This window comes from Altericista sp. CCNU0014 (genome assembly GCF_044923475.1).
In the GTDB taxonomy this organism is placed as follows: Bacteria; Cyanobacteriota; Cyanobacteriia; order Thermosynechococcales; family Thermosynechococcaceae; genus JAAURS01.
The window spans coordinates 110127-166612 of record NZ_CP137338.1; the positions used below are offsets into that span (position 1 = coordinate 110127).

The 56486-nt window shown below is 51.9% G+C and carries 60 protein-coding genes, 1 tRNA gene and 2 riboswitches (2 of these 63 cut by a window edge); of the genes, 34 read left to right on the top strand and 27 right to left on the bottom strand.

What is annotated here, in order from left to right; translation table 11 throughout:
- Positions 1-9, bottom strand: partial view of a FitA-like ribbon-helix-helix domain-containing protein gene (locus R6H26_RS00605; protein WP_404787421.1) — the 5' end (the start) only. Its footprint begins 225 nt before the window's first position; only the first 9 of its 234 coding nucleotides appear in the window; the start codon lies at positions 7-9; the stop codon falls past the left edge of the window.
- 261 nt (positions 10-270) lie between these two features.
- Here R6H26_RS00605 and R6H26_RS00610 point away from each other — a divergent pair, with 261 nt between their 5' ends.
- Both R6H26_RS00610 and R6H26_RS00615 read left to right on the top strand, forming a co-directional pair.
- The gene (locus R6H26_RS00610) at positions 271-630 is read left to right on the top strand and encodes a type II toxin-antitoxin system RelE/ParE family toxin (protein ID WP_404787423.1); all 360 of its coding nucleotides are present in this window, start codon (positions 271-273) and stop codon (positions 628-630) included.
- Entirely contained in the window at positions 627-965 is a 339-nt protein-coding gene (locus R6H26_RS00615) for an XRE family transcriptional regulator (protein ID WP_404787425.1), read from the top strand. The genes R6H26_RS00610 and R6H26_RS00615 overlap by 4 nt, the downstream gene beginning before the upstream one ends.
- 123 nt (positions 966-1088) lie before the next feature.
- Here the strand turns inward: R6H26_RS00615 and R6H26_RS00620 are convergent, their stop codons facing one another.
- On the bottom strand, positions 1089-1508 hold the full coding sequence (locus R6H26_RS00620) for an HNH endonuclease (RefSeq protein WP_404791472.1): 420 nt from the start codon (positions 1506-1508) through the stop codon (positions 1089-1091).
- Positions 1509-1519: 11 nt separating this feature from the next.
- Positions 1520-1909: a hypothetical protein gene (locus R6H26_RS00625; RefSeq protein ID WP_404787426.1), complete on the bottom strand. Its 390-nt coding sequence runs from the start codon at positions 1907-1909 to the stop codon at positions 1520-1522.
- A 551-nt stretch (positions 1910-2460) separates the two neighbouring features.
- Between R6H26_RS00625 and R6H26_RS00630 the strand changes: the two genes are divergently transcribed.
- Both R6H26_RS00630 and R6H26_RS00635 read left to right on the top strand, forming a co-directional pair.
- The gene (locus tag R6H26_RS00630; protein WP_404787428.1) at positions 2461-4512 is read left to right on the top strand and encodes an ATP-binding protein; all 2052 of its coding nucleotides are present in this window, start codon (positions 2461-2463) and stop codon (positions 4510-4512) included.
- Between the two features lie 134 nt (positions 4513-4646).
- The gene (locus tag R6H26_RS00635) at positions 4647-4850 is read left to right on the top strand and encodes a hypothetical protein (protein WP_404787430.1); all 204 of its coding nucleotides are present in this window, start codon (positions 4647-4649) and stop codon (positions 4848-4850) included.
- 15 nt (positions 4851-4865) lie between these two features.
- Here R6H26_RS00635 and R6H26_RS00640 read toward each other — a convergent pair whose 3' ends face one another.
- Positions 4866-5321, bottom strand: coding sequence for a hypothetical protein (locus tag R6H26_RS00640; RefSeq protein ID WP_404787432.1), 456 nt, complete (start codon positions 5319-5321; stop codon positions 4866-4868).
- Between the two features lie 215 nt (positions 5322-5536).
- Here R6H26_RS00640 and R6H26_RS00645 point away from each other — a divergent pair, with 215 nt between their 5' ends.
- The 4 genes from R6H26_RS00645 (at position 5537) to R6H26_RS00660 (ending at position 7538) form a co-directional block, all read left to right on the top strand.
- Positions 5537-5761, top strand: coding sequence for an AbrB/MazE/SpoVT family DNA-binding domain-containing protein (locus R6H26_RS00645; protein ID WP_404787434.1), 225 nt, complete (start codon positions 5537-5539; stop codon positions 5759-5761).
- Positions 5758-6162 (top strand): type II toxin-antitoxin system VapC family toxin, encoded by a 405-nt coding sequence (locus R6H26_RS00650; protein WP_404787436.1) that lies wholly within the window; start codon positions 5758-5760, stop codon positions 6160-6162. The genes R6H26_RS00645 and R6H26_RS00650 overlap by 4 nt, the downstream gene beginning before the upstream one ends.
- 240 nt (positions 6163-6402) lie before the next feature.
- Complete coding sequence (locus tag R6H26_RS00655; RefSeq protein WP_404787438.1) at positions 6403-7257, top strand: DNA-formamidopyrimidine glycosylase; 855 nt, start codon at positions 6403-6405, stop codon at positions 7255-7257.
- Positions 7258-7367: 110 nt separating this feature from the next.
- Positions 7368-7538 (top strand): DUF2256 domain-containing protein, encoded by a 171-nt coding sequence (locus tag R6H26_RS00660; protein ID WP_404787439.1) that lies wholly within the window; start codon positions 7368-7370, stop codon positions 7536-7538.
- A 15-nt stretch (positions 7539-7553) separates the two neighbouring features.
- Here the strand turns inward: R6H26_RS00660 and R6H26_RS00665 are convergent, their stop codons facing one another.
- Positions 7554-8822, bottom strand: coding sequence for a gamma-glutamyl-phosphate reductase (locus tag R6H26_RS00665; RefSeq protein ID WP_404787441.1), 1269 nt, complete (start codon positions 8820-8822; stop codon positions 7554-7556).
- A gap of 47 nt (positions 8823-8869) precedes the next feature.
- Positions 8870-9160, bottom strand: coding sequence for a hypothetical protein (locus R6H26_RS00670; protein ID WP_404787443.1), 291 nt, complete (start codon positions 9158-9160; stop codon positions 8870-8872).
- A 347-nt stretch (positions 9161-9507) separates the two neighbouring features.
- On the opposite strand from R6H26_RS00670, the gene R6H26_RS00675 reads away from it, so the two are divergent.
- Entirely contained in the window at positions 9508-11784 is a 2277-nt protein-coding gene (locus R6H26_RS00675) for a transglutaminase family protein (protein ID WP_404787444.1), read from the top strand.
- Positions 11785-11848: 64 nt separating this feature from the next.
- On the opposite strand, the gene R6H26_RS00680 is transcribed toward R6H26_RS00675, so the two are convergent.
- On the bottom strand, positions 11849-12490 hold the full coding sequence (locus tag R6H26_RS00680) for a DUF3386 domain-containing protein (RefSeq protein ID WP_404787445.1): 642 nt from the start codon (positions 12488-12490) through the stop codon (positions 11849-11851).
- Positions 12491-12754: 264 nt separating this feature from the next.
- A complete protein-coding gene (glgA, locus tag R6H26_RS00685; RefSeq protein ID WP_404787447.1) occupies positions 12755-14236 on the bottom strand; it encodes a glycogen synthase GlgA in 1482 nt (493 codons plus the stop codon).
- Positions 14237-14438: 202 nt separating this feature from the next.
- Here glgA and R6H26_RS00690 point away from each other — a divergent pair, with 202 nt between their 5' ends.
- Both R6H26_RS00690 and R6H26_RS00695 read left to right on the top strand, forming a co-directional pair.
- Positions 14439-16376 carry a tetratricopeptide repeat protein gene (locus R6H26_RS00690; protein ID WP_404787449.1) on the top strand — a complete coding sequence of 646 codons (1938 nt, stop codon included), beginning with the start codon at positions 14439-14441 and terminating at the stop codon, positions 16374-16376.
- A gap of 90 nt (positions 16377-16466) precedes the next feature.
- The gene (locus R6H26_RS00695; protein ID WP_404787451.1) at positions 16467-17651 is read left to right on the top strand and encodes an alpha/beta hydrolase fold domain-containing protein; all 1185 of its coding nucleotides are present in this window, start codon (positions 16467-16469) and stop codon (positions 17649-17651) included.
- Positions 17652-17683: 32 nt separating this feature from the next.
- Here the strand turns inward: R6H26_RS00695 and R6H26_RS00700 are convergent, their stop codons facing one another.
- The 5 genes from R6H26_RS00700 to R6H26_RS00720 form a co-directional block, all read right to left on the bottom strand.
- Positions 17684-17890 carry a DUF6887 family protein gene (locus R6H26_RS00700; RefSeq protein WP_404787453.1) on the bottom strand — a complete coding sequence of 69 codons (207 nt, stop codon included), beginning with the start codon at positions 17888-17890 and terminating at the stop codon, positions 17684-17686.
- A 39-nt stretch (positions 17891-17929) separates the two neighbouring features.
- Entirely contained in the window at positions 17930-18259 is a 330-nt protein-coding gene (locus tag R6H26_RS00705) for a tetratricopeptide repeat protein (protein WP_404787455.1), read from the bottom strand.
- Positions 18260-18343: 84 nt separating this feature from the next.
- The gene (gene surE, locus R6H26_RS00710) at positions 18344-19069 is read right to left on the bottom strand and encodes a 5'/3'-nucleotidase SurE (RefSeq protein ID WP_404787456.1); all 726 of its coding nucleotides are present in this window, start codon (positions 19067-19069) and stop codon (positions 18344-18346) included.
- Positions 19070-19155: 86 nt separating this feature from the next.
- Positions 19156-19728, bottom strand: a complete 573-nt coding sequence (locus R6H26_RS00715) for a DUF2808 domain-containing protein (RefSeq protein WP_404787458.1) — start codon at positions 19726-19728, stop codon at positions 19156-19158.
- Between the two features lie 191 nt (positions 19729-19919).
- Positions 19920-21095 carry a TRC40/GET3/ArsA family transport-energizing ATPase gene (locus R6H26_RS00720; RefSeq protein WP_404787460.1) on the bottom strand — a complete coding sequence of 392 codons (1176 nt, stop codon included), beginning with the start codon at positions 21093-21095 and terminating at the stop codon, positions 19920-19922.
- Positions 21096-21365: 270 nt separating this feature from the next.
- Between R6H26_RS00720 and cutA the strand changes: the two genes are divergently transcribed.
- From cutA to R6H26_RS00740, 4 genes are all read left to right on the top strand, one after another.
- Positions 21366-21704: a divalent-cation tolerance protein CutA gene (gene cutA / locus R6H26_RS00725; RefSeq protein WP_404787462.1), complete on the top strand. Its 339-nt coding sequence runs from the start codon at positions 21366-21368 to the stop codon at positions 21702-21704.
- A 14-nt stretch (positions 21705-21718) separates the two neighbouring features.
- Positions 21719-22048 carry a DUF565 domain-containing protein gene (locus R6H26_RS00730; protein WP_404787464.1) on the top strand — a complete coding sequence of 110 codons (330 nt, stop codon included), beginning with the start codon at positions 21719-21721 and terminating at the stop codon, positions 22046-22048.
- A 54-nt stretch (positions 22049-22102) separates the two neighbouring features.
- Positions 22103-22179: transfer RNA gene (locus R6H26_RS00735), tRNA-Met, on the top strand.
- 122 nt (positions 22180-22301) lie between these two features.
- Positions 22302-23792 (top strand): DUF697 domain-containing protein, encoded by a 1491-nt coding sequence (locus tag R6H26_RS00740; protein WP_404787466.1) that lies wholly within the window; start codon positions 22302-22304, stop codon positions 23790-23792.
- 368 nt (positions 23793-24160) lie between these two features.
- Here the strand turns inward: R6H26_RS00740 and R6H26_RS00745 are convergent, their stop codons facing one another.
- Positions 24161-24508, bottom strand: coding sequence for a phage holin family protein (locus R6H26_RS00745; RefSeq protein ID WP_404787468.1), 348 nt, complete (start codon positions 24506-24508; stop codon positions 24161-24163).
- A gap of 147 nt (positions 24509-24655) precedes the next feature.
- On the opposite strand from R6H26_RS00745, the gene R6H26_RS00750 reads away from it, so the two are divergent.
- Together R6H26_RS00750 and R6H26_RS00755 are read left to right on the top strand one after the other, a co-directional pair.
- Positions 24656-25999, top strand: a complete 1344-nt coding sequence (locus R6H26_RS00750) for an FAD-binding oxidoreductase (protein ID WP_404787470.1) — start codon at positions 24656-24658, stop codon at positions 25997-25999.
- The gene (locus R6H26_RS00755) at positions 25999-27369 is read left to right on the top strand and encodes a (Fe-S)-binding protein (protein ID WP_404787472.1); all 1371 of its coding nucleotides are present in this window, start codon (positions 25999-26001) and stop codon (positions 27367-27369) included. The genes R6H26_RS00750 and R6H26_RS00755 overlap by 1 nt, the downstream gene beginning before the upstream one ends.
- A gap of 186 nt (positions 27370-27555) precedes the next feature.
- Here the strand turns inward: R6H26_RS00755 and R6H26_RS00760 are convergent, their stop codons facing one another.
- Complete coding sequence (locus tag R6H26_RS00760; protein WP_404787474.1) at positions 27556-27720, bottom strand: hypothetical protein; 165 nt, start codon at positions 27718-27720, stop codon at positions 27556-27558.
- A gap of 5 nt (positions 27721-27725) precedes the next feature.
- On the opposite strand from R6H26_RS00760, the gene R6H26_RS00765 reads away from it, so the two are divergent.
- Both R6H26_RS00765 and R6H26_RS00770 read left to right on the top strand, forming a co-directional pair.
- Complete coding sequence (locus tag R6H26_RS00765) at positions 27726-28073, top strand: type II toxin-antitoxin system PrlF family antitoxin (RefSeq protein ID WP_404787475.1); 348 nt, start codon at positions 27726-27728, stop codon at positions 28071-28073.
- A 2-nt stretch (positions 28074-28075) separates the two neighbouring features.
- A complete protein-coding gene (locus R6H26_RS00770) occupies positions 28076-28534 on the top strand; it encodes a type II toxin-antitoxin system YhaV family toxin (protein WP_404787477.1) in 459 nt (152 codons plus the stop codon).
- A gap of 44 nt (positions 28535-28578) precedes the next feature.
- On the opposite strand, the gene R6H26_RS00775 is transcribed toward R6H26_RS00770, so the two are convergent.
- Complete coding sequence (locus R6H26_RS00775) at positions 28579-30123, bottom strand: phytoene desaturase family protein (protein ID WP_404787479.1); 1545 nt, start codon at positions 30121-30123, stop codon at positions 28579-28581.
- A 163-nt stretch (positions 30124-30286) separates the two neighbouring features.
- Positions 30287-30433: riboswitch (guanidine-I (ykkC/yxkD leader) on the top strand.
- 249 nt (positions 30434-30682) lie between these two features.
- Between R6H26_RS00775 and R6H26_RS00780 the strand changes: the two genes are divergently transcribed.
- The 3 genes from R6H26_RS00780 (at position 30683) to R6H26_RS00790 (ending at position 33470) form a co-directional block, all read left to right on the top strand.
- The gene (locus R6H26_RS00780) at positions 30683-31732 is read left to right on the top strand and encodes an ABC transporter substrate-binding protein (RefSeq protein WP_404787481.1); all 1050 of its coding nucleotides are present in this window, start codon (positions 30683-30685) and stop codon (positions 31730-31732) included.
- Between the two features lie 42 nt (positions 31733-31774).
- Positions 31775-32620, top strand: coding sequence for an ABC transporter permease (locus tag R6H26_RS00785; RefSeq protein WP_404787482.1), 846 nt, complete (start codon positions 31775-31777; stop codon positions 32618-32620).
- Between the two features lie 76 nt (positions 32621-32696).
- On the top strand, positions 32697-33470 hold the full coding sequence (locus R6H26_RS00790; protein ID WP_404787484.1) for an ABC transporter ATP-binding protein: 774 nt from the start codon (positions 32697-32699) through the stop codon (positions 33468-33470).
- 223 nt (positions 33471-33693) lie between these two features.
- On the opposite strand, the gene R6H26_RS00795 is transcribed toward R6H26_RS00790, so the two are convergent.
- The 3 genes from R6H26_RS00795 to R6H26_RS00805 all read right to left on the bottom strand — a co-directional run bounded on the left by R6H26_RS00795 (position 33694) and on the right by R6H26_RS00805 (position 36872).
- Positions 33694-34611: a hypothetical protein gene (locus tag R6H26_RS00795; RefSeq protein ID WP_404787485.1), complete on the bottom strand. Its 918-nt coding sequence runs from the start codon at positions 34609-34611 to the stop codon at positions 33694-33696.
- Entirely contained in the window at positions 34601-36085 is a 1485-nt protein-coding gene (locus R6H26_RS00800; protein ID WP_404787487.1) for a hypothetical protein, read from the bottom strand. Before R6H26_RS00800 ends, R6H26_RS00795 begins: the two co-directional genes overlap by 11 nt.
- A gap of 517 nt (positions 36086-36602) precedes the next feature.
- A complete protein-coding gene (locus tag R6H26_RS00805) occupies positions 36603-36872 on the bottom strand; it encodes a YciI family protein (protein ID WP_404787488.1) in 270 nt (89 codons plus the stop codon).
- A gap of 114 nt (positions 36873-36986) precedes the next feature.
- On the opposite strand from R6H26_RS00805, the gene R6H26_RS00810 reads away from it, so the two are divergent.
- Both R6H26_RS00810 and recF read left to right on the top strand, forming a co-directional pair.
- Positions 36987-37616, top strand: coding sequence for a ribonuclease H-like domain-containing protein (locus R6H26_RS00810; protein WP_404787489.1), 630 nt, complete (start codon positions 36987-36989; stop codon positions 37614-37616).
- 2 nt (positions 37617-37618) lie between these two features.
- Positions 37619-38752, top strand: a complete 1134-nt coding sequence (recF, locus tag R6H26_RS00815; protein WP_404787491.1) for a DNA replication/repair protein RecF — start codon at positions 37619-37621, stop codon at positions 38750-38752.
- Here recF and R6H26_RS00820 read toward each other — a convergent pair.
- Positions 38749-40206 (bottom strand): hypothetical protein, encoded by a 1458-nt coding sequence (locus R6H26_RS00820; RefSeq protein ID WP_404787493.1) that lies wholly within the window; start codon positions 40204-40206, stop codon positions 38749-38751. The genes recF and R6H26_RS00820 overlap by 4 nt on opposite strands.
- A gap of 286 nt (positions 40207-40492) precedes the next feature.
- Here R6H26_RS00820 and petG point away from each other — a divergent pair, with 286 nt between their 5' ends.
- From petG to R6H26_RS00845, 5 genes are all read left to right on the top strand, one after another.
- On the top strand, positions 40493-40606 hold the full coding sequence (gene petG, locus R6H26_RS00825; protein ID WP_404787495.1) for a cytochrome b6-f complex subunit V: 114 nt from the start codon (positions 40493-40495) through the stop codon (positions 40604-40606).
- Between the two features lie 158 nt (positions 40607-40764).
- Positions 40765-40992 carry an indolepyruvate ferredoxin oxidoreductase subunit alpha gene (locus R6H26_RS00830; RefSeq protein WP_404787497.1) on the top strand — a complete coding sequence of 76 codons (228 nt, stop codon included), beginning with the start codon at positions 40765-40767 and terminating at the stop codon, positions 40990-40992.
- Positions 40993-41085: 93 nt separating this feature from the next.
- Positions 41086-41850: an ABC transporter ATP-binding protein gene (locus tag R6H26_RS00835; RefSeq protein ID WP_404787499.1), complete on the top strand. Its 765-nt coding sequence runs from the start codon at positions 41086-41088 to the stop codon at positions 41848-41850.
- A 26-nt stretch (positions 41851-41876) separates the two neighbouring features.
- Positions 41877-42341 (top strand): protein tyrosine phosphatase family protein, encoded by a 465-nt coding sequence (locus R6H26_RS00840; protein ID WP_404787500.1) that lies wholly within the window; start codon positions 41877-41879, stop codon positions 42339-42341.
- Positions 42342-42710: a tautomerase family protein gene (locus R6H26_RS00845; protein WP_404787502.1), complete on the top strand. Its 369-nt coding sequence runs from the start codon at positions 42342-42344 to the stop codon at positions 42708-42710. It begins immediately after the preceding gene.
- Positions 42711-43002: 292 nt separating this feature from the next.
- A riboswitch (cyclic di-GMP riboswitch) is annotated at positions 43003-43097 on the top strand.
- A 53-nt stretch (positions 43098-43150) separates the two neighbouring features.
- Here R6H26_RS00845 and prmA read toward each other — a convergent pair.
- A complete protein-coding gene (prmA, locus tag R6H26_RS00850; RefSeq protein WP_404787504.1) occupies positions 43151-44047 on the bottom strand; it encodes a 50S ribosomal protein L11 methyltransferase in 897 nt (298 codons plus the stop codon).
- A gap of 250 nt (positions 44048-44297) precedes the next feature.
- Between prmA and R6H26_RS00855 the strand changes: the two genes are divergently transcribed.
- Positions 44298-44825 (top strand): methylmalonic aciduria and homocystinuria type D protein, encoded by a 528-nt coding sequence (locus tag R6H26_RS00855; RefSeq protein WP_404787506.1) that lies wholly within the window; start codon positions 44298-44300, stop codon positions 44823-44825.
- Here the strand turns inward: R6H26_RS00855 and R6H26_RS00860 are convergent.
- Complete coding sequence (locus tag R6H26_RS00860; RefSeq protein WP_404787508.1) at positions 44785-46620, bottom strand: ABC transporter ATP-binding protein; 1836 nt, start codon at positions 46618-46620, stop codon at positions 44785-44787. The two genes, R6H26_RS00855 and R6H26_RS00860, sit on opposite strands and share 41 nt — an antisense overlap.
- 72 nt (positions 46621-46692) lie before the next feature.
- On the opposite strand from R6H26_RS00860, the gene R6H26_RS00865 reads away from it, so the two are divergent.
- Positions 46693-47535 carry a metallophosphoesterase gene (locus R6H26_RS00865; RefSeq protein ID WP_404787510.1) on the top strand — a complete coding sequence of 281 codons (843 nt, stop codon included), beginning with the start codon at positions 46693-46695 and terminating at the stop codon, positions 47533-47535.
- A gap of 149 nt (positions 47536-47684) precedes the next feature.
- Here R6H26_RS00865 and R6H26_RS00870 read toward each other — a convergent pair whose 3' ends face one another.
- The 3 genes from R6H26_RS00870 to remA form a co-directional block, all read right to left on the bottom strand.
- On the bottom strand, positions 47685-48326 hold the full coding sequence (locus R6H26_RS00870; protein ID WP_404787512.1) for a peroxiredoxin: 642 nt from the start codon (positions 48324-48326) through the stop codon (positions 47685-47687).
- A 144-nt stretch (positions 48327-48470) separates the two neighbouring features.
- Positions 48471-49088 carry a guanylate kinase gene (gene gmk, locus R6H26_RS00875; protein WP_404787514.1) on the bottom strand — a complete coding sequence of 206 codons (618 nt, stop codon included), beginning with the start codon at positions 49086-49088 and terminating at the stop codon, positions 48471-48473.
- 207 nt (positions 49089-49295) lie between these two features.
- The gene (gene remA / locus R6H26_RS00880; RefSeq protein ID WP_404787516.1) at positions 49296-49562 is read right to left on the bottom strand and encodes an extracellular matrix/biofilm regulator RemA; all 267 of its coding nucleotides are present in this window, start codon (positions 49560-49562) and stop codon (positions 49296-49298) included.
- A 258-nt stretch (positions 49563-49820) separates the two neighbouring features.
- Between remA and R6H26_RS00885 the strand changes: the two genes are divergently transcribed.
- The 3 genes from R6H26_RS00885 to R6H26_RS00895 all read left to right on the top strand — a co-directional run bounded on the left by R6H26_RS00885 (position 49821) and on the right by R6H26_RS00895 (position 53656).
- On the top strand, positions 49821-51605 hold the full coding sequence (locus R6H26_RS00885) for an NFACT family protein (RefSeq protein ID WP_404787518.1): 1785 nt from the start codon (positions 49821-49823) through the stop codon (positions 51603-51605).
- A gap of 387 nt (positions 51606-51992) precedes the next feature.
- Positions 51993-52988 (top strand): response regulator transcription factor, encoded by a 996-nt coding sequence (locus R6H26_RS00890; RefSeq protein WP_404787519.1) that lies wholly within the window; start codon positions 51993-51995, stop codon positions 52986-52988.
- Between the two features lie 107 nt (positions 52989-53095).
- Positions 53096-53656 carry a hypothetical protein gene (locus R6H26_RS00895; RefSeq protein ID WP_404787520.1) on the top strand — a complete coding sequence of 187 codons (561 nt, stop codon included), beginning with the start codon at positions 53096-53098 and terminating at the stop codon, positions 53654-53656.
- 26 nt (positions 53657-53682) lie between these two features.
- Here the strand turns inward: R6H26_RS00895 and R6H26_RS00900 are convergent, their stop codons facing one another.
- Positions 53683-54915 carry a 4-hydroxy-3-methylbut-2-enyl diphosphate reductase gene (locus tag R6H26_RS00900; protein ID WP_404787522.1) on the bottom strand — a complete coding sequence of 411 codons (1233 nt, stop codon included), beginning with the start codon at positions 54913-54915 and terminating at the stop codon, positions 53683-53685.
- Positions 54916-55028: 113 nt separating this feature from the next.
- Positions 55029-56486: the 3' portion of an ABC transporter substrate-binding protein gene (locus R6H26_RS00905; RefSeq protein WP_404787524.1), read on the bottom strand. 330 nt of this gene lie beyond the right edge of the window; only the last 1458 of its 1788 coding nucleotides appear in the window; its start codon lies off the right edge, out of view — the gene reads right to left on this strand; it ends in the stop codon at positions 55029-55031.

Below are 56486 nucleotides of genomic sequence, written 5' to 3' on the forward strand. Positions count from 1 at the left end.
ACTGGCCATAAACTCTCTCTGTTTTGGAGTGGCGTTGCATTCTCTATTTTTTAGATGATAGCATTGATATCGTTAATTGGAGACGATTGGGTTGAGAACGGCGATCGCCCTGTTTGTCGATGATGTGTTGAATGGGCGATCGCAGACCACAGAATTAGACGCACGATCGCGCTACAACTTCCAGAACATCTGGAGAAGATCGCTGATAATACCGATTATCCAACTGAATTGAGTCAACCATATATTACGTCCATGTAATATCATTAAAGAATGGTATGGGAAATTGAATATACAAACGAATTTGGCAGCTGGTGGAATGAGATCGGCGACCAGGAACAGAATGATGTTGTGGCTGTGGTCAATCTTCTGGCAGAAAAGGGGGCAAATCTAGCTTTCCCTTATTCTTCAGGAATTGTCGCATCTAAGCATTCCCAGATGCGGGAGTTGCGCGTACAAAGTGGTGGAAAGCCTTTAAGAATTTTCTATGCTTTTGACCCGCGACGGACGGCCATTCTTCTAATTGGTGGGGATAAGACTGGGGATAAGCGATTCTATGACAAATATATTCCTATGGCTGACAGGCTCTATGACGTTTATTTAGATGAATTAAGAAAGGAAGGGTTGCTATGAGTGGACACCACAAGTTTTCTCAGTTAACCGAGGATTTTTCTGAGGAGCGCCAAGCTGAAATTAGCCAAAAGACTGTCCAGCTTAAGGCAGAGATGGCTCTTGGTGAGTTACGACAAGCGCTTCAACTCTCTCAGGTGGAGTTGGCAACCAGTCTTCAGGTTAAACAACCTGCGATTTCGCGTCTTGAGAAACGGACGGATATGTATGTTAGCCACTTAAGGAAGGTGATTGAAGCAATGGGCGGTGAGTTAGATATTATTGCTAGGTTTCCTGAGGGGGAGGTGAAAATTGATAATTTCAGTGGGATGAGTGACTGCTCTATGGGTCAGGAATAAGTAAGGAGGACGATCGCCCAGCTCCAAAAACGCGATCGTAGACCACAGCATGAGATGCACGATCGCGGTTCCAAGCCCCGAATCACTTGAGATATTGACGTAGAATTCGGTCATCTGTATGGATTATTCATCGTCCTGGGGTGGATGCCAACCCACGGTCGTCCAAGCTTGTCTAACCGTTACTGCGTAAATATTGTTGAGCTGTAGGGCTAAAACCGTAGCACGGCCACAAGGTGTTAGGCCGATGATGTAAATACCATCTTCTGACCAAGTGAAGTGTTGTGACCACTTTTGAGTTCGTGGGTTGAATAATTGGACTGCCCGATCGTTAATGAGATCTGTCGCCTTTGTTTGAGCACCTTTATAGGAGTTGCATAATCGGCAGGACAGCCAAAGGTTTGCCTCATTATCGTCGCCACCAGAAGCTTTTGGGATAATATGCTCGATTTCGAGAACGCCCAAAACGTACTTTTGTAGACTTTGACAATACCCGCACCGATTTTTTGCCGCGTCTCTAACTCTGGTTTTGACGTTTTCTGGAATGTAGGAAGTGCTTACGAATTGAGCGGTTCCATTAACCCACGTTTAACAGCTTCAGCTAGTGCGGTTGCTTTGCGGAGTAAGCCTTCCCGATAGATTTGCATCAAGTTGTCGAGTTCTTGAGGCTCCTCAGGATTGAGGGTTCCAGATTGTTGCTTATCGAGGAGTTCACTTAATCGCGTATCTTGAGAAGGCTCCATTTCTAAGTGGGTCAATGCCATCACTTGTCGATCGGACAGATCGGAAATGGACGGGAGTGTATTGCTTTGAGCGCTGATGAGTGGCAAAGAGTGGGTCAGTGTATCGGCAAGAACGCTGGGCAGGTCGCGGTTCGCAAGATGCGCAAGGCGTTCTGCTCGACGGTAAACGTCGTCGGGTAAGTTGATAGTAACGGGAATATCCATAAGCTGTCCCTCTCTGTGCCTTTAATCATTTTCGCTTAAATTAGCGTTCTGGGGCAATTCGCTAAATCTACTGCCAAGAAGCGCTTAGCCCCAAAAACGCGATCGCAGACCACAGCCCTAATCATGCGATCGCAGTTCCAAACCCCGAATCGATTGAGACATCGGTGGAAAATTCGGTCATCTGCATGGATTATTAAGCTAATTATTAAGTTTTGGGAAAGAAAATAAAACTGAGCCAGACTGGCGGGCGATGTTCAAAAAAAAGATTATGGCAGGCCCGATCGCCACGTTGACTGCTAATCTGCTCGCAATGCCAAAGGTCTGCTTTGCTGAAGTGGGCGATCGCAGACGAGGGCATTCGGTGCAAATTTGTGTCCAGCGTTATTGAGTGGGATAGCAGATCGAAACCACCTTATTCAATCGAATAGAGATTAAAAGATGCATTGGTTTTTCATCTAACTATTCACTCAGTTTAACCAGATATAACATACGCACATAAACGCCCTATAATCTAAATAATTTGTAATTTTTCCGTTTTTATTTAAGGTGCGATGACTCAAAAAGAAAAAAGAAACTCAAAAATAACATCTCAGGGAATAAAAAACGAATTAAGATCATTTAACTTTGTTAAAGCCATCTCAGAGTATATTTGGAACGGATTCGATGCTAATGCACGCTGCGTAGAAATCATATATGAGTATTTAGAAATTGGACACATTACAAAGCTTCAAGTGATTGACAACGGGGATGGAATACCTAGATATCAAATAGGCGAAAAACTTGATCCCGTATTCTCGTCAACGAAAATCAAAAACGAGGAGGACTTAAGATGTCAAACTTCATTGCCACATGGCAAAAAAGGTTACGGGAGATTTTCATTTTTCTGTTTCTGCCAGCAAGCTGAATGGGAAACAATTTATAAAAGCAATGAGAGCGATAAATCTCTAAAGTATTCAGTAAAAATTGACTCTTCAGACCTCGTAACATACACCCTCTCTGAAGATATCAAAACCAGCATAAAAACTGGAACCATAGTATCATTCTATGGAATTTTTGACTCACTAACTGACATCAATCTAAATAGAGACCTTGTCGATTATATAACAGTAGAGTTTGGATGGTTTTTAGCACTCAAAAACTATTCAATAAAAATAAATGGTGAAGAATTAAACTACACTGTAAATATCAATGATTGTAAAGAAGAGATACTAAATTTAGGAAGTGACAAATTCTCAATAAAGTACATTCAATGGAAAGCTAGGCACGGAGAAGCTTCTAAATATTACTTCTTGAATGAAGACTCTGAAGAGATTTGCAAGATAACAACGAAATTAAATCGAAAAAGCGACAATTTTTACCATAGCACATATGTTGAAAGTAATTTTTTTAATAATTATATTCCAGGACAATATCAAAAAATATTTGAAGGGAACACTCTACCCTTGCAGTCTATAGAAAGTGAAAAAGAAAATACATTCAAGACTTTACAATCTAAGTTAGAAGATTTTTTAAGTCATAAGAGAAAGCCTTTTTTAAGAGAGTTCTCAGAAAAGTTAATTTCTGAACTTGAAACAAAAGGTATTTTGCCAGAATTCAAGAATGAATACGAATATCAATACAAAAGGCTCGATTTGATTGAGATAATTAAAGTATTGTATGAAGTTGAGCCAAAGCTCTTCGTTCGTTTAAATGAAGAACAAAAAAAGACTTTTGTAAGATTGCTGAACTTAATACTAGACTCTGGTCAAAGGCAAGATTTGTTTAATATAATTGAAGAAGTTATTGAGCTAGATCCATCTGAGAGAGAAGAGATGTCTAGATTGCTCAAAAAAACACAACTATCCAATATCATAAAAACCATAAAACTTGTTGAAGATAGATGTTCCGCAATACAAGATCTAAAAGTATTATTGAAGCCTGACTTCGGATCGAATGAACCTCAGCATATTCAAAAATTTATTGAAGCGCATTACTGGATATTTGGCGAACAATATCAGCTTGTAACTGCTGCGGAGCCAGATTTTGAAGAGGCTTTGAGAAGGTACCTATATTTATTGAGAGGAACCAAAAATAACATAAAAATATGCCATCCAGATAAAAATAAGGAAATGGATATTTTTATGTGCCGTCGAAAGATCGATGACAAAGAAGAAACCATTGAAAACATTGTAGTAGAACTCAAGAATCCAAAAATAAAATTAGGAAAGAAAGAATTAGATCAAGTTGAGACTTACATGAGAACAATTTTAAATATACCTGAGTTTAATGCTTATGCGAATAATAAATGGAGTTTTATTTTGGTAGGCAATGATTTCAGAAAAACCAAACATGAGAGCAAACCATATGTTCAAAGTAAAATTGATCAATTAAAAAACTGGGGAGAACGCTCTTTGGCAGGAATTGAGCCAGACATGAACTATAAAATATATGTCAAGAAATGGTCTGAAATAACTACTGAATTTGAAATTAAGCATAAATTTTTACTTGATAAACTCAAGATTAAAAGACAGCGAATCCAAGAAGCTGAATCTCCAGACCAAATTATAAGTAATCTCCCATACAACTCTGGTATAGCATCACCTGAGGTTTCCATTCCTTGTTAAGAGAAGTTTCATCGAGGAACGAAACCCAGCACCAAATTTCAATCTCAAGAAACGTTATCTCGATCAGTGTTGAGCGAAATGTCCCATTCTTTCGTATACTCATCCTCGATATTCAGCACTTGTGAGGGTGATTTGTGTGCCAACGCTTCAAATTCAGGAAGCTTACTCCTTCTGCAAAAAAATATATTCTTGAATACAGCCAGAATAAAGTTGAAATTTATGAACAGTATGGGTTCTCCTTACAAGGAAGCATCAGCTCAAAAGACTGGGAAGTATTTGCAGCAATTTTGTTGAACGATCGCGCGCGAAGAGGTGATGGGGCGGATTTTGATAACTAGAGCATAAAACAGACATCAATTTTGCAACCAAGTTAGATCCTTCCCGATAACTAACTCTGTCTTCTTCGCATGATGAGTATTCTTCATCGCAATTAACTTCGTCTCAAATTTACAGCGACTTGCCATTGCCTGCACCTCACTGGCATCGTCATACGTCATCAGAAAATTGCCTTGTAGCCTGTACGCTAAATCGAACAAAGCTTCATGATTAATCTCTGAATAACGATAGAGCCGTTGCCCAGCCGCCCTATAAGGTGGGTCAATAAAGTAGACTACATCCTCTCTGTTCGCATTCTTCTCACAAACCTCAAACGCATCCCCTTCAATAAAATTGATCCTGTGCTTGACTTGAGCGATCGCCAGAATTCGCCTTCTCAGCGTTTCAGGATACCAGCGTGAAGTGATTCCCTTACCATTTTCCCCATTCTTGATAAAACTAGCAACCTTTGCCGGAATACCCTCTCGATTCACCCGATTCTTGATAACCTCTCAAGCCTAGGTTTATTCTGCCAATCGCTCGATCAAAAAATGTGCAAAAAAGACAGGGCGATCTCACTAGCAGCAATTGCAAATAAAAACGATGGGTATCTGCCGTATCAAATATGCTCGCAGATATTTATTACCTTTACATATTTGCGTTTTCTAAACTTACAATATAAGTTGATAAGGGGTTCTAAGATTTCAATATGAAAATAGACACAAACGGTCAGATCGCAATTCCTCCTGACATACGCGAACAGCTTGGACTTTTCCCTGGCACAGATATTCAACTGGAAGTTGTCGGCGATACCCTACAAATTCGTAAACCAATCTCCGATCGAGGGACGCAAATCATTGCCACCATGCGTGGGAAAGCCACCGGCAACCTAAGTACTGACGAAATCATGCAGCTCACCCGCGATCGTTCATGACCGATATTCTCGTCGATAGCAACGTCATCCTCGATATCTTGACCGAAGACCCCCAATGGTTCGAGTGGTCGGCCCAAAAGCTTAGAGAATGCGCTAATCAGGGAGAATTGGTCATTAACCCGATTATCTATGCTGAAATTTCCATCGGCTTTAGCCAACCCGAAGCACTAGACACAGCAATCCCTCCAGACTTTTTTCGCCGCGACCCCTTACCCTATAACGCAGCATTCTTGGCCGGACAAAGCTTTCTAGAATATCGTCGTCGCGGCGGCGAACGGCGATCGCCTCTCCCTGATTTCTATATCGGCGCTCATGCTGCTGTTGCAGAAATCCACCTATTGACACGAGACACGAATCGTTATCGAACCTACTTCCCATCCATCCAGTTGATTACACCATAAAGGACAGCAACCATTGGCTCAAATGGATTGGAGGCGATCGCAAACTATTTCTAAACAGGAGCAAATACGATCTTCTGCTATCCCTTACAATCCAAAATGGCAAGTAAACGACAAATCCCCTCATAGGAGTAGATTAGCGCGTAAGTCAACTATCAATACTTCCCGAAAGAACCGCGCAAAGAACAAAGATATTGACTAAAATAGACAAAATTGTATCCGGGATGAAAAAGAGATATTACCGTGCCGGAACTGCCCGAAGTCGAGACAGTGCGCCTTGGACTAAACGAGGCGACCTGCGGAAAAGCGATCGCCGAAGTTGAAGTGTTACTGCCGCGTACGGTCGCTTATCCATCCGTCGATCGATTTCAGGAAGGGTTGCAGGGCGCGCAAATTTTGACCTGGACGCGACGCGGTAAATATTTACTGGCGCAGTTGGGACAAGCTGGCTCCAAAACCGATCGGCCTGCGGGTTGGTTAGGGGTACATCTGCGCATGACAGGTCAGCTCCTGTGGTTGTCAGACTCGACACCGCCTTCCAAACATACCCGCGTGCGGCTGCGGTTCGATCGCCACCGAGAACTGAGATTTGTAGACCAACGCACCTTCGGGCAAATGTGGTGGATTCCGCCGACAGAAGATCCGAACATCGTCGTGGCGGGGATGGGAGCCTTAGGGCCAGAGCCATTGTCCGCAGAATTTTCGCCAGCCTACCTGATGGCCGTAGCCAAGGGACGCGATCGCCCGATCAAAAATGCCTTGCTCGACCAAACCCTAATTGCAGGACTGGGCAACATCTACGTAGACGAGTCTCTCTTTGTGAGCGGCATCCATCCCACCCGTCGCTGTCGCAGCCTTACCGCCACAGAACTTGAAACCCTGCACGGGGCGATCGCGACCGTCATCCAAAAAGCGCTGAAGGAAGGAGGCACCACCTTTAGCGATTTCCGACAGGTCACGGGCATCAACGGCAACTATGGCAGCATCGCCTGGGTCTACCGTCGAACGGGAGAGCCTTGCCGAACCTGCGCCACCCCCATTGCAAAAATCCGCATGGCGGGGCGGTCTTGTCATTTTTGCCCCGTCTGTCAGCCCTAGGGCACAGGTTCAGCCGAAACAAACCCCCTATAAACGAGAAGAACGCGATCGCATTCGATCGGCCACCGTTGCAATGCAGCATCCATCAACTCCGACCCAGAAAAACAGCAATGGCCCGCCAACGCGCTAAATCCGATCTGCCCACCAAAATCTGTCCGGTTTGCGGACTCCCCTTCACATGGCGCAAAAAATGGGCTGACTGCTGGGATGAAGTCAAATACTGCTCCGAACGATGCCGCCGCCGCAAAACATCCCTTCCCGAAGACAAACCCCCGCGTTAAACCTCGAGCTGTTTCCTAGCAAGCAATATTAGCTCCAACCCCCTGAACGATATGACTGCGCTTCAAAAGCGTCTCAACCCCCATCGCACCCTGATTGAACGAACTGCGCCCTATCATCCCTAACGCAACCGTCCCATAGGGTCCGCTTGCGAGACGCGAAAACCGGGGAGACGAATTAATGAAAGCCGTAGCGCTCGTCGTCCCCAGAGTAAACTGCTGGCTTTCTCGGTAAGAATCCGTCACAAAACAATCTGCATGGCCGCTGCTGTGGGCGTTCATCCACTGAATCCCCTCCGCAACCGAGTTCGCCACCTTAAATGCAACGGTTTTATTGAGATAGGGCGTAGACCACTCCCGATCTTCAGCCAACGCTAAATCTGGAAACTCCGCCGTAAGGGTTTCATCGGCCTTCAGGGTAAACTTCTTCTCGCGGAGATGGTTAAAAACCACATTGAGCAGCGAAAAATTGGTATTGGGCGTAATGATGACCTTTTCGATCGCATTCACTGCATCCGGCACCCCTAAATGGCTGTCGACAACAATACTGCGCACCAAATCGCTACTGCCCGTAGACGACCAAAATAAATAGCAGTTACCGATCGCTGGCGTCAACACGGGAGCGGTCTTCTGTTGGGCGATGTCGCGAATAAAACTAGGACGACCGTAGGGAATCACCAAGTCAATCGGCAGCGCCTGGGCCACCAGATCCTTAGGCGTAACGGCGCGATCGCTCACGAAGCTATAGAAACAGCGCTGGTCTAGCTTTCCCTTGCTCAAAACTGTTTTGATCAATTCCGAAAATAAAGCGTGGGTGTGACTGGTTTCAGCACTGCCTCTGACCATCAGACTGTTGCCCGTCTTCAGGCACAAACTGGCCAGCAAAACCGGAAATTCTGGCAAAAACTCGTACAGGCCGCACACGACCCCCAAAGGCATGACGCGAAAGCCGCTGAGATTGTACAAAGAATTTGCAACCGTGCCGCTGCGCACCTGAAGCGGATCCGGGAGGCCCGCAAGCTGCTCGATAAATTGACGCACGATGCCCATTCGGTCAGGCGTTAGCTTCAGCCATTGCAAGGCCAAATCGGTCACGGCCAGATCTCGCGTCGTTTCTAGATCGAGGGTATTCGCTTCCAAGATGGCATCTTGTTGGGACTGGAGGGCGATCGCCAAGTCCTTGAGCGCCAAATTGCGAAATTGAACCGAGGTTTGAGCGAGATTTACAGAAGCTTGACGCGCTTGGTCAACCAGATCCTTCAAAGTCAAAGACTGTAAGTTGTGCATCGGTCAACCTAAGAACGACAGCAAAGGACGTAAAACAGTCGCGATGACTAAGGCTGCCGATACATCGCGAGCCAGATCGTAAAACTCAGCACCGGCACGACAATAAGAATCATCAATAACATCCATACCATGACGCGGCGATCGAGCGGTATAGGGAACACAATAGGGAGGCAGAGCACCAGCAGCAGAAAGAAGGCCGTCAATCCTGCCACAATCCATACGTAACGATTCTGGGGAGCGCGCACTGGCATCCATTCCTGTCCCGTCCAGTACCAAAGCTGTTTGTAAGGATAAATGCTAGAGAGCTGCTCTAAAACGTAGCCATCGGCACGCACCACAAAAATATGCTGGCATTGACTGCAACCAAAGGCTTCAGTTAAAGCAATGGGACTAAGTTGTCCCCGTTTACGACACGGACAAGGGTAGGTACAATCCTGATCGATTTTGCATGCCTTGACTCGGGACACTGCGATCGCAAAAAATTGAGTAGAAACTAAGGCGGGGCGAGGAAGGTCAGCGGCCCATTGGATTAGCCAGCGGATCGAACCGCTAAGAACTAAACCCTAGCCATACTTTTGAACGTTTTTTCTATAAAACCGACGGGCAAGTTGTTTTCATTGTAGCCTGTACCCAGTGAGTCCAACGATGAAGTCTAACCCAGGATCGGCGGAGTTGAAATAAACCTTTGCTAGAAGAACCCCAGTGGGAAGCCATACTTCGCCTTGGAAATCGAGTTGAAAACTCGCTCCAAACCAACCAAGTCGGTCTTACGATGGGCGGCGAACCGACCTACATTGCTATCGATCGCCAGCACCTGCCCGAGTGGTACACCCTGGCCCTGGGCAACCACAAGCGTCAGGTGGCCGTCGAGCTACTGCAAAAACTGGCCGAGCGCCTCGCTCCGCCGGGTTCGCTCCTGCAATACGGGATGGGTAAGCTTTATCCGGGAGAACCGTATCCGCGTTGGGCGTTTGGCTGCTTCTGGCGATCGGACGGCCTCCCGCTCTGGCGCAACCCAGCCCTGGCAGCCTCTGAAAACCAACGCTACGGCCATCGACCATCCCAAGCCAAAGCATTTCTAGAAGCGCTCGTCGAGCAGCTCGGCTTGAGCGAGGATTCGATCGTGGCTGCTTGGGAATGGGACGAAAGTACCCTTGCAGGCTTTGTCCTCCCACTCCTGGCCGTTGACGCTACCGATGCCTACAGTCAGGCCAGCTCTAAAGGCTGGCACTGGGCTTCTTGTGTCTGGACCCGCGAGGGCAAACCCTACGGAACGGAACAGCCCTTTGTCTTGGTCAAGGGAGAAACGCCCATTGGCATGCGGCTGCCCTTGGGCAATATCGATCGGCCCGAGGAGCTGGCCTGGGAGATCGACGCGCCTTTGTCTGAGTTGGCAGAATGGACCAAAGGGTCCGCCCAACAGATGCCGCCCAACACCATCCGGGTGTCTCTTTCCGTAGAGATCCGCGATGAAATGGTTTCCGCGTTCGTCCCGCCCTTTGCCTCGTCCTGCGCCTTTGCAGACTTGGTGAGCGCTATCGAGCAAACGGCAGTACAGCTCGACTGCCCCGTTCGTCTAGAGGGCTACGGCCCTCCCCCCAATTCAGGCATTGAGGGGTTTGCGATCGTTCCCGATCCGGGGGTGATTGAGGTCAACATCTACCCCGTGGCCGATTGGGATACCCTGGTGCATCAAACCCTAACCCTCCACGCGATCGCCGAGGACTGCGGGCTGGGCGCGACAAAATATGCCAGAGATGGCCGCAGGCTGGGGACGGGTGGCGGCGCGCACATCACCCTGGGCGCTAAAACGCCCGCCGACAGCCCATTGCTGCGGCGTCCCGACCTGCTGCAAAGCATCATTACCTATTGGCAGCATCACCCGAGCCTGTCCTACTTGTTTGCAGGGCAGTTTGTGGGACCCACCAGCCAAGCCCCCAGGGTAGACGAAGCGCGTCACGATGGCCTGTACGAACTTGAAGTTGCCTTTAAGGCATTTGAGAAATCCGGGATGCCCTCGCCAGAACTGATCGATCGACTGCTCCGGCCATTGCTGGTCGATACTACGGGCAACACCCATCGCGCGGCACTCTGCATCGACAAGCTATTTCCAGTAGATATCCCTCAGATGCAGCTCGGGATATTGGAATTTCGCGCCTTTGAAATGCCCCATAGCCCCCAACTGCGCCTGCTTCAGCTCTTATTGGTGCGCGCCTTAGTGGCTTGGTTTTGGGAGCAACCCTATCGACAGCCCATGATTCATTGGGGTGCAACCCTCCACGACCGATTCTTTTTACCCCACTTCCTAGCTGAAGATTTAGCGAGCGTCCTGGACGACTTAAAGTCGGCGGACTATGAATTTGACCTGGCTTGGTTTGAGCCATTCTTCCAGACGCGTTTTCCAATCTACGGTCGAGTTTCCCTGCAAGCCCAACCTGGCCTCACCCTAGAGCTACGCCACGCCCTAGAAATGTGGCCCGTTTTACCCGAAAAAGCAACCCTAGGCGGCACCTCGCGTCCCGTAGACGATTCGATGGAGCGAATTCAGGTTTTGCTGCGGGGGAACGAGCCCGAACGCTACCGCGTGCTCTGTCAAGGACGGGCCGTTCCCTTAGAGATCTCGCCACCGTCAGTCCTTGCGGTAGGCGGCGTGCGGTTCCGCGCCAAACCGCTTGCCGGACTAGGGGATGCGGCAATTGCGCCCCACACTGCCCTCACCTTTGAAGTCATCGATACCCAAGCCGGACGATCGATGGGAGGATGCGCGTACCGCGCCCAGCCCGCCGATGGAGCCTACGAAGCCCCGCCCCAGACCGACCGAGAGGCAGAAAATCGCTTGCGTTCGAGAGTCGTCCCTCTTTCTCCTCGCGCTGGATGCGTTGAAATTCCGCCCCCGCATGTCCACTCGCAGTCCCCTCTGACCCTAGACCTGCGATGGGCTGCGATCGACCCGTTTTCCTGAAAACGCACGCACTGTAGGGGAGCAAGACCTTGCTCCCCTACAACTGTAACGCCCTCAAAGAGACTTAAAGCAGCTGAATATTGGAAAACGCAAAATCCTCCGTTACAGTGCCGTCCTCCGTTTCCGTTTCAATGACGCGACGGCTGAGAATCCAATAAGAACCCACTTTTTCGTAAGTATCCTCAAACAGGCTCTTACCGCCCTTTTGTTCTCCTGTTTTCGGATCGTGGTACACGGAATCATAGCGGTGAGAGAGGTAGCCCTCACCCGTATCGTGGGAGCTAAAGGTATTGATGGTCACTACAACACCGTGAATGTGGCGATGCACCAAGCAAACCTCATTGTCGCGGACTTTATAGCGATCGCCCTCGGACTTGCCGCCCATCAGCAGCTCGACCGCTCCAGTGCTATCGGTTTCGCCGTAGGTAAACGTATTCTTGCTGTGGGTCTCTTCAAAACTGCGGCGGACGCGATGGATCGAAATTTCCCAAAGCTGTCCGTGAATTGCCTTTTGCGCCTCTTCATCAGAGACATCGAGTACTTCGGCCTTCATGTCGCCACTGACGCGCGCCCGACCGGAGAACGCTTTACCGTCTCGGGTATAGGTAACATCGGCGGTGTAGCCCGGAAATCGAGCGTCCCAGGTGTAGCGATTTTCATAGGCAGCGCGGAATAAATCTCGAGCGGAAAGTTTTACGGCGGTCATGAACTGCTCCTAGATGAGTGCAATGGATGGAATCGACACAGGCTGCTTCGACGATAGCGAACTGACTGTAGGGCGGATCCGCCGACGGACTGTCCTCGTCCGGCCAATCGAAACCCCCTAAAGATTGGAGTTGCCCTTCTACCATAATGATTTTTACTGCCCATAAGCTAGCTCCCGAGCCTCTGGCAATTTTTTTGGAAGCACGAGGCTAGCAACGAGCAGAAAGTTCGCGATTTTTTGAGGATGAGCGCGACCGAGTCCGTTCTAGACCCATTTATGCCGGATGACCTCGTATATTTCAAGATATTGCTGAGCGGGATGTGTCCAGGAATTATCGCAGGCCATGCCTTGGAGGGCCAGCTGCTGAAAGAGTTCCGGGCTGTGATTCCACAGGTCTAGCGCGCGACCCAAGGCCGACTCTAAAGCGACGGCATCTTGCTGAAAAAAGACGAATCCATTGCGCGTTTCGAGGGAATGTTCTCGATCGTAGTCCCAGTCAAACACCGTATTGAGCAGTCCGCCCACGCCGCGCACGACGGGCACGGTACCGTAGCGCAACCCGATCATCTGGGTGAGCCCGCAGGGCTCGTAGTTACTGGGGACGACGATCAAGTCCGATCCGGCATAAATCAGATGGGCCAACTCTTCGTTGAAGCCCAGTTCTAGGTGACAGTTGGGATTTTCGTTCAAGAATGCCTTTTCATGGGAAAACCAACTGTAAATGCCATCATCCGTAGCTGACCCCAACAGCACGAACTGCGCGCCGCACTCTAGGGCGTAGTACAGGGCGTGATGCACCAGATGGACGCCCTTTTGGTCGTCTAAGCGACCGATAAAACAGACGATGGGTCGCTCGGACTCTGCCAGCATCAGTCGCGATCGCAGGGCTTTCTGATTCAGCTTTTTGTCGACAAAGCGATCGGCGGCGTAGGAGTAGGGAATATAGCGATCTGTCTCTGGATTCCAGACGTCCTCGGCAATGCCGTTGAGGATACCTCTAAATTTATTTTGATGAACTTCGAGGGTCGGCTGAAGGCCGCAACCGACGTCCGAAAAACGGGCTTCCCATGCGTGGTGGGGCGAGACGGTATTGACGCTATTGGAGTAGACAATACCGCCCTTCATCAGGTTGAGGGCACCGGGGTGATGGTTATCCTGAAGGCGATCGGGAGCGAAGTAGTAGTCCGGGCGGTTGAGTCCCGTCGCTTTGAGAATGTCAGCACTGCAAGCGCCTTGATGCTTGAAGTTATGGATGGTGTAGCACACCCGTTGGTGTTGCATCCCGTGCCACTGGTACATCTCGTAGAGCATGACGGGAACGAGTCCCGTTTGCCAGTCGTGGCAGTGGATGACGTCAGGGCGTTTGTTGCTTTGCAGTAAAAATTCCAAAGCCGCCTTGCTAAAGAAGGCAAAGCGGATGGCATCGGTGTAGTCGCCGTAGTAATAGCCGCGATTGAAGAAATTATCCTGGGAGTGGGGTTCGATAAAAAAGCACATGCGTCCGTGGACCCAACCGCAGTAGACCGAGCAGTGAACCCTTCCGTCATACCAGGGTACCCACAGGTTGAGGTAGGCATCGTGCAAGCCCCAAATGTGGTCGTAGCGCATGCAGTCGTATTTCGGCAAAATCAACTCAACCGTATGCCCCTGTAGTTCTAGCTCGCGACTGAGTCCGTAGACTACATCCCCTAGCCCTCCTGCTTTGATGACCGGAGCGCATTCTGAGGCAATTTGGATAATGTACATAAAGGGTTCTCGATAAGGCAGCGCGAATTCAACAAGTTTTTGAACAGTAGTTTAAACGAAAAGCTGCACTGGCGGAATGTAAAAAAGAGTATCTGCAAATCATAGCAACCCCTGTCATTAAGGATGATGAAGCGATTACTATAGTGTTTATTCCGCTTCGATCTTCTACTGGCGTTCTCAAGAAAAATCAGGATAGTCCATCTTGAACTGGCTTCAAACCAAGCTTAAAGAGTGGTTTTCAGAACCGCAGCCCTCGCCGGAGCCTAAGGGCGGCGCGTTGGTAAAGCGCTATGGCGACAATCTCCAAGATCCGAACGCCTTAATCCACCGAGCTAACAAACGCGCTACGGGGGGAGACGTAGAAGGTGCGTTTGCGGATTTGAAGGAGGCCATTCAACTCAGCCCGACGCGCGCTACGGCCTACTACAATCGCGGCTTTTTACACAACACGTTGGGCAATTTCGAAGCGGCGATCGAAGATTTCAACCGCGCCCTCGAACTGTTACCCGATTATGACGAGGCGTTCTATCAGCGCGGGAACAGCCACTTGCAGCTCAAAGATCCGGCTAGCGCTATCGATGATTTCAGCCGCACCATCGCGCTCAATCCTTACTCGATCAAAGCCTACTACAAGCGGGCAGAAGCCTATGCCGAGGTGGGAGACGCCGCAGGCACCCTAGCCGATTACGCGCAAGCCATCACGCGGGTGCCCAAGGATGCGAATGCTTACTATCAGAGAGGCCGCTTTTTATCCAAAATTGGGGAGATGCGAACGGCCATTGAGGACTTTACGACCGCGCTCGCGCACAACCCCCGCCATGCGGATGCTTATTGCGGGCGGGGCTGCTGCTACGCGGAGTTGGGGGATCTGGAGAAGGCCAATCTAGATTTCAATCAGGCGCTACTGCACAACCCGTCTCACCAAGCGGCCTACTACCAGCGCATGTACAGTATAGGGATCTTGAAAGAGGCTGCCGCCAACCTTCAAGGACTCAATCAAGTTTTTGCGTCACCGCCCCCAGTATCCCCAGTACCTAGCACCATCGACCATCCCGTCGTGATCTCTGCTGAGTTGGTGGAGCCATCTTCTCCGCCCTTAGCCAAGCTGCAAGAAATCAGCCAAGGCACAGTAAAGCTAGAACCCGATAGCATCGCGGGCTATTTCGAGCGCGCGACCAAACGCGCCATGAATGGCGATCTGGATGGGGCGATCGCCGACTATACCCAAATCATCGATCAAGATCCCCACAACACGCAGGCTTACTACCGTCGGGGTCAAAACTACAGCGCCATTGGGGAAGACGAGGCAGCCCTTGCCGATCTCAACCAGGCCATCCATTGGGCGCGGGTTCATTCCTTGGGTCAGCTCAAGGATTTTAGCGGCGCGTTGAGCGAAACGATCCAAACCCTCAAGACGGAGCTAAAAAAGCCCAAACCTTCAGCGGCCTCAAGCGCAACGTCGGGGATGCCCATCGAAGAGGCGATCGCCGACTACACCCGCACCCTCGAAACCAATCCAACCGCAGGGACCTACTTCAAGCGCGCTCAAAGTCGAGCGCTCATTGGCGACCTCCAGGGGGCGATCGCCGACTATTCCGAAGCCATTCGCCTCAATCCCGACCATCCCGATGCCTACTATCGCCGGGGACTCCATCGCTCCGCGCTGGGCGATACCGCCGGGGCCACGCAAGATTTGAATCGGGCCATTCTCTGCAAGCCCATGCCTTCTGGGGACGGGCCGAGTTCTGGCAAGGTGGGTTCCACCTTTGGCAAGAAGGCTCAAGCGAAAGCATCCTCTGCCAACCTTAACCCCAGCCGTTATTGCAACCATGCGGGCAATCGTCCCGGCAATCGCTTTTGCATTCACTGCGGCGAGACGCTGATGCCGACGGAAGCGACGCAGTTGCAAACCCTAGAGCAATCTCAATCGGCCCAGGTATCCCCGCCGCTTTCAGAAGCATTGCCCCTGTCAGAGAGCGATCGTCTCTTCCAGCGCGGACGCTCTCGCTGCGTCAGCGGCAACCTCACAGATGGATTGGCCGACCTAGGGGACGCGCTACGGCTATTTTTATCGGAACAAAACATGGGTCGTTACCAAGAAACACTTAAAATAATTCAGCAGTTTTCGCGGAGTCTGTAGCAGTCACATCGCGCTGCGACACTTCGCCATGTCTTCTGAAATTTCTCGGTTCAAAAAAATAAATGCGTGGTGAAATTTAGTTCGATCGCGTTGAAAGCCCCGATTCTCGTTCTGAGTGCCGCTGGTTTTTTCTTGAGTTTGTGGATCTTCCTGCCGGCACCGACACTGCCGCTGCTGACCCTCAGCGTCGGCGCGCCGGAGGTCAGTCCGTGGCTGCTCGGCGTCAATGCAATCTTGTTTCTACTGACCCTCAAAGGAGTCAGACGCGATCGACTCCGTCAAGCTGCGTTGAGCCTCAGCACGGTAGGGCTGTTGCTCAGCCTGTGGCCCTTGAGTCAGTTTTCTACCGTCGCGCAACGGGCAGATGCGGCCATGAATCGAGCCTTTGGCTCCCATTATCTAGCCGCACTGCCCCAATCCGTCCTGACTCGCATGCGGCTCGGTCCTTTTGACGCAGCAGATGCCCTGCGCGGCATTGCACTCAAGACTGCCATCCGCTTCACGCCTCATATTTCCTTTGCCCAACCCGATGGCGTATCCCTCCAACTAGATGTATACCGACCGCCGCAGGTAGGACGCTATCCGGGAATTATCGTGATTCACGGCGGCGCGTGGCGGGGGGGCGGTCCCGCTCAAAATGCAGAATTTAGCCGCTATATGGCGAGTCAGGGCTATGTGGTTTGGGCGATCGCCTATCGGCTCGCACCACGCTATCAGTTCCCAGCTCAGATTGAAGACGTACAGTCTGCCTTAAACTTTATTCGCAAACACGCCACCCAATACGAAACCGATCCCCAGCGTCTTGCTTTAATGGGTCGATCTGCTGGCGCGCATCTTGCTATGCTGGCCGCTTACGCACCTAACGCGCCGATCCGGGCGTTGGTTGACTACTATGGCCCAGTCGATCTAGCGGCGGGATACAGAGACGTCCCCTGCCCCGATCCCCTGGATACTCGCGGGGTTCTCCAATCTCTCTTAGGCGGTTCTCCCGACGAGCGTCCCGAGCTGTACCGACAGGCTTCTCCCATCACCTACATCGCGCCTCGCGGCGATCGTCCGCTGCCTCCTTCTCTGCTGATTTATGGCGGACGCGATCGCGTGGTCCAAGCGAAGTACGGTCGCGCGTTAGAGCAGCGGCTTCGAGCGGCGGGCACCCAGGCTGCTTTTCTAGAGATACCTTGGGCCGATCACGCCTTCGATACGGTTTTTAATGGCCTTAGCAACCAGTTAGCGCTCTACCATACGGAACGGTTTTTAGCTTGGGCGCTCCGATAGGTTGAAGCCGTGGTGCGCAGAGTTGGAAAAATTTAAGCTTCTGTGGATGCCCCACGCTTCATATACTCTGCAATTGCTTCGGCCACATTTTCTTCAGGTTGATACACTCGTGAGTTTGGATTCTCGGTGTGGAGTCTGTCGAGATACGCGTGTAGGGCTTCTTCTTCATCCCGATGCTCTAGGACATAGGCTCGAAGTTCGAACTTGTTCATGGTAGCGAAGTCTGGTTTGGCACTCATACAAACCTCCATTCTCCGTTAGGCTCGGTTGCAAGTCCTTCATAGTGAACTGTGGATAAATCCTTGTTCGATTGATTTATTTCTCCACTTCTGCGATTCAACTGCATCGACAGGAAAATTTTCTCCTCCCGTTTGAAAAATTGTAGCTAAATTATTAGAGGCAACAGCATAGCCTCGATCGGCAGAAGCCGCATACCATTTAACTGCTTCAGTCAAGTTAGAAGGTATACCTAGACCAAGATGGTAAATATTTCCTACCATGCATTGGGCTTCTGCATTTCCCCGTTCGGCGAAGGGCAGTAATTCAGAAAGAGCAATATCGTACTGACCATTATCAAAAGCCAATTTTCCGTCATCTAAACTTGACATTACGATAGCCTGCGATCGCCGAGACCCTTAGTGCTTCGTTTTAACTATAGATCGGCAAAACATAGGTCTAACCATTACCGGACATTACAGCCTGAGTTGAGTGACGGCGATGTGGCCGCCCAGACAAACCTCAACATCGCTACCGGGTTCGCGATCGCGCTGGCTGTAGTTGCCTTCGTAGTACAGCAAATTGCCCTCAGCCCTAAAGGAGACGGGTAGCGGACGTTGGGACGGTTCGCAAAAAACGATCTCAGGCTCTGGATCTGCCGCTCCAAGGTGCGGGAAATTGACATTCCAAAAGCAACCTTCCTTAAGCGGCAATGGGAGCAATGCTTCTATGACTCGACGGGTGTAGAGGCTTGCCAGACTCCAGTCAATGGGGCGATCGCCTTGCCGATACTGCGAAAGCGCAATGCCAGGAATACCGTGCAATGCTGCCTCTCTCACGGCTGCCACAGTCCCAGAAATATAGCAGTCTGCCCCTAAATTGGACCCCGCATTCACCCCAGACAGCACCCAGCTCAAAGCCGACTTGAGATGGAACCGAGCGACCCGGACGCAATCCGCCGGCGTTCCACCAATGCCAAATACAGCAACGTGATTCAAGGCTTGCCCTTGAGAATTCTCAAAGGCTAAATCTTGCCTCAGTTCGATTTGAAGGGGGGTCGTCGTTGTCACCTGATGGCCGCACCCCGAATGCGGCACCTGAGGGGCCGCAATTAAAACCGATTGTTCGGGAGAGAGCGATCGCGCCAAAGCCGATAACCCCGGTGCAATCACCCCATCGTCATTCGTCAGTAGCCAGGTCATCAGATTGAAAAACCGAAACAAACCCAGCAAAAAAATCGCGCGTTACTCAAACCGCCGCCGCCCAAAAATCAACTAAACCCTCTAAATCAGCTTCTAGAGATAGAGAGAACCCAGGTGCCAATATAGCGCTTCAACGGCAAATCGCCAGGAGAGGTAATGCTGGCGTTAAAATAATACATGCCGCCAGAACGGGGGTTTTGCACGTCTGAAAGCACGATTTCAAAAGACTTCCCAGCAGGAATGGGCGCTTCCGGGACGATCTCGATGATGCGATTGTCCTTATCCACCTTGACCGAACTGACCGGAATTTTAGGGACTCGGCCAAATCCAAGAAATTTATTCTTAGGCGCTTCTTGAAGCGTAATGGCTTTCTCGTTGAAGTCGCCATCAAAGTAAGCGGGATAGGTAATGGAAATGCTGTCGATCGCGAGCTTTTGGCGACCCATCTTGAGCCGATAGCGATCCTGATTGTGTCCTGGGGTGCCGTATTCCAACACGTAGCCAAGCTGCTGTTTCCCGCTCGGCCCGCTTCCGCCCCAGGAAAAGGTCAGCCCTGGATTAGTTTGAGCGAACGTGACGACGGGAACGCTCGCGAGCAACAGGCCCGCAACGCATAGCGAGGAACTCAAACGGCGAACGGAAGGCTTTTGGAAAGACATAAGCATGACTTTTGAAGTTCTATGGAGATAGTGTATCTCGCTGCTGAGCGTAACAGCCTTTCTTGCCTTTGCGGGCTGGAACTGTGCCAGTTATAAAGGATGCCTACGGATCTCAGCAACGCGGATCTGGAGCGAGGTTTAGCTCAATAGAATTGACGCAGCAGCGGTCTAAAATGTGCCGCGTTTTTGCATCAAGCAGAAAATCTAATTTTAAGATAATCCTCTTCCATTTTGGCCCCAGCAGGCTGCATCGCAGCGAGGGCTTGCGGTAGAACCAAGTTTCGGCGGTGGTTGCCAATCCTGATATTTAATTCATCGGCGGATTTGCTCAACTCCACTTGGTCTTTGGGAATTCCAGGCAGGTAAATCTCAAGGCTGTATTCTTTATCGTGCTGCACCACGCGCAGGGTATTTTCTTGATAGTAAACCTGGGCGGGATCTTCGCCCTCGTACAAAATATCCTTGAGGCGTTCTAGCGCCACCAAACCGCACATTTCTTCCTGGAACAGCGGCACTTCTTTAATTGGCAACGGATGGAAATTTTCTTGGATTTCTGTGCGATAGGTAGCCTGATTCTCTTTCCATCCCATGAAGAAAGGGTCGGTAACGTGGTCGGGAATGATGCGGTTGGCGACCACCATGTCCGTAGAAACGTTGTACAAGCTCAAGTAAGCGTGGGCGCGCAGAGATTCTTTGATGACCATTTTTTCTGGGTTCATCACCAAACGCACGGAGGTTTGCGTGTTGTCAGTCAGGACTTTCTCTAAAGCCTCGATCTGCTCGTAAAACTCGTAGGGGGCATCCATGACCTCTTTGTCGGGGAGCGAAAATCCGGCGATCGGTCTAAACAATGGCTCCACTAAGGGACGCAGCGCCACTGACATTTTCTGGAAGGGCTTATAAAAGCGGCGCATGTACCAACCGCCCACTTCGGGCAGGCTCAAAAGCCTAAGAGCAGTTCCTGTAGGAGCTGAGTCGATGATTAAAACGTCGTATTGACCTTCGTCGTAGTGACGCTTCATGCGAACGAGGCCAAAGATTTCGTCCATGCCGGGTAAGATGGCAAGTTCTTCCGCTTGAATGCCCTCCAGCCCTCTGGCCTGTAATACTTGCGTGATATAGCGCTTAACGGCTCCCCAATTGCTTTCCAATTCCATCAGGGCATCCAGTTCCGCTCCCCACAGGTTGGGCTTGACCTGAACGGCTTCGTGACCGAGGGGAAGGTCAAAGCTATCGGCGAGGGAGTGGGCCGGGTCCGTACTCAGCACCAGGGTTTTATATCCGAGTTCGGCACATCGCAAACCCGTGGCAGCTGCGACGGAGGTTTTCCCGACGCCGCCTTTGCCAGTCATTAAAATTACGCGCATTCTGGATCTCTAATAGGGGCAGGTTGGATGCAAGGGACAGGTTGGGGCGGCAAGGCAACTTTGGATTGAATCCATTACATGCCCAAGGGCGCAAAGCCTTGCGCTCCTACGGGATGCTGTATGCCGTTCGATCGAGAACCGCTATATGATAGGGGACAGCAAGATTGCGCGTCCCTTATTCGCTATTCGCTCTGCCACAAAAAGTCTAACGCAGATACGATAGGGGAACTTGAAGGCACGCGGTTTTAAAGTTCGGGTAGATACGGTGGCATGATGTCCGATACATCGGCAGCACAGCACTACTGCGTGGTTTTTGTGACCGCATCCTCTGAGGCAGAGGCGACGGCGATCGCCCAGGCCCTCGTCCGAGAAAAGCTAGCCGCCTGCATCAGCTTAACGCCGATAAAATCGATCTACCGCTGGCAAGATCGCATTCATGCCGAACCGGAATGGCAGCTGGCAATTAAAACAACCCAGCATCGGTTTGAGGCACTCCAAAGCCGCGTGCTCGAGCTGCACAGCTATGAAGTTCCCGAAATTCTAGCGATTCCCATCCAGGCGGGGTCGGCAATGTATTTGAACTGGATGAGTGCCAACGTTGAGGCCTGAGCGAGCGAACTCCCATGCAGAACACGCGGCTGAACGGAATCTTAAGCGCCCTAGGACAGCAAGTCCGCAACCAACTTCAAAATCCTTGGCGGCGGTGGGCGACCTTAACGATCGCGCTACTGTTTGGCATTTTTTTAGGGATCGCGATCTCTGCCACAGCGGGAGCAAAATCCGAATTAGACGTCACCGTTGCGGCAATTGTAGTTATCGTGACGGAGCTGATCAGTTGGCTGTTTTATAGCCGAAAGCCCTTCCAGCAGTCGTGGTGGGGGGAAGCCCTCAATGCCCTCAAGCTCGGCGTCATCTATGGATTATTCCTGATTGCTTTTATGCTGGGCAGCTAATTTCGAAAAAGAGATGTCGTTTTGGAATTAATGCGCTATGCTAGTAAAGCGCGACGCGGGGTAGAGCAGCCTGGTAGCTCGTCGGGCTCATAACCCGAAGGTCCATGGTTCAAATCCATGCCCCGCCACCAATAATAAAAGCCGTACCTAAAATGAAAGGGTACGGCTTTTTTGATGAACGGGTATTACAACTCTAGCCAGAACGCCTCGCTTTCAGGCACAATGTCCCCAGTCCTACGCGGTTTGCTTAGCTATGTCTGCCCAAGCGTCTCCACTTCAAAATTTGATGCAGCAGCGGTTCGGTTTGCCTCCGTCAAAACAACTCCTGATGTGGGGCGGAGCGGGATTGCTCTTGGCTGGGTACGGAATGACCCACCTGCCCGCACCCTTGGAACTGCTCGGCTGGGCGGGGGCGGCAGGGATTGGACTGTGGAGCTTCCGCCGTCTTCGGCGCGTGTCGGATTCGGCAAGGCAGCAGCTAGAACGATCGCCGACCGTCGAGGGCGTAAAACAGGCGATCGCCCGCGCTAGAACCCAACTCGAACAATTGGCTGCGGAATGCCCGGAAAGGGAAAACCGACAGGACGACTATCCCGCCCAACTGCTCGAGATCGAGCAAAGTCTGAGCCGTCAAACGTTAGAATTTCAGATCGTCGGAACCCGCGCTGTTGGCAAAACGGCCCTGTACCAACTTTTAGTACAAGCCTCCGAACTGCTGGCGCAACAGTGGTGCTTTTCCGGATCGCAAGAGCTGGCAGCGGAAGCGTTGCCATCCTCTGCGGGCGGGGAATTTCGCCATCGGGTAGATGTGGTGTTGTTTGTGGTGCAAGGCGACCTGACCCAGGTGGAGTGGGGGGCGCTACAGCAGTTGCAAACCGAAGGCAAGCGCGTACTGTTGCTCCTGAACAAGCAGGATCGATATTTACCCGCGCAGGTCGAGCTGCTGCTAGAGCAGCTCAAGCAGCGGGTGCAGGGGATAGTGGCCGCAGAGGATGTCATGGCGATCGCCACTTGTCCCCAGCCGATCGCGGTCCGACGCTACCAAGAAGATGGAGCCTATCAAGAGACGTGGGAAACCCCTCTGCCTCAAATTCAGCCCTTACTGCAACGCATGCAGACCGTGGCAGCACGAGACATCAAACAGCTCGTTTTGCAGCGCGCGTACCATCAGGCGATCGCATTGCAAGCAACGATCCATCACGCGTTGAACCAAATTCGACGCGATCGCGCCTTGCCCCAAATCGAGCGCTACCAGTGGATTGCGGCAGGGGTGGCCTTTGCAAACCCACTGCCATCTTTGGATATGGTGGCAGCAGCAGCCATTACGGGCAAGATGATTCAAGATTTGGCGAAGGTCTATCAAATTCAACTTTCTCTGGATCGCGCTACCGAAATCGCGGGCATTTTGGCTAAAACACTGATCCAAATGGGATTGGTAGAAGCGTCTAGTCAGCTTTTAAGCTCTGCATTAAAAGGAAATGCGGTGACGTTTGTCGCGGGCGGGACGATTCAGGGAGCGGGTGCTGCGTATTTTACCCGCATGGCTGGGCTCAGTTCGATCGAGCTATTTGAGGTGTATCGGTCTGCTGAAGCTAGTTGGCAGTTCGATCGCGCTGTTCTGGGGCAGATCGTACAGCGCGTGTTCGGACAGCATCGGCAAATTGAAGTGGTCAAGGAACTGGTACAGCAAACGCTCCGTCGATTGACCGCGGAGGGAAAAGACACGGCGATCGCCTCCACCTAAAGCGCTGCTGGACCGACAAAAGACTCGACCGAGCGCCGATCGGCGCTTTAAAACGACCTCTGTCAGATAACACCCTAGACAAGGGAGCCATCTGACAGAGATCGAACCTATCCCCCGTACAGTAGTCAATTGCGACCCAAAGTCGCATTAAGTCTCCGAAAGTGAAATCAATGGCTTTTTCAGCGCATTGATTTCGATATAAAGCATCATCATTTTTCTCTCGTCAAGAGATAACCGTAGAATTACTGATCTTTTGCCAAAATTCCGATCTGCTTTTCAAAATTGTTCCCGAACTTAAAAATTTGATATATTTTCTGAGCTTCTGCCCGCCGCCATCCGAACCGAACGCCCGTATTGTTTGAAGCGGGCTATGCCGAGCGGTCGAACACCACATTTAGCAAGCCAGAAACGATCGAAAGCACCAAAGATCCGAGCAAGGCGGGAATAAACCCATCAATCCTAAAGCCAGGCGTAATACCGCTGGCGATCCAAATCGTCAAAGCATTGAGGACGAAAGAAAATAGCCCTAGGGTCAAGATCGTGACCGGAAGGGTCAGCCAAAATAGGATCGGTCGCACGATCGCATTGACCAATCCCAAAACAACAGCGGCGATCGCAGCCGCCTCAAGACTCGTCAGGGTAAACCCTGGAATGAGGTAAGCCGCAACCAAAAGCGAAACGGCAGTAATCAACCAAACGAGTAGAAAGTGGGGCATAGAAACTTCTCTCAACGCACGCTTAGAAAAAATTATGGCTGGGACTAGCCCCGTACAACCCCGATCTGTAATAGGGTTAAGGAAATCGGCTGGATCGAACGAGCTAAATGTATCACGGAAAACCGCTACGTAAGGACCTCAGTGGCTTTGTCTAGTGCCGACGCGATCGCCCAAAAACTAGCAACCGTTTTGCCCCCGGAGCGAATCGTCTCCTGCGATCGACAGTCGGAGTCGTGGCAGGGATATTCAAAGGCGGCCTGTATGGATGACGCCAACCCGCTACTCGTGGTTTCGCCAGAGACGGTTGCGGAATTGACCGAAGTCGTGGCTCTGGCCTATCGAGGCCGATGGCGGCTTCTGATTGCAGGCCAAGGGACCAAGCTGGGTTGGGGCATGCCTGCCAAACGGATCGATCTGGCGATCTGCACCCGTCGCTTGAGTCTTCTAGTAGACCATGCCGTTGGCGATATGACCGTTACGGCTCAGGCGGGAATGACCTTCGGCCAACTTCAGGCTATCTTAGCAAAGCACGACCAATGGCTTCCCCTCGATCCGGTCTATCCCGATCGGGCAACCTTGGGCGGCATTCTCGCAACCCGCGATGCCGGATCGCTGCGCCATCGCTACGGCGGCGTGCGCGATTTATGTTTGGGTCTAACCTTCGCGCGTGCTGACGGTCAAGTAGCCAAAGCGGGAGGGCGCGTGGTCAAGAATGTGGCGGGTTACGACCTCATGAAGCTTTTTGCGGGGTCTTTTGGAACTTTAGGCATTGTGACAGAGCTGACGCTGCGCACCTATCCCCTGCCGGAACGCTCTGGGACGGTACTGGTGCGAGGGGAGATGGAGGCGGGCTCTGGGTGCGCAGCTATCGCCAACCTCGCACGAGACCTCATGCAGTCTACGCTCACTCCCACAGCCTTCGATATTTGGACTGGATTAGTGCCGGCTGCGGGCGATGTTATCCTAGCGCTGCGATTTCAAAGCTTGGCGGAAAGCGTCTCGGCCCAGACGGAGCGCGTCTGCGAGACAGCGCGTTCCCTAGGCTTCAAAGCAGAAGCGATCGCGGACCCCAGGGATGCCGATTGGTGGTCGACTGCTGCTGCATCCCTGCGGGAATCCCTCGAGCCCGAAACCGTACTGTGCCAAGTCGGGGTTTTGCCAGCCTCAGCCGTATCGAGCCTGGCTGAAATTCAGGAAAAAGCGGCTCGGCAGTCAGTGGCGCTCCAAGGGCGAATTCACGCGAGAAGCGGCGTGGGACAGTTGCGTTTGACGGGCGCTGAGGAGCGCTGTCGCGCATTGCTGGGAGACATCCGATCTTTTCTAGAACAGGCAGACGGTTATTTAACGATTTTGGAAGCTCCCCTTACCCTCAAGCAAACCATGGAAGTTTGGGGCTATTCTGGCAATGCCTTGGCTACCATGCGTAAACTAAAAGAGCGCTTCGATCCCCAAGGGGGTCTCAATCCCGGTCGTTTTGTGGGTGGACTCTAATGGCTGCACCGGAACTCAATACTGCACCTCAAGGACAACCCTTCGACTTCGAGCATCCCCCCGATGTCAAGCTGATGGATACCTGCGTCCACTGCGGGTTTTGCCTATCGACTTGCCCCAGCTACCGCGTCATCGGCAAAGAAACCGACTCGCCTCGGGGCCGCATTTACATGATGCACGACATCAGCACGGGCAAAACCGCCTTGACAAAGGCGACGGTGCAGCACTTCGACTCCTGCCTGGGCTGTTTGGCCTGCGTGACCACCTGTCCTTCGGGGGTCGAGTACGACAAGCTAATTTCAGCAATGCGCCCTCAAATCGAGCGCAATTATCCCCGCAGCTTGCCCGAACGGGCGCTCCGGCAGCTCATTTTTTCGATCTTTCCTTACCCCCAGCGCCTGCGGTTGCTGCTGCGGCCTCTGCTGGCATACCAACGCCTGGGATTAGAAGACTGGGTGCGGCGCAATCCGCTCTTCAAGAAGATCTTGCCGAAACATATTGCTGCGATGGAGTCGGTGCTGCCTCCGCTTTCGGAAGCCAGCTTTCAAGATAATTTACCTGCCGTCATTCCAGCCCAGGGAACCCAGCGCTATCGCGTCGGGATGCTTTTAGGGTGCGTCCAGCGAATTTTTCTGCCGGAGGTCAATGATGCAACGGTACGGGTGCTGACGGCCAACGGCTGCGAGGTTGTCGTTCCGCCCGATCAAGGCTGCTGCGCGGCGCTACCCCATCACCAAGGCCAAGAAGAGCAGGCTAAAACGATGGCGCGCCAACTGATCGATCGATTCGATATTCAAAATCTGGATGCGGTTTTGGTCAATGCATCCGGGTGCGGGCATACCCTCAAGGAGTATGGCGTCCTGCTCCAAGACGATCTGGAATACGGCGATCGCGCCCTAGCCTTTGCCGCCAAAGTGCGCGACGTTCAGGAATTTCTCGACGACGTGGGTTTGACGGCGCAGCTTTCTCCCCTTCAGGGTTCGACGCCTTTGAGTTTGGTCTATCAAGACGCCTGCCACATGCTCCACGGCCAAAAAATTCAGCAGCAGCCCCGTCGCCTGCTCAAAAAAATCCCCAATGTGAAACTGCGCGAGCCAGTCGATGCGGCGCTGTGCTGCGGCAGCGCGGGAATCTACAATATCTTGCAGCCGGAAGTGGGCGATGAGTTGGGCATTCAAAAGGTGCAAAATCTGACGAACACCAAGGCCCAAGCGATCGTGTCGGCCAATGTGGGCTGTACGGTGCAGTTGCGCAAACACCTCAGGCTTCAGGAGAAAACCACACCTGTATTTCACCCGATGCAGCTCTTGGACTACTCTATCCGAGGAGAATCGCTCCCACTAGGAAGCAACGCGATCGCTAAAAATTAGAGCCCTAAGTGAGGAACAAACAGCATCATTGCCGTAAAGGAACATTTGCGGCAATTCATAAGCTACTTAAAAAAAGCTGTAGTGAGGTGAAGTCATATAGCTGGCTAATGCATTTAATCAAACCCCTTGCTTGCCATCGCTCCAGCCAGCAATCGTTCAAGCCTATTCAGATCTGTGGCATAGCGGCTAGTGGGAGCCGTTTTCCTGCATTGGAAATGGCGGCGGCAGAATGCTGAGGTTTTGCCTGTACTGGGGGCATCGCCGATACTTTGGATTGGGCGATCGCACTTGACTGCGAGGTTGCCGATCGACCAGATACGTGCGATGATACGTGTTAATTGCACGATTCAAATACAATGCCTAAATACAACGGAAGCATAACGACGACAGGGCGTTCTGAGGCAATTAGACTTGATAAAGATCTATTTAAGCAACACCCTGAATTTCAGCAGAAAGCGAAGGTACAGGCTTCTGTGATTGCACCTGGACAGATACTAATTTCCTTGCTCGACAATGTTGCGTCTGTTGATGAGGACGAGGATCCTGTCGTGACGGCTTTCTTGAGCTTTATAGAACAGGACATGTTGAAGTCCCCCGATCGCATCATTCCACTGTCGGATGAGTTATTACAGAATGTGTCTGTTCTCACGCAAGGGGTTGAAGTTTCCGATGAAGAAGTCTTGCCGGATGAGATCGGTTTCTGAAAATGCCTTTTTACGCGGAACGTAATGGATGGAAGCTGTTTTACTATTCAGCTTTTCAGGTTTCGCTTGATTTCCTAATCAAGGAAGTTCAACGGCTCAAAGAAGAACAGCCAGATACCTTTCAACATCACCCTAAGACTAAGTTACTGAAGCGAATTTTAGAATTGGTTGAAAGCGAGATTCCGGCTAATCCAGGCGCAAAAGAATATGCGTTGGGGAATTCGTTAGGGAATTCGTATCGTCACTGGCGCAGAGCTAAATTTTTAGGGCGATTTCGCTTATTCTTTCGTTATAGTAGCGATGAAAAAATAATTATCTATACCTGGGTGAGCGATCGGAACACGCTACGCAAAGCGGGTTCAAAAACTGACCCGTACGCAGTGTTTCGTAAATTGCTTTTTGCAGGCGATCCTCCAGATGACTGGAAAACACTGCTCGAAACTTCCGAAGACCTTGAATAGTTTCAATCGGTTCGATTCTGGATAGCAATGGGTTGGAACGCGCTTTAGAATCCGAGATCCTTCAGAAGCGCGCGATGTTTGCCGAGGGGGGCGATCGCATTGGCCGCGATCGTCCCGCTGGCTGCCACTGCCGGAAGGCCAATTCCGGGAAAACTAGAATCTCCGCAACAGAGCAGACTCTTTAGCGGCGTCTTTGGTCCTGGGAGAATTCCCTGCCCCGCCCAGACAGCAGGCCCGTAGGTCCCGTTGTGACGGCGTAAAAACCGTGCGTGGGTCAGCGGTGTGCCCACTAGCGTCACCTCGCATCGCGCGCGAATATCTGGAACGATCCGCTCCAGCGCCTTCCACATCACCGCTGCGCGGGCTTCTTTTTGGTTGGCGTAGGCTTCGCTGCGGCGGTCTAAACCTTGCCACAAGCGATAGGGTTCCGTAGCTGGGGTGTAAACGTGGATGACGTGTTTGCCGGGGGGCGCTAACGCCGGATCGAGCAGCGAGGGAATGGAAATAGCAATTACATTTTGCGGAGCAGTCACGCCCGCTTCCCAATCGTTCACCGCGATGTAGTGGCACTCTAAATCTGGCGGTAAGTTCGCTCCATCAATACCTAAATGCAGGTGCATGAAGCTCTCGCACTCGGGTGTTTCTTGGCTCTTGACCGCATGGAATTTGGGCATTACCCCCTCTGGGAGGAGCTTGAGCGTATCCCAAATGACCGCGTTAGAAACCACCGCTCGCCGCGCTCGAATTTCTCGGCCATTGCGGAGCCGCACCCCTACGGCGCGATCGCCTTCCACTAAAATCTGTTCTACGTGGGCGTTGAGCTGAAGCCGTCCTCCGCGCCGCTGCAACCCGCGCACCAATGCGTCGACCAAAGCGCCGCTGCCGCCAATGGGGTAGTCCAACACCACGCCGGGGCGGTACCAGTCGGCAAACATGAAGGCGATTTCTGCGGTAATGGTGCCTTTGGCCGGAAGTCCCGACAGCATAAAGCACAGGAGATCCAGCCAGTTGCGGATAAACGGATCGCTCACCACCCCGTCCATAATGGCGCTGAACGGGCCGGTCAATTTAGCAAGACTCGCCGCCTGCTGGAGTAAGGCGGGACCGAAGGAGGCCATCGTCAGCACCGCTCCGAGGTCAGACCGGAGGGCTGCGGGAGGGACGGCGATCGCCGCTTTCCCCAATGGCTCCATGATGGCTTGGAGCGATCGCCACTCTGCCACCGCTTGCGGTCCCCGCAGCTTTGCCAACACGTCATAGAAGGGTTCGGCACCCACCTGGGCGGAAAAGTTACCCTCTGGCAACAGGCAGCCCCAGGCATTGTAAGTTACCCAGGGCAGATCCTCTCCAATGGCATCCAGCACATGCCGCAAAGGATTGGGCGAAGGGCTATAGGACAACCCCGAGTACAGCGATGGCCCAGAATCGAACGTAAATCCGTCGCGCTCAAAAGCATGGGCTGCACCCCCAGGAATCGAGTGACTTTCACACACCATCACCTCAAATCCATAGCGGGCAAGCAAAGCCGCGCAGCTCAGCCCGCCTATCCCGCTTCCAATGACAACAACATCCACGTCGTTATGCTTCACGGCAATCCAGCATCCTTCATCCGATAATCGACGTTTTAGTAGTATGCAATACAATTTTCCTGCGGTAGGACTGATATTCCTAAAAATACTTTAACTTCAGCGTTTTACGGCGCGTAAGTCAGTTTTTTAGACTATCTCCAAGATAGTTACTTTACGTCTTAAAAGCCATCGCTTCTAGGGTTCCGGTCTTCATAACGCGCTGCGTATATGCAGCTTTTGGTAAGATGCTGGTCCAAGAGAAGCAAGCTAGATACTGCCAGGGTTAATCTACCCATGTCTAGCTTCACGGAGGGATAAAAGCCCGGGAGAAGTTTCAGCCGACTGAGCTGAGTGCTTTCCTAGGGCTTTTTTAAGTTGGAACGTTCCAGGATGATAGCTGTGGGCAATAAAATTTTTTTCAGAGAAAAATCTGGATAAATGCAAAACGGTTTGTTAGTGTTGTGTAGCCAACGGTACAAATTAGTGAATATGGCCTTCCCACGCGGGAATTTCATCGCTTTAAGCTAAAACCAAATCTCCCCCTTCCTCGTTCTCAATCAGAATCCCCATTAGAAAATTTATGCAAATTCGTTCTCCCCTTTCTTATGTTGTTCTCTTCGGCATCGTGCTGTCATTCGCGATCGGCTGCTCGAATCCGGCCTCTCAGATGAAAACTGGCACCGATACAGGTGCCTCGCCCACTGCTGTAGCGGGTGCTGTCCGGTTGGGGTTTAGTGCTTGGCCCGGTTGGTTTCCTTGGCAGGTAGCGCAAGAAGCAGGCATTTTTCAAAAAAATAACGTTCCAGTCGAGCTGAAATGGTTTGATGGCTATCTGGAGTCCATCAGCACCCTCACCGCCGGACAAATTGATGCCAACAGCCAAACCCTGGGCGATACAGTCAGTTCCGTTGCAGGAGGAGCGGATCAGGTGGTGGTGTTGGTGAACGACAACTCCACGGGTAACGACAAAATCATTGTCCGAGATGGCATTAAATCCGTTGCCGACCTGAAGGGCAAAAAAGTTGCCGCTGAAGAGGGGACGGTGGATCACTTCTTACTTCTGCAAGGCATGAAGAAAGCAGGCTTAAGCCCCAAAGATATTCAGTTTGTGCCCTTAGAAACCGGGAAGGCGGCTGCGGCCTTTGTGAGCGGCAAAGTGGATGCTGTGGCGGTGTTTGCACCCTTTACAACCCAGGCGCTAAAGCTGAAGGGCAGCAGAGAATTGTTCAGTTCTAAGGACTTTCCAGGGTCTATTTCAGATCACCTGGTCTTTACCCGCAAATTTGTAACTGAGAACCCAGAAAAAGTACAGGCAACGGTCGATTCTTGGTTTGAAACCCTAGACTACATTAAGGCCAACCCTGCTAAAGCCAATGAAATTATGGCCAAGCGTGCGGGCGTTAGTCTTGATGAATACAAAGCCTATGCAGACGGTACCAAAATATTTACGGTTGAAGAAAATATCAAAGCGTTTCAGCCTGGCAGCACGATGACCTCTCTTCCCTTTGCTGCTAAAGAAATGAGCAAATTCCTGACCGAAGTGGGTTTAGCGAAGACAACCCCAGACACCAGTAAAATCTTTGACGATCGCTTTGTGAAAGCCTACGCCCAAAAAGCTAAAAAATCCTAAGCTTTTCTAACCATTGCCCTTACCCCACAGGGATTTAGCATCATGACCCAAAGTCCTGAATCGATTCAGTCGTATCTGAGACCTAAAACCGTTCGTCCAACTGTGTTTTGGCGATTGGCTGAAGACATTCCGCCTCGTCTCAATACGGCCCTTGTCATCGCTTCTATTGGCATTCCGCTTGTCCTATGGTGGTTGGTGACAACCTTAGGCAACGTCGATCCTACGTTTTTGCCTTCTCCAGGCCAGGTGATTGCAGCCTTCGGTCGGCTCTGGCTTTCTGGGGAACTAATGCAAGATACAGTTGCTAGCCTGTGGCGAGTTGGGGTCGGATTTTTATTGGCGGCACTCCTGTCTATTCCAGTGGGCGTTTTGATGGGCAGTTTTGCCAGTATCCGCGCGCTATTGGAGCCGCTGTTTGGGCTGGTGCGCTATATGCCAGCCCCTGCTTTTATTCCGCTGTTGATTTTATATCTGGGTATTGGAGAAGAACCCAAAGTTACGCTGATTTTTATCGGAGTGTTCTTCTTTAACTCTTTGATGGTGATGGATACGGTTAAATTCGTACCCAAAGATCTGATTGAGTCCACCTTCATTTTGGGAGGAAACCGGATCGCCACTCTATTTCAAGTTATTTTCCCTTACGTTTTGCCTGGGATTTTAGATGCCTGCCGCATCAATCTCGCTGCCGCTTGGCAGTTGGTCATTGTCTCCGAGCTGATTGCCGCCACAGAGGGCTTAGGCCGTCGCATTAGCGTTGCGGGCCGCTTTTTGAAAACGGATGAAATTTTTGTGGGTCTGATTGTAATTGGTGTAATTGGCCTCTCGTTCGATTTGCTGTTTCAGTATTTACTGCGCGTATCCTGTAAGTGGGCCAGCCAAAAACGGTAGTTTAGTAACCCGTGTCCCCTGATCGATCGATATCCCTAACCTATAGTGCCCCCTTTTTCTCCAGAGGTATCACCCCGTGTACTTAAAAATTAATTCCCTTCACAAAAACTTTGCGACCAAGAATGGCCCGTTGGTAGTCTTAAAGGACATCAACATGGATATTGAGCAAGGCGAATTTATCTGCGCGGTGGGCGCGTCGGGTTCCGGGAAGTCTACGCTGCTGCGGCAGATTGCAGGGCTGGATCGGCCTTCTTCTGGGGAGGTGAGGATTGATGGGGAGGTCATTTCAGGACCGGGGCCAGATCGTGGCATGGTGTTTCAGCACTATACGCTCTACCCCTGGATGAATGTTCAGCAAAATACGGAGTTCGGTCTCAAGCTGTTGGGGGTACCCAAGAAGGTGCGGCGGGAACAGGCCAGCTATTACCTGAGCGTGGTGGGACTAACGCAGTTTGCCCAAGCGTTGCCCAAGCAGCTCTCTGGCGGCATGAAGCAGCGGGTGGCGATCGCCCGTGCCCTTGCCTCGGAACCCAAGGTGCTGCTGATGGACGAACCGTTTGGAGCACTAGACATTCACACTAAAGAGTCGATGCATGAATTCATGCTGGATTTGTGGCATCGCACCAACATCACCATTTTTATGATCACTCACGATGTGGAAGAAGCAGTCTTTCTAGCCAATCGGGTGTATGCCTTGGGCGCTCGACCCGGCACCGTGCGCAAGGAAATGACCATTAAGCTACCGAACCGCAGCAGCAGCGTCAAACGCCACTCCACCTTTCACGACTACCGCGATGAGTTGATGGATCTGATGCGCCAGCATGGGAAGGAAGCGCTTGCGGCGGTCTAAAGTCTTAATTTACCGATAAACTTTAACTCCCATGCAAGCATTAAAAGACTATTTTCCCTGCTTGATGAACCCAAGACTAATGCCAACTGCACTAAAAGTAGCACTCGTCGTAGGCACCCAGGCATTGGCCGATGAACAACGCGCGCGACAAAGGGGCAGTACCGACGACTGACAGGCGACGGGTTGTTCATGTAAAAAAGACGAGATTTAGGGCCGCGCTTGGTTAAAAGACCTGAAACAAAGCATTGATGCCACAATCGGGAACATCATATTTTCCATACGCTTTCAAGTAATCAAGGTTTGGGATAAACCTGCCGCCAACCTCGATAGGCTTGCCTATTCCTATCACCTTGCCCTCATAAGTGAAGGTTCGCTTTGCATCATCCCATACGCCGCTGTCATGGGGGAAAATCAGCAGCGTGGGACCGAAACCCTTATGATTCATTACAAGGCAATTGTTGGCGATAGCGAGCGGGCCCTTCAGTGGTGCAAGCAGACTTGTCGTATTTGGATTTCGCGACCAACGGGCAACGCGCACGGCATCGCCCGTTGAGCGCGAAGGATTATGTGCCTTGGCGGTTGGGACGCTAGGTGTGTTTGTGGATGGGCTACTGCTTTGCATGCTGGACTCCGGGCTACCGCTGCCAATTGTTCCGTTGACCAGAAAAAAATCAGTGATGCCGCAATCGGGCACTTCATATTTCCCGCTTTGCTTTAGCTCATCAAGCGTTTTGATTTTGCCGCCGCCAACCCCGATCGGCTCACCAATCCTTGTGACTTTGCCATTGTAGGAAAGACTACGCTTCGCATTGTCCCACACACCAGTGCGGTAGGGAAAGATCAGCAAAGTCGGGGGCGCGCCCATGTTGCTCATCACCAGGCAGTTATTGACAACCGCCAGTACGCCCTTCTTCACCGCAAGCATGCTAGGGCCATTTGCCGACCAACGCGCGACACGGACAAGATTACCCGCTGAACGCGAAGGAATACGCGCCTCGGCGGGTGGGATGCTAGTTGTGTTTGTGAGTGGGCCATTGCTTTGCATACTGGCCTTCGAATTACCGCTGCCAGTCGCTCCGTTGTATCCAGAAAGCAAGGAGACCGGCAGCAATAAAGCGATAACTTTTAGCTTATTTGACAAGTATCGTCACTCCAATCGAAGGAAATGCGTCAACGCTAGTATACGTTGAATATAATGTTGTTCCATTTTGAACCCCGTTCTGCCAGGCACAGCCAGACATAACTCCAAAAGCGATAGTGCCTGAGAACCATGGGCCGCCACTGTCTCCCCGGAAACAAAGCAAGGTGCCAGTACCACTTGTTGTTACAGTCCCTGCACCAGACTGGGTATTGCGCACAACAACATATGAGCCACCAGTAGACGGAGTGGTAAGCCCGTTGTTTGTGGTCGAAATGACTTCACCACAACTTTGCACAACATTGCTGCTGCCCGGTGTCTGCTGACCAAGGTGACAGACAAATGAGCCAGTAGTCGTACCAGCAGTTGACAACGTACCGTTACCTACTGCCGTTGACGCTCGACTTCGGGTTCCGGTTACTGAACGCGCTACTCCAGTGCCATCATAGTAAAATTCGGCAACAGCAGTTGGCGTTCCCGAGAGAAACATCAGATCGCCAGCGGGTTGGCGATTTAGCGTTGTTCCCTGGGTCATTACATAGTTAGTGCCTCCATCGTTCAGCGAAATTGGATTAGGACTAGGTGGATTAGGTGGTACGCAATGTCCGGCAGTGACCACCCCCGTTTTACCAGTCGTATTATGCTTTGCGGCAAAGGCAGTCAGGCACCAGCGCCCAGCCGCAACACTACTGAACTGACCACCCCGCAGCGCAACATTAACAAAACCACCTGGAACTAATTCGATACGATAGGGCACCTTTAGAAACTTCGCTGCTTCTGCCGACGCCACATCGGGTGATTTTGCATCGACCATCAACACCACTTCGCCTGTCTTATTATCAACAAAGACATTCTGAAAGCCGGGAATGGCAGCAAGGCTTTGCGCGCTCGCATCGATCGCGGCCTGTAACACCTGCACACTATTGGCAGCCGAACCCTTAAACTTCAGGGGTACTTGAGCCTCTTGCGCAAGGATATCCTCAGCCTGCTCAACTTCGTTATCAGTCAGTTTTAATTTTGCTCGCATTGCCTTGCGTTCGGCGCGCCGCTTGGCCTTGGCCGCAGGATCGCGCTCGGCGACTGCGCGCGCTTTTCTTTTGAGTATGCGATCCGGTTTATTCGCTTTTTTGGTGCGCACAACCAGCGAGAATTGCGTGGTGCTATTGTCAAAATAGCTTCCCGCAAAATCATCGCCTTCCTCAGACTCAGCAGCATCGGCTTCGGCACCGATATCAAACATAATACTCAATCGCTTCGCTGCTTCTTCATACGACACACCATAAGCTTCGGCATAAAGCTTGGCATCAGCCGCAAGCGCTTCGCCACTATCAAGCAGCGTCGGGTTTGTCTCAGTTTGCGCGTAAGCCGATGAAAAATTGGAAATAATTATGGTTGATACCAAAAAGCCAAAGATCGACTTGATTTGAAAGTTATGTCCAATTAATCGTGATTGCCCTGATAGTGAGCGCGGCCTCATAATTTACTCCTCACACAATTAGGATCCCTAGGCAAAATTACCCCAATCCATATGGTTTCTCACCATACATCTGGTCGTTGGGAAAGTCAACTTCATGCCTTAAAAATGCACCTTGAAGAAAAGATTTTCTTAAGGGATAGGATTGACATTCGCGATACAAACCCATTAATAAACACTAAATCCTACATTCAGCAGATTGAAGGTTCCCAAAAATATTTTTCACGAAGTGTCAACAATTACAGCAATTCGCCCGAATCTAATTCTCAACTAGAACTCTCTATTGAGAATAGCTCTATATCTCAGGCAAAGTCTTCATGATTTCAACAGTCGCTCCCAGCAAGGATTTCAGTCATAATTTTAAAATTGACGCTGCAACTTGCCGAACGTGGTTTTTACAAAGGGGGGAACTAAATCTTCAAGTTCTGCCCTTTTCCGTGTCTTGCTCTTCCAAGATCCTTCCTAACACTCAAGTCCTTTCAAATTTCTTCCTCTTTTTATCCCTCATGAATAATGCAGGTTAGAGCGCCTGAATCCAGGGATGAATTTCGTAGTTCGTCCAGATGCCGTTTTGCCAATAGGGATCGCCCTCAACCAGCTCCCGCACGATCGCCTCATTCTCCGCCTCGTAAATCCCAAAGACTAACTTCAGGTCTTGAGTAGGGCCAATGGTGACGAGCGTGCCAGCGGCCTTTTGCGCGGCCAGTCCGTCCAAGTGCGCTTGGCGATAGGGGGCGCGTTTTTCGAGAACATCTTCGCAATATTCGCCCCACAGCACGTACTTCGCCATCTTTCGGACTCCCTCAAAACTCAACCCAGTGCATCCCGATTATACCGATCGCCGTCCGACCTTCTGCCCCATCGGATCGGGTAGAATGCCTGAGTGACGTGCCGTGGCTTCCCGATGACTCTACAGGATTTTCAAGTTTGCGATCGCGACTTAACCGCCGACCAGCTCCAGGCGTACCTCCGATCCGATCGCATCGCCGTCGATACCGAGACGATGGGCTTGTTGCCCCACCGCGATCGCCTTTGTCTAGTGCAGATTTGCAATGGGGCGGGGCAGATTGCGGTCGTTCGCATCGAGCGCGGGCAGGCGGAAGCCCCCAATCTCAAAAAGCTTTTTGAAGCGGAATCGGTCGAGAAAATTTTTCATTTTGCCCGGTTCGATATCGCCACGCTCAAGCATCATCTGGGCATCCAAACCCAGCCCTTTTTCTGCACCAAAATTGCCAGCAAGCTGATCCGCACCTACAGCCCCCGCCACGGGCTGAAGGAACTGGTTGCCGAACTCGAAGGGATCGAACTGGATAAATCCGCTCAAAGTTCCGACTGGGGCAATCCCAAAAACTTGAGCGAAAAGCAGCTCAGCTATGCCGCCAACGACGTGCGCTACCTCATTCCGGTGCAGCAGACCTTGATTGAAATGCTCAAGCGCGAGGACCGCTGGGAATTGGCGCAGTCTTGCCTAAAGTGCTTGCCGACCTTTGTCGATCTGGATTTGATGCTCTACGAGAACGTATTCGAGCACTAAAGGTGTACCTAGAGCAGCTCCATCTTCAAAATTTCCGCAACTATCAAGACCAGTTCGTGGTCTTGGGTGCCCCTAAGACGATTTTAGTAGGGGCCAATGCCCAGGGAAAATCCAACCTGCTGGAAGCCGTGGAGCTGCTGTCAACCCTGCGATCGCATCGTACCAGCCGCGATCGCGACCTCATTTTAGACGGCGAATCCGTCGGTCAGATTGGCGCTCAGTTGATGAGAGATAGCGGCTCCGTCGACCTGCGCCTGACGCTCCACGCCACCGGACGGCGAACGGCAACGGTCCATAGCGAAGCCGTGAAGCGCCAGCTCGATTTTTTAGGCTATATCAACACCGTCCAATTTTCTTGTCTCGACTTAGATCTGGTCCGGGGTGGCCCCGCCGAACGCCGCGACTGGTTGGATGCAGTACTCGTGCAGCTCGAACCCATCTACGCCCACCTGCTCCAGCAGTACCAGCAGGTTCTCAAACAGCGCAACGCCTTTCTCAAAAGACTGCGCGCCATCGAAAACCCTCACTCAGATCCGCAACAGCTCCTGCTCTGGAACCAGCAACTGGCAACCCTCGGCGCGCGCGTGATCCAGCGACGACACCGAATGTTAGGGCGATTAGAACCTCTGGCCCAATCCTGGCATCAGGCCATCAGCGGCAAAACCGAACACCTCGCCCTCGAATATCACCCCAACGTGCGCCACGACCTCGCCCAGCCCGAACAGCTCTTCCCTGAATTTTTGGACCAGATGCAAGTCAAGGCGATCGCCGAATATCACCAAGCCGCGTCCCTTGTAGGCCCCCACCGGGATGAGGTGCATCTCACCATCAACCAAACCCCAGCGCGCCAGTACGGTTCCCAGGGCCAACAGCGCACCCTAGTCTTAGCCCTCAAACTGGCCGAGCTTCAACTGATCGAAGAAGTCATTGGAGAACCACCCCTACTGCTGCTCGACGACGTCCTCGCCGAACTTGACCTCAACCGCCAAAACCAGCTCCTAGACGCCATCCAAGATCGCTTTCAAACCCTAATCACGACCACCCATCTGGGCGCGTTTGACGCAAAGTGGCTCCAATCGGCTGAAATCTTATCCGTCGAAACGGGGCACCTCTCGGCCATGGACGGACCCCATTAAGGCGATGCAGGAGCGCTGGCTGGCGAGGGATCCGGGCTGGGCTGGGCTTCGACCGCTGGAGGCGCGCTCTGCGGGGATGGAGGCGCGCTGGGCGAAGCTTCAATCGCTGGAGCTGGCAATGGCTCCATGCTTGCAGAAGGCTCCTCGCTGGGCGCGGGAGAAGGGCTTGGTGCTGGGACGCTTGAGGCTTTTGGCGCGAAGCGCTGCAATACTTCGTCCTTAGATAGCGGCGTTGCGGGCTTCACTAGGATCTCAGACGCTGCGGGCGAAGGCTTTGGCTCGAGGGTCGGATCTTTGACAGGAGAACTTTTTTGCCCTGATATCGGGGCTTTTGAAGGGGAATCACCCGCAGCAGAAGGGCTTGGCGAGGGTTTGGGACTGGCAGACGAACCCGATTCGGGGCTGGGGGTCGGCGTCGCAGTTGGATTGGGCGCGACCGTCTCCTTCAGAGGAGCGGCAGGGCGCAGCATTACTTCAAACGTCACGATCTGGTAAGCGCCGTTCGGCTGAATAGAATGAGTCTTGGCGGTTTCGATCGCGGCGGCGGTCATTTGAAGGTTGTCTGCGGACCGGACCGTCTGGACATCTACAACAGAACCGTCTGGACCGTACAAGACCGCAACGCGAGCGGAAGTCTCTTGCACTCCGCTTGCGTTCGCTTCAGCAGGATAGGTGCCCGATAGACTGGGGCCAGTTTGGATGCTAATGTCTTGGCCCAGTTCTTTCCCTTTCGCAATGGCCCAGGTTTTAGTCCCCCCGCGCTCTTCGGGAGAGATTTCGCGGGGCGTTTCGCGGGGTATCTCGGGGGGAGCGATCGGAGTGGACGCGGGATCGGGCGTGGCATTGGGCGTGGTATTAAAGGATGCAGGAGGAGACACCCCTGGATTAACGCGGGTCAGGGATGGATTCGGGTCCACTTTATAGCCAGAATAGTCTGGCGGGTTGGGCAAAGGCTTGTTGCCAGAGGCGCTCGGGCCAATGTAGTCGCTGATGTTAAATCTGCGGGGATAGGCACCCAATAGATTTTTAGGGATATCGTAAGTTCGCGAGGGGAGATTGGGCGCTACGGATCGCTGGGGAGGGTTCTGGATCGACAGCTTGCCGAGGTCGATGGAAGATGGGTTGGAACCCAGATAAACGGACTGGGATGCGGATTTCTGAAGCTTTGTCAAATCGGGCAGCGCGGACAGTTCGGGAACGTCTCCGAGATTGATGGGCGGAAGGCCATTGGGGACGGGGAGGCCGTTCATTGGAAGCCCCCCATTTGTCGGTTGACCGGCAGCGCTACCGCCAGGAGCAATATTGACGATCCGCAAGGGGGCGGGCAGGCTCTCCGCAGGTTTGAGTACTGAAAAAAGAACTAATATCCCGTGAATGCCTGCCGAACCGATCATTGCCATGACGGTTGGGTTGCGTAAAGCGCCGCTCAGGATTTCAGGTCTAGTAGACTGCATTGTTTTTCTCTTTCACAGAACGGTTGGGCACAGTGGCATGAATCTGTTTTTATCCCTGTCCGGGATTTTTAAACGACCGGACTCGGTCTAGGCAATACTGCGTTTTAATTATGCTAACGGAAGACGCACTGCGATCGCCGTTCGTTTCCGTTGCGGTAACGGAGACGAAGCGGGGCCAATCGTAAAATTCAGGTTCGACGTTCCGTTCGTTGCGGTTCCTTAGTACGATGGATACATAAAAACCTAGATTTTTGCGCGACATCGTCCATCATTAAGGAGTTTTAAAGTGGTAGAGCCATTGTTGTCTGGAATCGTGCTGGGGCTAATTCCCATTACGCTAGCGGGGTTGTTCGTAGCGGCCTACCTACAGTACAAGCGTGGAAACGAGCTAGAGCTGTAGGTCTTTCGAGCGCGATCGCCCCGTTCGAGCGGCGATCGCATCCCGAGTTTTTCGCTCTCTCGATCGGCATGCCTGCGGCATTAGGTTAGCAGACCGGGCTATAGTAGATGGCTGTTCTGCAATGTTTGCACTTCAGAAAATTAGAGGGAAAAAACGCAATGGCTCATACGATAGTGACTGATGTTTGCGAAGGCGTTGCGGATTGCGTTGATGCTTGCCCAGTAGCCTGTATCCACGAAGGGCCGGGCAAAAATACAAAGGGAACTGACTGGTACTGGATTGACTTTGCAACCTGCATTGATTGCGGGATTTGCCTTCAAGTTTGCCCCGTAGAAGGCGCAATCGTGGCCGAAGAGCGTCCGGAACTTCAAAAGACTCCAGCATAAGGCGAGGCCGCGCGGCGATCGAAGGTTCTTTTCCGTCCGCTGATTTTTGCGCGAGGCGAATTGAAGCTGATAGGATGAGACTCGACTAGCCCCATGAGTTCGAGCGATCGCTGGATGTCCGTTACCGCTGAGCCGCTGCTGCGCGTTGAATCTGTTTTTGCTGGATACGTTCCAGGACTGGATATTTTGCAGGGCACAAATCTCTACGTTGCCCCCGGCGAAATTGTTGCCATCATTGGCCCGAATGGTGCGGGCAAATCGACCCTAGCAAAGTGCATCTGCGGGTTAGTTCCGCCCCATACCGGCCAGGTTGTTTTTCAAGGCCGCAGCATTGCCAAGCTCAAGCCCAATGAGATTGTGACGCGTGGAATGTGCTATGTGCCTCAGATTTCGAATGTATTTAGATCCTTGACCGTTGAAGAAAATCTAGAGATGGGGGCGTTTGTGCGGACGGTACCCCTCGGCCCGCTCAAGCAAAAAATCTACGATGCCTTTCCCAAGCTGGCAGAGCGACGCAAGCAGCAGGCTGGAACCCTTTCTGGTGGAGAGCGCCAAATGCTAGCAATGGGCCGCGCCATGATGCTAGACCCAAAACTGTTGATTTTAGACGAACCCTCCGCTGCGCTCTCTCCTATCTTGGTCGATGAAATCTTTGCCAAAATTAAGGCGATCAATCAAAACGGCGTTTCCATTATTTTAGTCGAGCAGAACGCCCGCAAAGCCCTATCTATGGCCCACCGAGGGTACGTGCTCGACTCGGGCCGCGATCGCTACGAAGGCCCCGGTCCGCAACTGCTCGACGACCCCAAAGTAGGCGCGCTTTACCTTGGCGGACATATTGCCGAAGCTGAAGATTAAACTGATACCTGAAAAGGGAGGCGAGTATGTCCGCAACCGATCCGCTGACCGAGCTCTATCATTACCGTCGGATTTCCCCTGAGATTGCCACCAGCGGGCAACCCACCGAGGAGCAGTTTCAGCGCATTGCAGCACAAGGGATTCAGGCGGTCATCAATTTAGGACTAACAGATGCGGACTATGCCCTGCCCGACGAACAGGGGTTAGTCCAATCCATGGGGTTGAGCTATTTGCATATTCCGGTGCAGTGGGAGCATCCTACCCTCAAAAATTTCCAGGATTTTTTAGCTGCGATGCGCCGCTATAACGATCGAAGCCTTCTGGTTCACTGTGCTGCCAATTTTCGAGTGTCTTGTTTTATGGCGCTCTACCATGTCTTTGAAGATGGGTGGATCCCTGAGCAGGCGATGGCAGATCTGAAAGCGGTGTGGTCGCCGAATCAGGTCTGGCAGAATTTTATCGCGACAGTATTAGAACGGGGCATTGAGTGAATGATGGTACAGGTCAAAATCTACGGTCTCCGAGATCGCCTCTTTCCTAAAATTCAGTCCATGTCGGATACGGTTCATGCTTGCCTAATGGAGACCCTTAACGTCCCCCCTGATAAGCGATTCCATCGATTTATGACCTTAGAGCCAGAAACCTTCCTGTACCCTGACGATCGCACAGAGAACTACACGATCCTCGAAATTTCGATGTTTGAAGGACGAACTGTCGAAACTAAAAAGCGACTCATTCGCTTGCTGTTTGAGCGGTTTCAGTCCGATTTCGATATTGCTCCTTTAGATTTGGAAATTACACTTCTCGAAACACCCAAGGCAAATTGGGGTGTTCGCGGCATGCTGGGAGATGAATTGTAAAAAAACGAGCCGAGCTTGGGACGCCCGACCACCGCACGTTTTTCTTTGTCAGGAAACCCTGAAAAACCTAAAAGCCTTGAGGAGAAGGAACTTAAGGAATTTAAAGATAAGCGCCGATTTTAAGTCTGGGGTTTAGAGAATTTTCCCATCGCAAAATTACCGTAGTCTTACAGAGAGATCCGCGCGTTAAATTCTCGAAAGTTCCGTAAATTCTCCCTGTAGGTTCTCGGGTCGGATCTGTTTAGATAGACATATTGATGGAGCTGTCATACCCCCCGCACAGCTCACGTAGTCCCCGAAATGGCTACTTGCTCCGAAAGGACAAGGCGCAAACTAGCAGGCCTAAAGTCAGAAAACATTATGGGTATGGATGTTGCTAGTACCGAAGGGACTTTCTTCTTGATGTGGGTAGCGATCGCGATGAGGGTCGCTACCTTGCCTCAATCAGAACGAACAATTTTCAAACAGGCCCAATCTTCTTGCTGCCAGCGCTGCACCACTTGCCAACCTCGAGCAGTCAGGGCTTCCACTACATCCGGCACCTGTCTTTGCAAAATACCGCTCAGGATTCCCCACCCTTGGGGTTTGGTCAAGGTTTTCATTTGGGGCACTAACTCAATGATGACGTGGGCCAAAATATTGCAGCAAAAGCCGTCTACAGGTTCCTGAGCTAGGGCGATCGCCGTCTCTATGCTGCCTTCAGTCGCGACCATCCGGTCTGGCGCGATGGCATTGAGATCCCGACATTCCCGCGCGGCCTGAACGGCGAGGGGGTCGGTATCGACCGCAAAGGCTCGACCTGCTCCCAACTGGAGGGCGGCGATCGCCAATATTCCAGTCCCGCAACCAATATCGGCAACGGTAGGCGGGTGAGCGCTCGGCTGCGCCAATTGCTGTTCGAGCGCGACTAAACACAGTTGCGTCGTGGCATGAGCGCCAGTGCCAAACGCAACGCCGGGATTGAGCCGCAAAACAATTCGGTCGGTTGCGGGAACGGGCAGCCAGTCGGGATGGATGAGGAGGCGATCGCCCACTTCCGTGGGGTGCCAGTAATCTTTCCAGCTACTCGCCCAGTCTTCCTCTCGAATCGCGCTCCAACTGACTTCAGAAAGGCTGAGGTTCGCGTCTGCTGCAACTTGCTTGAAGTACTGCGCCATTTCCGCTAGGCGCGCTTCGGAAACCTGACTTTGGGCAAAATACCCGCAGATTTTAAGCTGACCGCCTTCGATCTGACTTGCGGTGCCTTGACATCCCTGTGCCTGAAGCGCCCAAGACAATAGCTCATCTGAAGCAGGTTCGCTGAGAATTTGGAGCGCCCACCAATAATTTTCCGTCATCTACAATCCTCGATAACACAGCGCAAGCCATCTTAGTTCAATTTAATGGTGCGGAATGTGGAATATCCCCAGTAAAACATCCGTGTTATGCAGGTAAAATTCAAGGATATCCTCTAGACCTGCGACAGTAGGAAGTGGCCGCATTGCCCAAGCTGCCTGAGATGCGCGCTGCCTCGCAAATCGACACGCTAACCCATTTCTGTTAAAACTCTCAACTCACCAAGAATGGCCTCACCTTTGGGATTACAGCATGATTGGCCTGCAATATTCAGTCCATCAACCCAGCCCATTCATCGATCGCCATCGGGCCAGTCTTTTGCCTGACTGGCAGGTTTCCGTGCAGTCCGTCATGGTCATTTTGCAGCCTTGCTCCGTCGCGCTCAACGAAGTTACCCCCATCACAGAACAACAAAAACGACAGCTCCGTCGCCGTTTTTTGTACTGGGCCAAACAACTCATCGTCGTCTTGCATCAGGAAGGCTACGCCGCCGATGGCTTCGATCCGCGCACGGGACATCCCTATTATTCTCGCGCTGGCTCTCTAACGCTGGATGATGTTGCCGTCGTGCAATCTGTCCTGGGCTATCCGCTGGTCCCCAGTGGCGATTGCCGCCTCGTCGAGCATCCGATTTGGGGCTGCGGCGTATTTCCGTCCGTTATCGTATCTTCAGCCCCGTGCTCGGTTTTGGAAGATACTGCCCAACGCCTGTGGCATTCGACCAAACGTTCGGGCAGGCTTAAAGCGCCTGTCCTAGCATTTGCAAACGGTAGAGGTTAGCGTACACCCCGTTCAGTTCCATCAGCGCCTCGTGGGAACCGGATTCGACCAATTCGCCATGGCGCAGCACTAAGACCCGATCCACGTTGCGAATGGTAGAGAGGCGGTGGGCGATGATAATGGCAGTCCGGTCGACCAGCAAGCGCCCTAGGGCGTCCTGAATCAATACTTCCGTGCCCACGTCGAGATTGGCGGTGGCCTCGTCGAGGACGAGAATGCGGGGGTTGCGCACCGCAGCGCGGGCAAAGGCCAGGAGCTGTTTCTGGCCTGCCGATAGGTTGGTACCCCGCTCCCGCAGCAGCGTATCGTAGCCCTCGGGGAGTTCTTCAATGAAACTTGCCACGTTCATTTGGGCGGCAGCCGTTTTGATTTGTTCTAAGGAGTAGCTCTCGCCGAGGGCGATATTGCTTTTTACGTCTCCTGCAAACAAAAAGCCATCCTGCAAAATAACGCCCACGTAGCGGCGGAGTTCGCTTTGCGCGATGTCTTTTACATCCACGCCGTCTACGGTGATGCTGCCCTGACTGGTCTCGTAGAGGCGGCACAGGAGCCGAATAATAGAGCTTTTGCCCGCCCCCGTCGGCCCGACGATCGCCACTTTTTCCCCTGGCCGGATCGTAAAGTTTAGCCCCTTGAGCACGTAATCGCCGTCTTTATAGGCCAGCCAAACATCCTCGAACGCCACTTCTCCCAGGGCGCGGGCATCGTTTGCTTGGGGCAAAGATCGCGGCGCGACGGCATCGCGGATATCCACGGGCTGGCTGAGCAAATTGTTAATCCGCTCCACGGCGGTGAAACCGGACTGGATGGAGGTAAATTTTTCAGCCAATTGCTGGAGCGGATTGAAAAGACGCTGGGCAAATAAGATAAAGGTCGAGAGGGTACCAAAGGTGAGGGTTTCGTTGAGGATGCGCGTACCGCCCAGCCAGAGCACTCCAGCGATCGCGATCAAACCGATCCATTCCAGGGTGGCAGATACGGCGGAGTCAAAAAAGATCGTGCGGTCTACCTGCTTGACGTAGCGCTGGTTGGTATTTTGAAATAGCTGGCTGTTAAACTGCTCCCGCCGAAACAACTGCACCACGCTAATTCCCGACAGGTTTTCTTGCAGTGTAGAGTTGAGGGCAGAGAGTTCGTCGCGGGCTTTGTAGTTTGCTTTGCGGTACTCGTACTGAAAATACCAAATCAAAACGCTCACGGGCACCAGCAGCAGCACCAACAGCAGCGCCAAATCCGATTGAATGGCGAACATCGTCACCACGATTGTCAGAATCGAGAACAAGTCGCTGACGATACCGATCGCCCCAGTTGCAAATACGTCCCCCAAGGCCTCGACATCGCTCGTCAGACGCGTAATGAGGCGACCGACGGGAGTGCGGTCGAAGAACTGCGCTGCCAATGAAAGGACGTGGTGAAACAGATCGTTGCGGATATCGGAGGTAATTTGCTGGCCCACCTTTGTAACCAGAAACCCCTGCCAGGACTGCAGTCCAAACCGAAAGATCACCGTTACCAGCAGCAACCCACTGAGCGCGGCCAATCCCGTGGGCAAATCCAGAGTTCTCAAAAAGCCGTAGGTGCTGGGCTCATTTTTCAGCAGCGAAATCGTCTGTCCGATTAAGATGGGTTGGATCGCGCTGGCAATGGACAGCGGCACCAACAAAATTGCCGAAACGAGCAAGGTGGAGGTATAGGGCTTGGCGTAGGGCGCAATTCTGAGAAAGAGTCGCCAATCGCTGAGACGAGGTGATCGCCGCTGCTGTGGCTCGTCCGAAGAAAAGGTTGCATCAGTCATAGTGCGATCCTAGCCGATCGGCGGGTCTAGGGGATAGGCTGTATCCTGTCTCCACGCTGAGCACTTGCCGTTATGAATCGCCGTAGTCGTCGTTTTAAGCTTCGCCTGTATCAAAAAATTGCGTTGGCTTTCAGTCTTTTACTGCTGGTGGTTTATTACGTCCACGACCTCGAACCCAATTGGATTGAAGTGCGATCGGTTTCGCTATCTTTGCCCCATTTGGCTCCTGAGTTTGCGGGCTATCGCGTCGTTCAACTGTCTGATATCCACGCCGATCGCCGGATGACAGCTCAGCGCATTCAGAAAATTGTGGATCGGGTGAATCGAATGAACCCCGATCTTGTGGTGTTGACGGGAGATTTTGTCACCCGGAATCCCCAGAAGTATGCGCCCAATCTGATGAGCTTAAAAGCTTTGAAGCCGACGGATAAAACTTTAGCAATCCTAGGCAATCATGATGCCTGGACGGATCCAGATCTCATTCAAACAACGCTGGAAACAGCGGGTGTTGATGTGCTCTCTAATCAGGTTGTCACGCTCAATCGAACTTTGGCGCAGCTCCATATTGGCGGGGTCGATGATGTGTGGGCAAAGCGCGATCGCCTTAATAAAGTCCTAGACGCGCTTCCCTCAACAGGTGCAGCAATCCTGCTCGCCCACGAGCCAGACTTTGCCGATACCAGCGCTGCTACGGGGCGGTTCGATCTTCAGCTCTCGGGACATTCCCATGGGGGACAAATTTATATTCCCTTCATGAAGCGGGTGCTACCGCCTTTGGCCTATAAGTATCCTCTGGGACAATATCAGGTGGGTTCTATGATTCAGTACACAAACCGAGGGTTGGGCAGCTCTGGTATTCCGATTCGGTTTAACTGTCGCCCCGAAATCACCGTGTTTACGCTCAAAAGTGCCTAAAGGGTTCGTTCCTTGTTTCCTATCACGAAGTTTGAGAGAAGGATCGAAACGATCGAAACGTCGAAAGGGCAGGTTTTGCTAAAGCTTTTTGAGTGCAAACGTTACACCTTTGGCTAAACCTGCCCCCGCTCGTCAATGGAATTCGCGATTTACTTATTGGGTTGGGGAGTCATCCGTAGATAAGGCTTCACTTCCGTGATGCCTTTGGGGAACTTCACGCGAGCTTCTTCCGTGGGGATCGAAGGTACCACTACGCAGTCGCCGCCATCGGACCAGTTGCCGGGAGTAGCCACGCTGTAGTTGTCGGTCAACTGGAGCGAATCGATCACTCGCAGCAGTTCGTCAAAGTTGCGGCCCGTGCTGGCAGGATAGGTGAGCGTCAAGCGCAGCTTTTTATTCGGATCGATAATAAAGACCGAACGAACTGTCAATGTATTACCCGTGCTGGAATTCGGGTGAATCATGTCGTACAGTTCAGACACTTTCTTATCTGCATCGGCCAAAATGGGATAGTTGACCGACGTGCCTTGGGTTTCGTTAATATCGCCGATCCAGCCCGTGTGGGATTCCGCGCTATCTACACTCAGCGCAATGGTTTTGACATTGCGCCGATCGAACTCGGACTTTAGCTTTGCGACGAGGCCCAACTCGGTCGTGCAGACAGGAGTATAGTCCGCAGGGTGAGAAAACAGAATGACCCAGCTATCGCCAGCCCACTCGTAAAAATGGATCGTCCCTTCGGAGGACTCTTGGGTAAAGTCGGGCACGGTGTCCCCTAATCTCAGAGACATGGTTGAACTCCTGTGGTGTCAGAACAAAAACATTAAACTTGCTTCACTCATCGATCATGCCATAAAACCCCGATTCATCGGTCGGAATACAGATCTTAATAATTTGAGCGATCGTTTGAGCGCCCCTCATCTGTCCGCTCATTTTTACCGCAAAGCCTTCGCGATCGAGGGCGATGCGCCAGCCGCGCCAAATGAATTGGGAAACAACACTTCTTCTAGGGTCTTGACCGTCCTTTCAAAATTGTCGTTCACGATCTGCACGTCGAATTCATGGGCCGAAGCAATTTCGACTTTGGCACGCGCCAGGCGGCGGGCGATCGCCGCATCTGTATCTTGCCCGCGCTTGCGGATCCGGGTTTCCAGTTCCTCCAAAGAGGGCGGCGCGATAAAAATTTGCAGGGCGTCGGGAGCCGTCTGGCGGACCTGACGCGCCCCTTCTAGCTCGATTTCTAAAATGACCCGTTGGCCTTGGGCGATACGATCCAGCAGGGGTTGGCGAGGAGTGCCGTAAAGGTTGCCTGCAAATTCGGCCCATTCTAAAAGCTCGTCCTGGGCTACCATCGCTTCAAACTGCGATCGCGTCAGAAAGTAATAGTGTTTGCCCTCAACCTCACCCGGTCGCGGCGATCGCGTCGTTGCCGAAACAGAAAGATGCAGCTCTGGATGATGCCCTAAAATCGCTCTTAAAACAGTTCCTTTGCCGACGCCGCTCGGCCCTGTAAAAACAATCAAATTTTTCGACTCTGAAAATGGGTTAGACATGTCAATATAGACTGAAATAGGCGTCAATCAAAAACATCGGTAGACATTGAGTCTAATCCAAAGTGCAGCCCAGAATCTTGAGTCTTGATATTATCGGTAGATTGAAGTAGATAGAGCAACCTCAAAGAAGACATAGACCGTAGTTGGAGTCCGTTGAGATAACAGGTTGCTCTTCTCTACCTATTATAAATTGGCTGACCGAAATCATTAATCGCTACTGTCGTGGGATTCTTTGCTGACCATAAATCGATGAGCGACAGTTTCGGGTTGAATGGCGGATAAAATAACATGACCAGAATCTGCGACGATCACGGCTCGAGTGCGCCGTCCGTAAGTAGCATCGATGAGTTGTCCGCGTTCTCGAGCATCGGTAATAATGCGTTTAATAGGTGCCGATTCTGGGCTCACAATGGCAATGACGCGATTAGCAGAGACAATATTGCCAAAACCAATATTTATAAGCTTGATATCCATGACCTTTTTCCTAAGTGATGTACTACCCCCCACAGGTCAGTCGCGAGCAGCTAATCGATTTGCTTGTGCAATCGGCTGTTTTCTCCCCCTGTGTCTCTGAGATCAATGGTATCGGCAAAACTCTGGCAGTCACAACCCTAAATCCCTGTCATTGGGGTGTTAATAGAAGTTTTTCTTCGCTAGGATGGCGCTCAGAGTGGTGTTTGCCGGAAAGTACTGCAAAAGTCGGATCATAAAACTTAACTAGGGCGTTCTATTGTGCAGCAGGTTGATTTAACGACGTTAATCGCCCTTAAGAGCGAATTACGCGCGCAATGGATCCCAGCGCGATTGGAGCAGGTTTATCAGTGCGATCGCTTTACGGTCAAGCTGGCCCTGAGAACCCTGAAAAAGCGAGGCTGGCTCGCGCTGAGCTGGCACCCTCAAGCCGCCCGCATTGGAATGGGGGAAGCCCCGCCGCGATCTCCCGACACGTTTACCTTCAGTCAGCAGCTCGTCCACCAGCTCAACGGCTTTGCCCTTGTCGCGATCGAGCAAATTGCCCCTTGGGAACGGGTCATCGATTTGCAGTTTGCCCAGCGCCCGCAAGAGCCGCCCCAGTGGCATCTCTATGTCGAAATTATGGGTAAGTACAGCAACGTCATTCTGACCACCGCCGATCGGCTCGTCGTGACCGCAGCCCATCAGGTTGGGACCAATCAGTCGCGGGTGCGCTCTATCCAAACGGGAAGGCCCTATGAGTTGCCGCCAGGACTGACGGGGCCGACTCCGGCCTTAGAAGAAACTCAGGAGGCTTGGCGCGATCGCCTTACCCTCATTCCGGGGCCGCTGAAGTCAACCATCCTCAAGGTCTACCGGGGACTCAGCTCCGCCCTCGTGCTAGAAATCCTGGCAAAAGCCAACTTAGACCCCGCCCAAGGCACAGATACCTTGACCGAGTCGAGCTGGGATACTTTATTCCAAACCTGGCAGAGCTGGTTAGCGACGCTAGCGTCCGAATCCTTTCGACCCGGCTGGCGCGCCGACGGCGGCTTTACAGTCTTGGGCTGGGATGTGATTCGACCGGCAACCTCCGTACAGGACTTAGTTGATCGCTACTATACCGCTCAGCTCGATCGGCAGTCCTTCGAGCAGCTCCGCCATCAGCTTTTGCAAAAGCTCAGTCATGCCCTTGCCAAACTTCAAGTCAAAGCCGAGGTGTTTTCAAATCAAATGGCGGCTTCGGATCGAGCGGATCGCTATCGCCAACAGGCCGATCTCCTCATGGCGCACCTGCATCTTTGGCAGTTGGGCATGTCTCAAATCGTACTCCCTGATTTTGAAACGGAACAGCCCGTTACTATTCCCCTCAATCCCGAGCGCAACGCCGTTCAAAATGCCCAGGTGTTTTACCGCCGACATCAGAAATTGCGGCGATCGCGCGACCACGTCAAACCCTTGTTAGAGGCAGTGCGGCAAGAAATCGATTATTTGTTGCAGGTCGAAGCCACGATTGAGGCCCTAGAGCAGTTTGACAGCGAAGACGATTTGCAGATTTTGGCGGAGATCCGCGAAGAGTTAATTCAGCAGAAGTATCTATCAGATCCCGACTACCGCGCCCCGATCGAAGCTCGACCGGACTTTTATCGCTACACCGCCCCCAGTGGAGGGGAAATTTTAATTGGGCGCAACAATCAACAAAACGAGCAGCTCAGTTTTAAGATTGCAGGCGCTTACGACCTATGGTTTCATACCCAAGAAATTCCAGGCAGTCACGTCTTGCTGCGGCTTGATGCTGGCACTGCTGTCGAGCCTCAAGACCTACAGCACGCCGCAAACCTGGCCGCCTACTATAGCCGCGCGCGTCAAAGCACCCAAGTGCCCGTGGTGTGGACAGAACCTAAAAATGTATACAAACCTAAGGGTGCAAAGCCCGGTATGGTGGTTTACAAGCACGAGCGGGTAATCTGGGGCAACCCACAAAACGTTTCGGCTCACCTACACGCCAGAGAACCTTCAGATCTGTCCGACGATAAAATCCAGCATCCTTCTGTGAAAAGATAGACATGCAGGAGCGAGTACCCTGCGCGTCTCAAATCAAAAAATGAATTTATTTCCTAGGAAACCCGTACTCCTGCGAATCTTCAAAGAATATTCACCCGCCCTTTTTGCGAAGCAAGCACGGTCGAATAGATAGCCTGCTTCGATTATTTTGAACGGGAAACAGCTTAACAAAATGATTTTTTAGACCGATGGATTGCAGTAGGTCAATTCCCTTCAACGATAGAAAGCCCTTGCGAGTAATTGACCGCCGTAAACCTTGTCGCGCTGGGGGAGGGCATGTCATGCTGTTGGGACAAACAACTCTCATAAGGGGGATACAATATTCTGCTTTATGGGAGTTGTTATCGTTACACATCTCAACGTGCATTCATGCACTAAAGTGATTTCATGATTAGAGTTGTCATTGTTGACGATCAAAAAGTTGTGACTCAAGGGTTGAAGGTTCTCCTTGAGGCAGAGCCAGATATCGAAATCATTGGGACGGGCAGTAACGGTCAAGAAGCTATCGACCTCGCGACCGAGCTTTTGCCAGACGTGCTTTTAATCGATCAACATATGCCTATCATGGATGGAGTGCAAGCGACGCAAGCGATCGCCAGCCAGTTTCCCCAGATTGCCATTTTATTGCTGAGCGGCTCCGATCGAGAGAGTCATATCGCCGACGCGCTCAGGGCTGGCGCTAAGGGTTATTTACTCAAGAGCACGTCGGCTGAAGACCTAGCGAACTCAATCCGATCCGTCGATCGGGGCTACAGTCAGATGGGTCCGGGGCTGCTAGAAAAACTGCTGGCAAACATCAACCCGCTTCAAACATCTGCAAGTCCAACCGCCCCGCCCCGCCCCCAATCGCCCCTTCTCAGCTCGGATTTGTCTCGGATTTTAAGTCTTCCGTCTCAATTCGATGCAGACTTAATGATGCGCTTGCTGGATGCCACCCATGAGGCGAGCGAAGCCGCTGCCCTGATGGCTCAACTCGAGCAACAGCTTCAGCAACAACCCACCCACGTCAGCGCGCTATATCTATCTGGGCAGCTCATTTGTAAATTTCAACCGCGAGATCGACGCGCCATGAACTACTTTCGGTTGGCTTTTACCCACGCTCAAAGCCAACGCTTTTCCCCAACCATTCCGCTCCAAATTTGTCGCGCAGCTTGGGCGGTCAATGCTGAGGAGACCCTGAGTTGGCTGACTGGCATTCTGAACAGTTGGCCGACGGATCGGCCTAACCGCATTCTGTTTGACTCTATGAGCCAAGTTTTTGGCGCGACCTCGGAACCTTGCCGATGGTTGAGAGCTATTTGGGAAATGCAACACCTCAATCTTTTATGCGAACAAGCCAATACGCTAAAGTCGAAGCTTAGAGTTTTAGACGCAAGTGCTTAGAAATTTTGGCGGGGGATAGACGCAACCTTTTCAATGGAGCGGTTGCCATGATATCGAGCGTAAAACATAGAAACAACTTCGCCAAAACGAACGCAGGGTGATTGACATTGAACGATATTAACCAACTGGAGCAGGAACTCATCGCACTAAGGCAACGTTTTGCCCAATCTCTGGAGATTTTAGACGAACTGTCTCAAATCAAGGAGAAATTTAGCACGCTGTCAGATACCTACCAAGTCCTAAAAGACAATGTCGATCGCGCTAAAACTTTTTTAGAGACGGCTCCCCATGCGTCTGTCGAACCTCGCCTCGGGCAACTGGAAACTCAGGTAGATATCCGCCACGAACAGTTACAAGCACAGCTCACCAATCTTCGGTTCGATTTTGATGCAACAACCCGCCAGCTCCGGGAAGAAGTAGAGCGACATCGAAAAATCGAGGGCTTTCAAGAAGGAGCCGAGCAGCCGTTCGCGAGCGGAGAGGAGGCCAACCGATTGAAGTGGGTAGAAAGCTCTCTGCAACAAATGGTCAGCTCGGTCTACTCCGACCGCGATGTCCTGCACAAGCTAGACCGTCGGGTTTCCAACCTAAAGCGAACGACCGACGTCCTTGCGGTTGTTGGGTTTGTTGGCTTCATGCTAATGGGGCTTATGATTGTTTTTAAGTAAAACCAACTCCCTTGGAGCGCGCAGACCTAAGCGACGGCAGCGCTCTTGAGCGCGAAAATTTTTTTCACGACATCGGAGACGACCCGATCTGGCGTTGAAGCGCCTGAGGTAATTCCCACGACAAGAGGACCTTTGGGCAGCCAGTTTTCGGTCAGGGTGAGGGATTGATTGAGGGGCTTATGCTCGACGCAGTTGCCGGGACCGATGCGATCGGCGCTGTCGATGTGGTAAGAGGGAATGTTTTTCTCGATGGAAATCTCTTGAAGGTGGGTGGTATTGGAGGAGTTATAACCGCCAATCACGACCATGAGGTCTAAGGGTTCGTCCACGAGCTGGAACATGGCATCTTGGCGCTCTTGGGTGGCGTCGCAGATGGTGTTGAAGCTCATGAAATGATCGTTGAGGGTGGTGGGGCCGTATTTGCGCATCATGGTGCGCTCGAAGAGCTTGCCGATCTGTTCGGTTTCGCCTTTGAGCATGGTGGTTTGGTTGGCAACGCCGACTCGCACGAGATCCGTTTCCGGGTCGAAGTCGTCGGAGTGGGCATTCTTAAATTTTGCTAAAAATTCAGCTTTGCGTTGCGATCGCCTTTCTTCACTTTCTTCCGATTCCAGAATGTAGCGGCACACGTACTCGGCTTCTTCGAGGTTGAGCACGATCAGATAGGTTCCGGCAAAGGAGCTGGTGGCGATGGTCTCTTCGTGCTGGTATTTGCCGTGGATGATGGAGGTGTAGTCGCTTTTTTTATGCTTTTCGACGCTATTCCAGACTTTAGAAACCCAGGGACAGGTCGTATCCATAATGGTGCAGCCTTTTTGAGTCAAGAGCTGCATTTCCTGAACGCTAGCGCCAAAGGCGGGCAGGATGACGACATCCGAACCTTCGACGATGGAAAAGTCTTTTTGGCCTCGCTCGTCTACGGGAATAAATTCGACGGCCATGTCCCGCAGGTTTTTGTTGACCGAGGGGTTGTGGATAATTTCGTTGGTAATCCAGATCCGCTCCTTGGGAAACTGCTGGCGGGTTTCGTAGGCTAAGGCGATCGCCCGTTCTACGCCCCAGCAAAATCCGAAGGCTTCCGCCAGACGGATGGTGACGTTGCCTCGAACCAGCGTATAGCCGTTGTCCCGGATTTCTTGGATCAAGTTGCTTTTGTATTCGGAATCGAGCAGGGCGGACACTGCCGCCTCGTGGCCGAAGCCCTTCCGGTGGTACTGCTCGGATTGGTGCAGGGAGCGCTTAAATGTTTTTGTATCCATACCAGATTGTTCCCGATCCTAACTCCGTCCGACAAAGGCGTTTACAAACGACGAGCGTTATCTAAACCCACTTCATATCCTAAGCGGTCTCGCGAATCCCGGATAGAGGCGGTTCATTTTTCGGCAATCTTGAGTTCGTGAATGTTCCAGAGCGCGCCGCCGAGAGGAGAGTATTTTATATTTTGGACGCGATCGCGCACCGCCGAAAAGGACAGCGGCGTAATCAGATAGAAAAAGGGCAGATACTCTTGCACGAGCTGCTGGGCTTCGCCATAGATGGCCTTGCGCTTGGTTTCATTGAGTTCTTGAGCGCCCTGGATGTAGAGATCGTTAATTTTTTGCTCCCAGTCCGCAATTTCTCTGCCGGGAAAGGGTGGTTCACCGGGACCAGGGCCTTGATTGAAGGAATGGAGTCCCCCATTCACCGCCCAAATATTAAAGCTTTGGTTGGGTTCGATGCCTCCGCCCGCAAAGCCCAGCAGCAAACAATCCCACTCTTTCGAGCGGCTCAGTTTATCCACTAAGGTATTAAAGGCCATGGGGTTGAAATCGACCTGAATACCAAGCCTCGACAAGTCTTGCTTGAACTGAGCGCCGATCGCCTCCCGGATTTTGTTGCCTGCATTGGTAATCAGCGAAAACCGGACCCGATTTCCGTCGGAATCGACGAGCCGATCGTTGGCGTCATACTTAAACCCGGCCTCAGCTAAAAGGGCCTTGGCTTTGTCAATATCGTACTCGTAGGTTTTAAGTCCTGCTTTTGGAGATAAGTAGTAAGGACTTTGCACGGGGATGATGGAGTGCTGGAGATCGCCCAGCCCTTGATAAATGTTGTTGAGCATGTCGCGGCGGTTGGTGGCATAGGCGATCGCCTGCCGAAACTTGACGTTGTTAAACCACTTCGACTTAATCGGGTCTACAAAGGGTTTCCCCGATGCGTTGCGCCCCTTATTCAAGTTAAACGAGAGGTAGAGCGTTCGCAAAGAAGGTCCGCCATTATAGATTTTGAAGCCTCGCTGCTTTTCTTCGCGCTTGAGGAGAGCAAAGTAATCAGAGGTGACATCATTGACATCAATACCGCCAGAACGGAACTGGAGCAAATCCGTATCGGTGTTCTCAACAACCTGAAGCGCAATCCGCTCGACATAGGGCTGCTGCTCCCCTCGATCGCCCCTGCGCCAGTAGTACGGGTTACGGCGCAATATGACCCGTTCGCCCACGCGGTAGCTTTCAATCTTGTAAGGACCTGCCACCACAATATTCGAGAGCGGCTGGGTATTCACGCCCCAAACCGAGAGAAAATGAGGCTTGCCATTGGAATCTTTCGTCCGAATCGACTTTTCTAGAATATGCTTCGGCAAAATTCCCGCCCCCGTGACCCGTAGAAACGGTGCAAAAGGTTCTGGAATTGAAAATTCGACGCGCCGTTCGTCGAGTTTTCGGACCGTTGGCAGCGCGCCCGTTTTGCCGATTTTCAACACATCTCGAAAGTCAGTGGGAATTTCTTTATTGAGAAACACGTCGTTGTAGGTAAAAACCACATCGTCCACGGTCAGCGGCTGACCGTCCGA

Excerpts from the sequence above, each read along its gene's own strand:
- R6H26_RS00610 (WP_404787423.1), top strand. The coding sequence starts at position 271 with ATGGTATGGGAAATTGAATATACAAACGAATTTGGCAGCTGGTGGAAT.
- R6H26_RS00615 (WP_404787425.1), top strand. The coding sequence starts at position 627 with ATGAGTGGACACCACAAGTTTTCTCAGTTAACCGAGGATTTTTCTGAG.
- R6H26_RS00625 (WP_404787426.1), bottom strand. The coding sequence starts at position 1,909 with ATGGATATTCCCGTTACTATCAACTTACCCGACGACGTTTACCGTCGA.
- R6H26_RS00630 (WP_404787428.1), top strand. The coding sequence starts at position 2,461 with ATGACTCAAAAAGAAAAAAGAAACTCAAAAATAACATCTCAGGGAATA.
- R6H26_RS00645 (WP_404787434.1), top strand. The coding sequence starts at position 5,537 with ATGAAAATAGACACAAACGGTCAGATCGCAATTCCTCCTGACATACGC.
- R6H26_RS00650 (WP_404787436.1), top strand. The coding sequence starts at position 5,758 with ATGACCGATATTCTCGTCGATAGCAACGTCATCCTCGATATCTTGACC.
- R6H26_RS00660 (WP_404787439.1), top strand. The coding sequence starts at position 7,368 with ATGGCCCGCCAACGCGCTAAATCCGATCTGCCCACCAAAATCTGTCCG.
- R6H26_RS00665 (WP_404787441.1), bottom strand. The coding sequence starts at position 8,822 with ATGCACAACTTACAGTCTTTGACTTTGAAGGATCTGGTTGACCAAGCG.
- R6H26_RS00680 (WP_404787445.1), bottom strand. The coding sequence starts at position 12,490 with ATGACCGCCGTAAAACTTTCCGCTCGAGATTTATTCCGCGCTGCCTAT.
- glgA (WP_404787447.1), bottom strand. The coding sequence starts at position 14,236 with ATGTACATTATCCAAATTGCCTCAGAATGCGCTCCGGTCATCAAAGCA.
- R6H26_RS00700 (WP_404787453.1), bottom strand. The coding sequence starts at position 17,890 with ATGAGTGCCAAACCAGACTTCGCTACCATGAACAAGTTCGAACTTCGA.
- R6H26_RS00705 (WP_404787455.1), bottom strand. The coding sequence starts at position 18,259 with ATGTCAAGTTTAGATGACGGAAAATTGGCTTTTGATAATGGTCAGTAC.
- surE (WP_404787456.1), bottom strand. The coding sequence starts at position 19,069 with ATGACCTGGCTACTGACGAATGACGATGGGGTGATTGCACCGGGGTTA.
- R6H26_RS00715 (WP_404787458.1), bottom strand. The coding sequence starts at position 19,728 with ATGTCTTTCCAAAAGCCTTCCGTTCGCCGTTTGAGTTCCTCGCTATGC.
- R6H26_RS00720 (WP_404787460.1), bottom strand. The coding sequence starts at position 21,095 with ATGCGCGTAATTTTAATGACTGGCAAAGGCGGCGTCGGGAAAACCTCC.
- cutA (WP_404787462.1), top strand. The coding sequence starts at position 21,366 with ATGATGTCCGATACATCGGCAGCACAGCACTACTGCGTGGTTTTTGTG.
- R6H26_RS00730 (WP_404787464.1), top strand. The coding sequence starts at position 21,719 with ATGCAGAACACGCGGCTGAACGGAATCTTAAGCGCCCTAGGACAGCAA.
- R6H26_RS00740 (WP_404787466.1), top strand. The coding sequence starts at position 22,302 with ATGTCTGCCCAAGCGTCTCCACTTCAAAATTTGATGCAGCAGCGGTTC.
- R6H26_RS00745 (WP_404787468.1), bottom strand. The coding sequence starts at position 24,508 with ATGCCCCACTTTCTACTCGTTTGGTTGATTACTGCCGTTTCGCTTTTG.
- R6H26_RS00755 (WP_404787472.1), top strand. The coding sequence starts at position 25,999 with ATGGCTGCACCGGAACTCAATACTGCACCTCAAGGACAACCCTTCGAC.
- R6H26_RS00765 (WP_404787475.1), top strand. The coding sequence starts at position 27,726 with ATGCCTAAATACAACGGAAGCATAACGACGACAGGGCGTTCTGAGGCA.
- R6H26_RS00770 (WP_404787477.1), top strand. The coding sequence starts at position 28,076 with ATGCCTTTTTACGCGGAACGTAATGGATGGAAGCTGTTTTACTATTCA.
- R6H26_RS00780 (WP_404787481.1), top strand. The coding sequence starts at position 30,683 with ATGCAAATTCGTTCTCCCCTTTCTTATGTTGTTCTCTTCGGCATCGTG.
- R6H26_RS00785 (WP_404787482.1), top strand. The coding sequence starts at position 31,775 with ATGACCCAAAGTCCTGAATCGATTCAGTCGTATCTGAGACCTAAAACC.
- R6H26_RS00800 (WP_404787487.1), bottom strand. The coding sequence starts at position 36,085 with ATGAGGCCGCGCTCACTATCAGGGCAATCACGATTAATTGGACATAAC.
- R6H26_RS00805 (WP_404787488.1), bottom strand. The coding sequence starts at position 36,872 with ATGGCGAAGTACGTGCTGTGGGGCGAATATTGCGAAGATGTTCTCGAA.
- R6H26_RS00810 (WP_404787489.1), top strand. The coding sequence starts at position 36,987 with ATGACTCTACAGGATTTTCAAGTTTGCGATCGCGACTTAACCGCCGAC.
- R6H26_RS00820 (WP_404787493.1), bottom strand. The coding sequence starts at position 40,206 with ATGCAGTCTACTAGACCTGAAATCCTGAGCGGCGCTTTACGCAACCCA.
- R6H26_RS00830 (WP_404787497.1), top strand. The coding sequence starts at position 40,765 with ATGGCTCATACGATAGTGACTGATGTTTGCGAAGGCGTTGCGGATTGC.
- R6H26_RS00835 (WP_404787499.1), top strand. The coding sequence starts at position 41,086 with ATGAGTTCGAGCGATCGCTGGATGTCCGTTACCGCTGAGCCGCTGCTG.
- R6H26_RS00840 (WP_404787500.1), top strand. The coding sequence starts at position 41,877 with ATGTCCGCAACCGATCCGCTGACCGAGCTCTATCATTACCGTCGGATT.
- R6H26_RS00845 (WP_404787502.1), top strand. The coding sequence starts at position 42,342 with ATGATGGTACAGGTCAAAATCTACGGTCTCCGAGATCGCCTCTTTCCT.
- prmA (WP_404787504.1), bottom strand. The coding sequence starts at position 44,047 with ATGACGGAAAATTATTGGTGGGCGCTCCAAATTCTCAGCGAACCTGCT.
- R6H26_RS00855 (WP_404787506.1), top strand. The coding sequence starts at position 44,298 with ATGATTGGCCTGCAATATTCAGTCCATCAACCCAGCCCATTCATCGAT.
- R6H26_RS00860 (WP_404787508.1), bottom strand. The coding sequence starts at position 46,620 with ATGACTGATGCAACCTTTTCTTCGGACGAGCCACAGCAGCGGCGATCA.
- R6H26_RS00865 (WP_404787510.1), top strand. The coding sequence starts at position 46,693 with ATGAATCGCCGTAGTCGTCGTTTTAAGCTTCGCCTGTATCAAAAAATT.
- R6H26_RS00870 (WP_404787512.1), bottom strand. The coding sequence starts at position 48,326 with ATGTCTCTGAGATTAGGGGACACCGTGCCCGACTTTACCCAAGAGTCC.
- gmk (WP_404787514.1), bottom strand. The coding sequence starts at position 49,088 with ATGTCTAACCCATTTTCAGAGTCGAAAAATTTGATTGTTTTTACAGGG.
- remA (WP_404787516.1), bottom strand. The coding sequence starts at position 49,562 with ATGGATATCAAGCTTATAAATATTGGTTTTGGCAATATTGTCTCTGCT.
- R6H26_RS00890 (WP_404787519.1), top strand. The coding sequence starts at position 51,993 with ATGATTAGAGTTGTCATTGTTGACGATCAAAAAGTTGTGACTCAAGGG.
- R6H26_RS00900 (WP_404787522.1), bottom strand. The coding sequence starts at position 54,915 with ATGGATACAAAAACATTTAAGCGCTCCCTGCACCAATCCGAGCAGTAC.